We start from the raw sequence: 55,330 nt of genomic DNA on the forward strand, positions 1-55,330 counted from the left end.
AAAAAAGCCCGTACTTTCGTACGAGCTCTCATCTTGAATATGGCGGTGAGGGGGGGATTGACTCGCTTCGCTCGCCCTGCGGGCAGCCTGTTCGCTGCGCTCTCAGTCTGTCCAACTGGCTACGCCAGTTGTCGAACCCCGGTCGGGGATTCTCATCCCCCCCCTGTTGGAGAATATAAAAGAAAAAAGCCCGTACTTTCGTACGAGCTCTCATCTTGAATATGGCGGTGAGGGGGGGATTCGAACCCCCGATACGTTGCCGTATACACACTTTCCAGGCGTGCTCCTTCAGCCACTCGGACACCTCACCATATTGTCATCCCGTTGTTGCCGGGACGGGCGCTAATGTAAGGAAAAGCCGAACTGCCGTCAACTCACTTTTTCAGTAATTTAGCGTGTTTAGACAAACTTCAGGCAACCTGATTCCGAAATGTGCGAAAAGCGTCTTTTTTATCAGCAATAACATAGCGCCATAAATTTGTTATGCTGACAATCCATTTGAAAATGAAAACAAAACAGCGCGAAAAAGGCAGGAATGACTATGGATATACTCTTCTATCACCCCACTTTTGATACGGCTTATTGGATTAAAGCACTGTCGGCAGCACTGCCGGGCGCGCGCGTTCGTGAGTGGAAGCGGGGCGATAACGAACATGCTGACTATGCGCTGGTCTGGCATCCACCCGTTGAGATGCTTCAGGGCCGTAAACTGAAGGCCGTGTTTGCGCTTGGCGCTGGCGTGGATTCCATTCTGAGCAAACTGAAGGCACACCCGGAGATGCTGCCGGAAGATATCCCCCTGTTCCGCCTGGAAGATACCGGTATGGGCCAGCAAATGCAGGAATATGCCGTCAGCCAGGTCCTGCACTGGTTCCGTCGCTTTGATGATTATCAGGCCTTTAAGCAGCAATCCCACTGGGAGCCGCTGCCGGAATATCAACGTGAAGACTTTACCATCGGTATCCTCGGGGCGGGCGTGCTGGGCTCAAAGGTGGCTGAAGCCCTTGCCCCGTGGGGCTTCCCGTTACGCTGCTGGAGCCGTAGCCGTAAAGCGTATCCGGGCGTTGAGAGTTTTGCTGGAACGGATGAACTCCCGGCATTTCTGAAAGGCACACGCGTGCTGATCAACCTGCTGCCGAATACGGCGGAAACGGTGGGGATTATCAACGAAGCCTTGCTCAATCAGCTGGCCGATCGGAGCTACCTGATGAACCTGGCGCGCGGGGTGCATCTGGTGGAGCCGGATCTGCTGAAGGCGCTGGATAGCGGAAAGCTTAAAGGTGCCATGCTGGATGTTTACAGCCGTGAGCCGCTGCCTGAAGAAAGCCCTCTATGGCGACACCCTGGCGTGGCAATGACCCCGCATGTCGCCGCCGTGACGCGACCGGCTGAGGCGGTGGCTTATATCTCGCATACTATCGGTGAAATAGAGAAGGGGAACGCGGTTACCGGTCAGGTCGACCGACAGCGCGGCTACTGAGAGAAACCCGGCGTTGGCCGGGTTTTTGCTAATATTCGCCGCTGATAACTGCTATCCTTTGGAAAAACCGCAGAGGAGAGAAAGATGTATCCCGTTGACCTGCATATGCACACCGTCGCCAGCACCCACGCGTATAGCAACCTCCATGATTATATCGCCCAGGCAAAGCTAAAAGGTATTAAGCTCTTTGCGATAACCGATCACGGCCCGGATATGGCGGATGCGCCGCACTACTGGCATTTTGTGAATATGCGGATCTGGCCACGTCTGGTGGATGGCATTGGGATACTGCGCGGCATTGAGGCGAACATCAAAAACACCGACGGTGAAATCGACTGCACCGGCCCGATGCTGACCTCCTTAGATCTGATCCTTGCCGGTTTCCATGAGCCGGTTTTCCCGCCGCAGGATAAAAAGACCAATACCGCGGCGATGATTGCCACCATTGCCAGCGGCAATGTGCATATCATCAGCCATCCGGGTAATCCTAAATATCCTATTGATATTCAGGCCGTGGCGCAGGCCGCCGCGAAACACCGTGTGGCGCTGGAGATTAACAACTCCTCGTTCGTGCACTCGCGTAAAGGCAGTGAAGCCAACTGTCGCGAAGTGGCAGCCGCCGTGCGTGATGCCGGAGGGATGGTGGCGCTGGGCTCTGATTCGCACACGGCCTTCACGCTGGGGGATTTTGGCGAGTGCATGAAAGTGCTGCAGGACGTCAATTTCCCGGAAGCACAGATCCTGAACGTCACGCCGCGCCGTATGCTCGACTTCCTGGAGTCGCGCGGCATGACGCCCGTTGATGAATTTGCCGACCTTTAATTGAATAACGGAATAACACAATGAATGAATTCTCCATCCTTTGCCGCGTGCTGGGCTCCCTGTATTATCGCCAGCCGCAGGACCCGCTGTTGGTTCCGCTGTTTACGCTCATTCGCGAGGGTAAGCTGGCGCAGAACTGGCCGCTGGAACAGGATGAGTTACTGGAACGTCTGCAGAAAAGCTGTGATATGCAGCAGATCTCAACTGACTACAACGCATTGTTCGTGGGGGAAGAGTGCCGCGTTTCGCCTTACCGTTCTGCCTGGCAGGAAGGGGCGACCGAAGCGGAAGTGCGGGCATTCCTCTCTGAGCGCGGTATGCCGCTGAGCGATACGCCAGCCGATCATATTGGTACTCTGCTGCTGGCGGCCTCCTGGATCGAAGACAACGCGGGTGATGATGAAAATGAAGCCATCGAAATCCTCTTCGAGACGTATCTGCTGCCGTGGGTTGGAACATTCCTGGGGAAAGTTGAAGCCCACGCCACCTCTCCGTTCTGGAGAACGCTGGCTCCGCTGACGCGCGACGCCATCGCAGCAATGTGGGATGAGCTGGAAGAAGAGAGTGAGGAGTGATTTACATCACAAAAATTCTGCAACGATACATTTCAACTTGCACATAATGTGCTTCTGATCTCATTTCCATGGTGCGCATCTGCTAAGATGCGCACCATGAACATATTACTTTGTATTGCAATCACGACGGGCATTCTCTCCGGTATCTGGGGATGGGTGGCGGTGTCTCTCGGTTTATTAAGCTGGGCTGGCTTCCTTGGCTGCACGGCCTATTTCGCCTGCCCGCAGGGAGGGCTGAAAGGGCTCTTCATCTCAGGTTGCACGCTGATGAGCGGCGTTATATGGGCGCTGGTTATCATGAAAGGCAGCGCGCTGGCGCCGCATCTGGAGATCCTGGGCTACGTCATGACGGGGGTCGTTGCCTTCCTGATGTGTATTCAGGCGAAGCATCTGCTGCTGTCGTTTGTACCGGGCACCTTTATGGGGGCGTGCGCGACCTTTGCCGGACAGGGGGAGTGGAAGCTGGTCGTCCCTTCACTGGCGCTGGGGTTGCTGTTTGGCTATGCCATGAAGTACAGCGGTCTCTGGCTGGCGGCGCGACGGGAAAAAACGCAAAACATCACCGCGGTGAGTGAATAAAAAAAGGCGAGATAATCATCTCGCCTTTTTTATGCGCTTCCTGTCAGGATTCCGGAGGCACGGACATATCACGGTATTTCACCAGGATCGGGTTCTGCACGTCTGATTTGTTTTGCAGATCCCACAGCCCGCGATCGATACCATCGTTAATCAGGAAGATCACGCCGGTTTCAATAGCTGACATCAGACACATCATGACCGGTTCATTCGAGGTATAACCAATTTCACCTTCCAGTAAACGCTGGTAGTCGATGAAGCGGAATACCCCCGCCTGGACTTCATAAGACAATATCGTTTTGCTGGTGTTTACCGAGGAGAGCACTTCACCGGTACTGACGTTGACGACACGCAGGTTAACGGCAATTTGGTCGAGCTGATACTGGGTATCCGCGCCAATCCCAAAGTAACGTGCTCCCACACCACCCGATTTAACGTTGCTCTCATAACCGATAATCGAGCCTTCGATCATGACGTTTGCCGCAGCCAGAGACTGCAGAGGCATTCGGTTATTGTCCGCGACGGTGCCATTCTCCTGTGCAGCACGAATAATTTTTCGTTCATTTAACAGGTTCTGTAGCCCCTGGCGTTCCAGCGGTATAAACCAGTGCGAATCCTTGAGTGCGGTAACCAGCATGGCGGTGGCGCTTTGCGGCACTGCCGTGGAGAAGTTACTGGCCGGGTAGGGCTTAAATTGCCCTGTTTCATCCTGAATGTTGTATACCGAGACAAATATTTTGCCCGTTGGAGAAGGCAAATGGGTTAAATCACGATAACTCTGAGCCCGAGGCATTAATGTTGGTTTTGCAGCTTCTTTAGGCGGAGCAGTTAAACAACCGCTCAATAAGCACACTGCAACAAATATCAGGAAGCGCTGCATGATCGTTGTCCTTATTTAGCTATTGTTTAAAAGTCAGTTGAATTGCTTTGTAGGCCAGAAACCTCAATGGTGGAGGTTTTTCCGGTTTTACGATCGGTTACGTTCAACTGAAGTTGTCCGTCTCTGTTGGCGATATCGACAATAAAATCGTTGGTCACCATTCGGCCGGGCTTGCCGGTGTTAATGTTTGTCAGCAATCCCCCTAAAATTTGCGACTGGATAGCCTGGGTGAAGTTATCCAGTGCTGAAGGGGTATCAACGGTAAAGTCCTTATAACTGGGATCTTTATAGGAGTTTTGCGCCTGAGCTTCATTCAGCAGGAACGCACCGTTGTTAGGGTTACCGCCAAAGTTGGGGTTACGGAACTGGAACGTCATATTTCCGCCCCAGCAAAGAGGGGTAATAAGCATTATCGAAACAACTGCATATGCAATACGCATGACAGCCTCCGCATATCGGTTCGCTAGAACTCATCTTTTGCTAAATCGCTGGTGCTTAATAGCGCTCTGTCTATTTGCAGGCGATTAATAGCGTCTTCAGTTTGAGCCAGTGCTAAGGCCACGTTTTTATCGAAGTCTGTTTTCGAGGGGAATAAAAACGTTTGATAAATAACGTCCTGATTAGCCGTGATGGTTATCCAGCTTCCCCAACGTGCACTGGGCCGCTCGTTGATTGTTAAATTACCCGTGTAGGTACTGTCCCATTTATCACTGAAGGCCCGGTAAAAACTGTGCCCGATCGATGAGACTGTGTGGTCAGTTAACAATCCGGGAACTTCGACCTCGACGGCCTGCAGGTTCCCTGCAGCGAGCAAGAAACTCGCTGCGGCGATCCAACTCAACGTGCGCTTCATGTGATTAACGCCTGAGGTTATCGTTTGCCCATGAAACAGCCTGAGTTCGATTTTTAACAGCTATCTTCTTGAAAAGATTATAAAGGTGCGTCTTTACCGTATTTTCGCTGATAAATAACGAACGGGCGATTTCAATATTTGAAGCACCAATGCGTAGTTTGTTCAGGATCTCTTTTTCACGGTGCGTGAGCAGCGCGGATTCCGAACTGTTATAGCGGTAGTTACCGGAGTGCGTGATGAGGTAGCTGGCCAGCTTTTGCGAGAAATAACACTCTCCGCGCAATATGCCCTGCAGACCCTCTACCACCCGGCCTTCTTCTTCAGTGACGTAGAACACGCCATTGATATGCGGCCAGCTTTCAATATCTCTGAAAGGGTATTCATCAGGAGTGTTCAATAATAACACGCGGATATTATTGTTTTTCCTGCTTAAGTTATCTTGCCAGTAATGGATAAGCTTCTTATCAGCTTCCATCATATCAAACAGAATGATGCTGCCAGGCGCAATATCATCAAAAGAACGTTGAATATTATGCAATTTCCCGTTCAATGATAAAGATTGCTTTAAATGTTGTAATAAAGCTGTCGCTTGCAGAGAAGGTTTTGTGATCAACAGTAATGTATGACCATGTAAACTATGGACTTCATTATACATGATGAAACCCCACTTATTTTTGGCACCTGACAGCTGCCCTCCTGAAAAGAGGAAGGCACCAGAAGTACTGACAGATGTTGCACTGCTGTGTGTAGAATCAGAACATAACCTCCACAGGGAGGTAAATATAAAACCAATTTCGTACAGCTAATTTCAATCTAGCTTTTACGAAGTTTAAAGCAAGTGTTAATCATGTAACAAGATGTAAAAATAAATATTAATTTGTGAATATTGGCTCTTTTGAATGTTGTTATTTGATATGAAAGTTGTACATATAAATAGGCGTGCACAGATTTTAAAAATCATACAAATTTTATTAACTGGTTGATTTTATGTCTTAATTTTTATTTTGGAGACGTTAAGCTTTGGTATGAGTAACTGATACTTTCTAAGCCATTATGTTCTCCTCTCTCTGGCTTAAGAAAACACGCCCTGTGTCACGTGATGAACAAAATGCCATCCTGCCGTTACGCTTAAACAACGCGGAGGGAAGCGTGGGCAGGCTTGTCGTCGTTGTACGACACAACGCGCATAAATATTCTATAAAAAATTAAACCAGCCTGTGTAATGTGTATTTTTTCTGCAAATTACGACTTTGTGGTGACCTGATAAATAAAAATAAGCCACGCGGGTGAGATATTTAAAATGTTTCAGCGGACATACTCTTCACCGTAACGACGCGTTAACAAAAAAACGAGTCGTTTAACACGAAATACGAACAGGGTGTTTTCAGGTAGCCGGGTCCAGGGTGACAACATGAAAAACACATCGTTATTTTTGATGTTTACATTACTGGGTGTGCCTGGATTTGTAACCGCGGCTAATACTGATTTGGCGAATGCTGAATATAATTTTGCGGTTAATGAATTAAGTCGTTCATCATTAAATCAGGCAGCCATTATTGGTCAACAGGGCGTATTTAATGACGCTCAGATTCGCCAGGAAGGGTCGAAACTCTTGTCAGTCGTTTCCCAGGATGGTGCAGGCAACAGAGCGAGAGTTGATCAATCAGGGACTTACAATATTGCCTGGATCGATCAGAGCGGTAACGGGAACGATGCAGGTATTACGCAAGATGGATATGGTAACAGTGCAAAAATTATCCAGAAAGGGTCGGGTAATAGAGCAAATATTACGCAGTACGGTACGCAGAAAACCGCAGTTGTAGTGCAGAAACAGTCGCAGATGGCAATTCGCGTTATTCAACGCTAGTTATTTCGCGACGACTTTAATCAATCCGATGGGGGTTTACCATGAAATTTATCAAAGTGGCAGCACTTGCAGCAATCGTAGTTTCTGGTAGTGCTATGGCTGGTATGATTAACCAGGGCGGATGGGGTCATGGACATGGTCATGGCGGATACGGTGGCCCAAATTCAACCCTGAATATTTACCAGAATGGTGGCGGTAACTCCGCGCTGGCCCTGCAGACTGATGCCAGAAATTCAGTTCTGAATATTAGCCAGACCGGTGGCGGTAACGGCGCTGACGTTGGCCAGGGGTCTGACGACAGTAGCATTAACCTGACCCAGAACGGATTTGGCAACAGTGCGACACTTGATCAGTGGAACAGTAAAGATTCCGTGATGAATGTCAGCCAGTACGGTGGCCTTAACGGCGCACTGGTAGACCAGACGGCGTCTAACTCCACCGTCAACGTTACCCAGATTGGCTTTGGTAACCACGCGACAGCTCATCAGTACTGATACTGACATCTGTGCTACAAAAAACAGGGCTGATGCCCTGTTTTTTTTCGGGAGTTAATTATGAATACTTTAATTCTCCTCGCCGCGCTGTCGAGCCAGATAACCTTTCAAACCTCACAGCAGGGCAATATGACCACCATTATTCCGCAGGTCACGTTGACGGAATCGTGTGATTGTCAGGTCCAGATTGTCTCTTTGCGCGAAGGGCAGAGTGGACAAAGTTCATCCCGCCAGCAAAACACACTTTTTATCCCCGCTAATCAGGCGATTGATTTAATGCGCTTGAGTTTAAATATCTCTGCGGGAGACACGGTAACGATCGTGGTAACCGTCACTGATGGAAAAGCACTTCATTTATCACAACAGTGGTCGCCTGGAGGGCGCGCGCTCTAATCATTCATAATATCAATATGTTGCGAAGGTGGCGGGTCTTTGCCGTTGAGCTATGCTGTTATCAGGAACTGTGTCGTAATGTTCCGTAACGTGACACTTCGTTAACATAATGAAGCGCGTTTGCCCCTCATGGACGATTTTCATTGAGGAGTACCTATCGTGACCCACAATTTTGCACATCTTATTTCAGGTTTGGGCCTGCTCGTTTCTGCCTTTATCGTGCCTGCGCATTCGGCCACTTTTGCGGAAGGGGGCGTCATTCACTTTCGCGGTGCAATCGTTGCTGACCCGTGTGAAGTCACGCAGCAACATCGGCAGCTGGCGGTATCGTGCCCGGATAAAAACCGTATGCAAACCCGTATGGTCAGTTACGACGATGCGCTGAACGGCATGACGACACCTTCCAGCCTGGCGACAGTGGATATGAAATACCTTAATCCTGAAAAAACGCTCGCAGTGGTTCAGATCCAGTACCGCTAATTCGTGTTTTACCGCCGATCGTTTTTCTCAATAACCCCTCTGCGATACACTTAAGAAAAAGGCGGGTAGCAGAGGGCTTTTATGAAACCGCAAATTGAAGTGATTCATGGCGATATTACGAGCCAGCATGTCGATGTCATCGTCAATGCGGCCAATCCTTCCCTGATGGGGGGAGGCGGGGTTGACGGTGCTATTCACCGCGCTGCCGGACCGCAGCTGCTGGAAGCCTGTAAAATCGTGCGTCAGCAACAGGGCGAATGCCCGCCGGGCCATGCGGTGATTACGCTTGCGGGCAACCTTCCGGCCAAAGCGGTGATTCACGCCGTTGGCCCAGTATGGCAGGGCGGCGACCACCATGAAGCGAGTCTGCTGGAAGAGGCATACCGAAACTGCCTACGGCTTGCCGCCGACAACGGATACAAAACGATGGCGTTTCCGGCAATTAGCACCGGCGTGTATGGTTATCCTAAGGCGGCAGCGGCGACCATAGCGGTAGAAACCGTCTACCGCTACCTGTCGCTAAAACCGCTGCCAGAGAAGGTGACCTTTGTCTGTTTTGATGAAGACACCCTGCATCTGTATCAGCGGTTGTTGGCGCAGCGCAGACAAGCGCTGGAGAGTTGAAACAAACGTGGCGCACCGTCAGTGCGCCACGCTGCTCAGGCAGTTTTCGTCTGGTGTTTGCCTGAAAACAGGAAACGCAGGAGAGGGATCCGCAGATGGATCTCGTAGAGCACGATCGCCACGCCCACCACAAACACCAGTCCGGTAAAGAAGCCCAGCGTGTTAGAGGCGATATGCGGCGTGATGTAAGCCCCAAAGAACAGCGTCAACGGGTGATGCACCAGATAGATAAACAGTGAAGCATTGACGAAGTAGGTCACGCGGCTGGACTTAAAGTTCAGCAAGCGGTGGCCGAGTGCGAACACCACATTCACCATCCACAAGCCCAGCAGCATAGTGATCACGCTTTCCGTTTCATACATCCAGGCGTCGCCGCTACCGTAGCGCTGGTTCAGCAGATAGGCCGCAAACGCGAAGGCGGCACCCACTGCGCACCACGGTGACGGTGTGGTAAACAAGGCTTTAAGCTTCGGATAAATAAACGCCAGTGCGCCAATTAAAAAGAACGGAATGTAGAACAGCGACTGCATCACTACAAAATTAAACAACCCGTCGCTCAGTATCGGTGGGTAGACGATAAACAGAGTGCGTCTCACGGCGGCATAAGCAACGCCAAGCAGCAAAAAGAGCACCGACAGTTTGCCCAGCGTGACGTTGGCGAAGAAGGCGTCAGCGGTCGTGCTTAAATGACGGCGCAGACGGCTAAAGATCACCAGGCTGACCGTGGTCAGTACCACCAGTACCAGCAGGAACCAGAGGTGAGACACCAGTTCCCAGACCAGCGTATTGTACTTTTCATACAGCGTAAGCTTCGGCCAGTTCTCTGCTTTGCCTTTAACATACTGCAGCATAATGAACTGCGGCAGCGTCAGCAGCGGGATGGCGGTCAACATAGGAATACCCACGCGCTCTACGCGGACTTTCCACCAGCGCTTCAGCGGATAGCGTAAAAAAAGCATGTAGGAGAAATAGCCTGAAATGACAAAAAACACCTGCATACGGAAGGCGTGTATAAAGTCATTAAACAGCGTGAGCCACCAGGAGGGCATCTGGCTATTAACATGCCACGTGTGGCTGGAGTAAATCAGTGAAATGTGAAAGGGGATCCCCAATAGCATCAGCCATGCCCGGATCGAGTCGAGGAAATATTCACGTTCTGTTGGTGATGTGCTCATATAACTTTGTGCATTCTCAGACTTTTCGTCTTATCCCTAAGACTCATAATGGTTACATTCGACGCCAACCCTACACCAAGACCGACACACTGTCTCCAGGATAAGCACGCAAAGTGAATCGCGGGTTCTTTCATTTGCTTAATCCATGAGCCAGTAGCTGAACAAAGCAGTGATTATGTTGTCGGATTGCCTGAGTTTCCATTAAAATGGATCGGATCGATATAAGCACACAAAGGGGGAAGTGCTTACTTATTATGAAACATAAACCACAGATGATGAAAATGCGTTGGGTGGGTGCTGCAGTCGTGTTATCACTGTATACCTCATCGGCACTGGCCTTTAACATCGACGATGTCGCAAAACAGGCAAAATCGATGGCAGGCAAGAGCTACGAAGCGCCTAAAAGTAACTTGCCCTCCGTTTTCCGCGACATGAAGTATGCGGACTATCAGCAGATCCAGTTCAATCACGATAAAGCGTACTGGAACAACATTAAAACCCCGTTCAAGCTTGAATTTTATCATCAGGGTATGTACTTCGACACGCCTGTTGCCATCAATGAAGTGACGGCGACCGCGGTACGTAAGATCAAGTACAGCCCGGATTACTTCAATTTTGGCAATGTGCAACACGACAAAGATACGGTGAAAGACCTGGGCTTCGCAGGCTTCAAGGTGCTTTACCCGATTAACAGCAAAGATAAAAACGACGAAATCGTCAGCATGCTTGGCGCCAGCTACTTCCGCGTGATTGGCGCGGGGCAGGTGTACGGGCTTTCTGCGCGTGGTCTGGCCATTGATACCGCGCTGCCATCAGGGGAAGAGTTTCCGCGTTTCCGCGAGTTCTGGATTGAACGTCCAAAACCAACGGACAAACGTCTGACTATTTATGCGCTGCTGGACTCTCCGCGCGCAACCGGTGCCTATCGCTTTGTGATTATGCCGGGTCGTGACACGGTCGTTGACGTGCAGTCTAAAGTCTATCTGCGTGACAAAGTGGGCAAACTGGGCGTTGCGCCGCTGACCAGTATGTTCCTGTTTGGGCCAAACCAGCCGTCGCCGGCAACCAACTTCCGCCCGGAACTGCATGACTCCAATGGTCTGTCTATTCATGCCGGTAACGGTGAGTGGATCTGGCGTCCGCTGAATAATCCGAAACATCTGGCAGTAAGCAGCTTTGCGATGGAAAACCCGCAGGGCTTTGGCCTGCTGCAGCGTGGCCGTCAGTTCTCTCGCTTTGAAGATTTGGACGATCGTTATGACCTGCGCCCAAGCGCCTGGGTTACGCCGAAAGGCGACTGGGGTAAAGGCAAGGTAGAGCTGGTTGAAATTCCAACCAACGATGAAACCAACGATAACATCGTCGCTTACTGGACGCCGGATCAACTCCCGGAAGCCGGGAAAGAGATGAACTTCAAGTACACCATTACCTTCAGCCGCGACGAAGATAAGCTGCATGCGCCGGATAACGCGTATGTGATGCAGACTCGCCGCTCAACGGGTGATGTGAAGCAGTCTAACCTTATCCGTCAGCCTGACGGTACCGTGGCGTTTGTCGTGGACTTCACAGGCCAGGATATGAAGAAACTGTCTCCGGATACGGCGGTGTCGGCTCAGGCCAGCATTGGTGATAACGGTGAAATCGTTGAAAACACGGTGCGTTACAATCCGGTAACCAAAGGCTGGCGTCTGACCCTGCGCGTGAAAGTGAAAGATCCGAAACAGACCACTGAAATGCGTGCTGCGCTGGTCAGTGACGATCAGCCGCTGAGTGAAACCTGGAGCTATCAGCTACCTGCCAATGAATAATACATCTGAATATATTGATGCCATGCCGCTGACGGATATCGAAAAAGCGGCGCTGCCTAAGAGCGACATCCGCGCGGTTCACACCGCGCTGGATGGTGAACATCGTCAGTTTTCCCGTGATGATGATACGCCGCTGGGGTCAGTAAAAGCGCGTCTGGAGCAGGCATGGCCAGACTCGCTGGCAGAAGGGCAGTTGATTAAAGACGACGAAGGACGCGATCAGCTTCAGGCGATGCCGAAGGCGACGCGTTCCTCTATGTTCCCCGATCCATGGCGCACCAACCCGGTTGGCCGCTTCTGGGATCGCCTGCGTGGGCGTGATGTGACGCCGCGCTATCTGTCACGCCTGACGAAAGAAGAGCAGGCCTCTGAGCAGAAATGGCGTACCGTGGGGACTATTCGCCGTTACATCCTGCTGCTTCTGACGCTGGCACAAACGGTTGTCGCGACCTGGTACATGAAAACCATTCTGCCTTACCAGGGCTGGGCGTTTATTAACCCAACGGACATGACGGGCCAGGATCTCTGGGTCTCCTTCATGCAGCTACTGCCTTATATCCTGCAAAGCGGCATCCTCCTGCTGTTTGCGGTTCTGTTCTGCTGGGTTTCGGCCGGTTTCTGGACCGCGCTAATGGGCTTCCTGCAATTGCTGATGGGGCGGGACAAATACAGCATTTCAGCGTCAACGGTCGGGGATGAACCCCTCAATCCTGAGCACCGTACCGCGCTGATCATGCCTATTTGTAACGAAGACGTTGACCGCGTATTTGCGGGCCTGCGTGCGACCTGGGAGTCCGTCAAGGCGACCGGCAACGCGGCGCATTTCGACGTCTATATCCTGAGCGACAGTTACAACCCGGATATCTGCGTTGCAGAACAAAAAGCGTGGATGGAGCTGATTGCAGAAGTACAGGGCGAAGGTCAGATCTTCTACCGTCGTCGTCGCCGTCGTGTGAAGCGTAAAAGCGGTAACATCGATGACTTCTGCCGTCGCTGGGGTAACCAGTACAGCTACATGGTGGTGCTGGATGCGGACTCCGTCATGAGCGGTGACTGCCTGAGCGGTCTGGTGCGTCTGATGGAAGCCAACCCGAACGCGGGGATCATTCAGTCTTCGCCAAAAGCGTCCGGTATGGACACGCTTTATGCGCGCTGCCAGCAGTTTGCCACCCGTGTTTACGGGCCGCTGTTTACTGCCGGTCTGCACTTCTGGCAGTTGGGTGAATCGCACTACTGGGGTCACAACGCCATTATTCGCGTGAAGCCGTTCATTGAACACTGTGCGCTGGCGCCGCTGCCAGGTGAGGGTTCGTTTGCCGGTTCTATTCTGTCGCATGACTTCGTGGAAGCTGCGCTGATGCGTCGTGCGGGCTGGGGCGTCTGGATTGCCTACGACCTCCCGGGATCGTATGAAGAGCTGCCACCGAACCTGCTGGATGAGCTCAAGCGTGACCGCCGCTGGTGTCACGGCAACCTGATGAACTTCCGCCTGTTCCTTGTCAAAGGGATGCACCCGGTTCACCGCGCGGTGTTCCTGACGGGCGTGATGTCTTATCTCTCCGCACCGCTGTGGTTCATGTTCCTTGCGCTCTCTACTGCATTGCAGGTCGTCCATGCTTTGACGGAGCCGCAATACTTCCTGCAACCGCGCCAGCTGTTCCCAGTGTGGCCGCAGTGGCGTCCGGAGCTGGCAATTGCGCTGTTTGCGTCTACCATGGTGCTGCTGTTCCTGCCTAAGCTGCTCAGTATCATCCTGATCTGGTGCAAAGGTTCGAAAGAGTATGGCGGTTTCTTCCGCGTGACCCTTTCACTGCTGCTGGAAGTGCTGTTCTCTGTGCTGCTGGCACCGGTGCGTATGCTGTTCCACACCGTGTTTGTGGTCAGTGCGTTCCTGGGCTGGGAAGTGGTCTGGAACTCACCGCAGCGTGATGACGACTCCACGCCGTGGGGCGAAGCCTTCATGCGTCACGGTTCTCAGCTGCTGCTGGGGCTGGTGTGGGCGGCGGGCATGGCCTGGCTGGATCTGCGCTTCCTGTTCTGGCTGGCGCCGATTGTCTTCTCGCTGATCCTGTCGCCGTTCGTCTCTGTGATCTCCAGCCGTTCAACGGTGGGACTGCGGACTAAACGCTGGAAACTGTTCCTGATCCCGGAAGAGTACTCCCCGCCGAAGGTGCTGGTGGATACCGATACCTATCTGGAGCAGAACCGCAATCGCACGCTGGATGATGGCTTTATGCACGCCGTGTTTAACCCGTCATTTAACGCCCTGGCAACAGCCATGGCGACGGCGCGTCACCGTGCAAGTCATGTGCTGGAGATTGCCCGCGATCGTCACGTTGAGCAGGCGCTTAACGAGACGCCGGAAAAACTCAACCGCGACCGTCGTCTGGTGCTGCTGAGCGATCCGGTCACGATGGCAAGGCTTCACTATCGCGTATGGTCCGCTCCGGAAAAGTATTCTTCGTGGGTGAACTACTACAAAGACGTGAAGCTGAATCCGCTTGCACTGAAGGCGAAGTAAGTTGTTAATCAGGGCGGGTAAGCGTAGCGCCACCCGCCAGATAAAAATACCGGCTTAATCGCCGGTATTTTTTTAGAGGTAACTTATGAGAATAATCATCGTCGTCCTGATGGCATGCCTGCTTAGCGGCTGCGGCAGCATCATCAGCCGCACTATTCCAGGGCAGGGCCATGGGAATCAGTATTACCCGGGTGTGAAATGGGATGTACGTGATTCCGCGTGGCGCTACCTGACCGTGCTCGATCTGCCGTTTTCGCTGATTTTCGACACGCTGTTGCTGCCCATCGATGCCAGCCACGGCCCGTACGAGTAGCGTAAATCAACGCTCGTCCCACTCATCGGCTGCGGTTTGACCTTCTTCCGTATCCAGCGGGGGTTCGAGCTGAAATTCGCCCTCATCCCACTCGTGCAGGGTGTTCTCTTCCAGCCACTCCTGCCGTAACTCGATTTCGTCATAATCACCATCAAAGACGGCCTGCGCGCCTTCACCGCTCAGGACCGGCAAACATTCCCCTTCTTCACCTTCATCAGCAAAGAATTCGGCCTGCCACATAATATCCCCGTCCTGCAGAACGTATTTTTGGATATTAAGTTGTTGCACGTCAGCATCTTCTTCCTCAACACCGGGATTGTCGGCGAGGAACTCTTCGCGAGCGGCATCAATAGCTTCTTCCAGCGTGGCGTACATGGTCATTGGTGTCTCCCTGTTTTCCAGAAGGTTTCAGGGAAAGAATAGCTGAAGATCGGATTCTGCAAGTATGAATGCGAAAATAAGCCGTCAGGCTTTCGCCTTATTCTGTCGTGGGGCGTAACGCGCGGGATAAACTCAACCACGAATACATCGCGTTGAACAACACCACGCCCGCCGTCACGATAAAGACGGCGCGGAAACCAAAGCTGGCGGATATACCTGCACCGAGAAGCGGTCCGGTCACATTACCAATATCGCGAAATGACTGGTTATAGCTAAAAATACGCCCCGCAATCTGGTTCGTGGAGTTGTAAACCAGCAGGGTCTGTACGGCGGGCAGTAACGCCCCGTCGGCGGCGCCCAGTAAAAAGCGCAGAACCCCCAGTTGCCACGGAGAGTGCACCATCGACATGGGGACAAGCAGCAGGACGGAGATCACCAGTGCGCAGATCAGAATTTTTTCCGGGCCCACCCGATCCCCCAGCTTGCCCAGCCTCGGGGCGCTAAGCAGCGCCGCCACGCCGGGCACGGAGGCAATCAGCCCGCTGATAAAGGCGATGTTACTGACATCACCCGCCAGGTCACGCACGTAGAGCGTCAGAATTGGCGCAATCGAGCCGGTAGCGACCTGAATAATCATTGTCGTGACGAACAGGCTCAGCACCAGTCTGGGATTCTTAAGCGAGGTCAGCACGTCTCTGGCATGGAGCATCTCTTTTTTGGCGACAGGCGTGAAGTTCTCACGGATACAGAGCAGAGTGACGATAAAGCACAGGAACAGCACGCTGGCGGTGATGAAAAAGACCGGGCGCAGGCCGTAATTATCCGCCAGCAGTCCTCCGGCCAGTGGCCCCAGCAAGGCGCCACTTACGCCACCGGTGGAGAGCGTCCCAAGCGCCCAGCCGCTCTTATGGCGCGGAATTTGCGTGGCAATCAGGGCATTCGCATTGGGAATAAATCCGCCCAGTAAACCCAGCAATGCCCGCAATACCAGGAACTGCCAGACGTTTTGCGCGACCCCCATCAGCGCCATGATGATGGCCATCCCCAGCGCAGAACGTAGGAGCATAATTTTTCGGCCCTTGCGATCGGCAAGGCCACCCCAGAAGGGTGAGGCAATCGCGGAGAAGAGAAACGTAATGCTGAAGACCAGTCCAGACCACATATTGAGCGCGCTGTGGCCCGTCACGCCCAGTTGTTCGACGTAGAGCGGCAGGAAAGGCATAACCAGGCTGAACGCCGCACCGGTAAGAAAACAGCCAAGCCACGCAACCGTGAGGTTACGTTTCCAGTTTATGGGGGCATCTGAGGGTGACATAACATTCCGCATAATGAGGTGCTGAGCACCTGAGGCATAAAGTAATAAGCCTGCTAATTATGCGCCTGGGTTATGATTGCCGCAATGCGGAAGCGCTTTTAAAGCTAAAACAGGAGGCGGCCCGAATGGGGCCGCATGAGGATCAATAGCGGGACGGTGTGCCCTGTGGTCGCGTTTTAAAGCGGCGATGCAGCCACATATACTGCTCAGGGGCCAGCATGATGCACTTCTCTACAACGCTGTTCATCCAGCGCGCGGTGGTTTCTGCATCGTCTAACGGCGGCGCGAGCTCCGGTTCGAGCATCATCAGCTCGTAGCCTGAGCCATCCGGCATACGGCGGGGCACAAAGGGGACGATGGCGGCTTTGGACATCCGTGCCAGCATCCAGGTGCCGGTGGTGGTGGCCGCCTCTTCAACGGCGAAGAACGGCACAAATACGCTCGACTGCGGGCCGTAGTCGTGGTCGGGAGCATACCAGACCACATCACCGGATTTAAGGGCGCGGATCATGCCCTTCAGATCCTTACGGTCGATCATGCTTTTATTGGAGCGCATGCGGCCGTTGGTCTGAATGAGATCGATAACCGGGTTGTCGTTTGGACGATAAACACCGATGCCGGGCGCCTGCATGCCAAACATCCGCGCCCCGATCTCCAGCGTAAGAAAATGAACCCCGATCAGCAGAACGCCGGTCTGGTTAGCCTGAAGCGTATGCACGGGCTCCATGCCGGTTCCCGTCACTTTGCTCCAGCGCGCCATGCGCTTATCTGACCAGAACCACGCCATACCGGTTTCCATGAGCCCCATACCGACGGATTCGAAATTCTTCGTGACCATATCGTGGCGCTCTGCCTCGCTCATCTGCGGGAAGCACAGCTCAAGATTTCGGTACGCGATGCGCGCCCGACGCTTCATGAACGTTAGCGCGATTCGGCCTAACGATTTACCTAACCGGAAGATAACAGGGTAGGGAAGCTGTACCAGTAGCCATAAAAAGCCAATGCCAAGCCAGGTCATCCAATAGCGAGGGTGCAAAAGGGCGACGGTAAATTTGGGTAACTGGGTCATGTCTTTCCTGTGTTCAAACGTCCTGTTTCGCTATTGTCGCATTTTTTGAGACGTTGCCAAAATATCTGCCAACGAAACCTGTACGACGAGAGCAATTGTTAAACCTGATTAATCAGGGTGTGTGAAATGTAGCGTAAATTGTGTGGATGTAAATTGGTTTTGTTTGCTATATGATGCCGACCGATTTTTCATTCTCTCTAACGATTCCAGGACTGTACACCATGCCAGTGTTACACAACCGCGTGTCGAATGAGATGTTAAGAGCGCGTATGTTGGCTGAAACCGAACCGCGCACAACCATCTCTTTCTATAAATACTTCACGATCGACGATCCGCAGGCGACCCGCGATGCGCTTTATCAGGCTTTCACAGCCCTGAACGTTTTCGGGCGCGTCTACCTTGCCCGCGAAGGCATCAACGCGCAGATTAGCGTACCGGAAAGCAAAGTCAGCGCTTTCCGCGAGTGTCTTTATCGCTTCGACCCCGCTCTCGACGGCTTACGCCTGAACATTGCCCTGGACGATGACGGGAAATCCTTCTGGGTGCTGCGCATGAAGGTGCGTGAACGCATAGTGGCGGACGGTATTGACGATCCTGAATTTAACCCGGCGAACGTCGGTGAATATTTGAAGGCAGCGGAAGTGAATGCGATGCTGGACGATCCGGATGCCGTGTTCATTGATATGCGTAACCACTATGAATATGAAGTGGGGCATTTCGAGAACGCGATGGAAATCCCGGCCGACACCTTCCGCGAGCAACTGCCCAAGGCGGTTGAGATGATGCAGGAACATAAAGATAAAAAAATCGTTATGTACTGCACCGGCGGTATCCGCTGTGAGAAAGCCAGCGCGTGGATGAAGCACAACGGCTTTAATAAGGTCTGGCATATTGAAGGCGGCATTATCGAGTACGCCCGCCGCGCCCGCGAGCAGGGTTTACCGGTACGCTTTATCGGGAAAAACTTTGTCTTTGACGAGCGTATGGGTGAGCGTATTTCGGAAGACGTTATTGCCCAGTGCCACCAGTGCGGTGCGCCGTGCGATACCCATACCAACTGTAAAAACGACGGTTGCCATCTGCTGTTCATCCAGTGCCCTGCCTGTGCCGAGAAGTTTAACGGTTGCTGCAGTGAACTGTGCAGTGAAGAGAGTATTCTGCCGGAAGAAGAGCAGCGTCGGCGTCGTGCGGGACGAGAAAACGGCAATAAGATTTTTAATAAATCACGCGGCCGTCTGAATACCAAACTGGGTATTCCCGACCCGGAATGATAATAACGCCCGGCAGGCGAGATCCTGCCGGGCGAATCTATTATGACTTCTGCTGCACACCTTCAACAGAAATAACCAGCTCAACATCCTGAGACGCCGGACCCAAATCCGTTGTGATATTAAAATCTTTCAGGTGAATTTTTCCTGCCGCTTCAAAACCTGCGCGTTTACCCCCCCACGGATCGTCACCCTGGCCGATCAATTTTGCATCCAGAGTCACGGGTTTCGTAACGCCATTCAGGGTAAGATTACCGGTAATATTCAACTTATCACCGTCTTTTTTCACGTCCGTAGAGGTGAAGGTCGCTTTCGGGAATTTAGTGACGTTCAGGAACTCTGCGCTGCGCAGGTGTTTATCGCGCTCAGCATGATTGGTGTCAACGCTGTTCGTATTAATGGTCACATTGACTTTATCCGCCGCAGGATTTTTCTCGTCAAAGGTGAATGTGCCGTCAAAATCTTTAAAGGTACCGTACAGCCAGCTGTATCCCAGATGCTGAATACGGAAATTGACGAACGCGTGCTGGCCCTCTTTATCAATTTTATAATCCGCCGCCACGGCGGAACCGGTGGTGAATAACAGAGAGCCCAGTGCGATACCCAGCAGGTGTTTTTTCATTTTATACTCCAGAGTCAATTGACGAGCGGCCAAGCATGCGCTTGAGCGTATCGTCTTTATCAATAAAGTGGTGTTTAAGGGCGGCAAGCCCGTGCAGCACGGACAGGATCACCACGCTCCAGGCAAGCCAGAGGTGGATCACCCCCGCCGTGTCGGCCTGAACCCCAGCATCACTGAGCGTTGCTGGCACCTCGAACAGACCAAAAACGCTGATCGGCTTGCCGTCTGCCGTCGAAATGAGATAGCCGCTGATCAGAATGGCGAAGAGCAGCGCATAAAGCGCAATATGCGCGGCGACAGCACTGAAACGGGTCAATTTACTGTGGGTCTTCGGTGCTGCAGGTGGCGGGGAGATATGTCGCCATATCACGCGGAAAATCAGCCCCAGCATCAGCAAAACGCCGATGCTTTTATGCAACTCCGGCGCCTGGTGATACCAGCCGTCGTAATAGCTGAGCGTGACCATCCAGAGTCCAAGTCCGAACATGCCATAGACGGCAATGGCAAATATCCAGTGCAAACTTATGGATATTATTCCGTAGCGCCGGGAGGAGTTACGTAATTGCATCAGAATGTCCATTTTCAAATTAACCGAAACGTAAAAATGAACGGGAAGGCAAGATATTGCAACTGAAATAAGAGTATATGGATTTTTATTTTATTTATTTCAGCAATTTTGAAAAGGAACCGCAAAGGTAATTCAAAGGCTTCGTGCAAGGCGGAATAAGCAGGGGGGAAGAGATTAAATAAACATAAAGTAACGTCAATAAATGTCAGTCAACCCTTTCAATAAAATACAATGTAAATAAAATCAACGATCGCAAGTAGCGCCCACAGTAAGATATAGAGCATAAAATGTTCGCGAATATTATTGACGAGAAAACTCACGATCCTGCGCATAATGCCCCATGATTCACCGTAAAGAAAACGGGCCCCAAACTGTCCGGAGCCCATAGCGATTATCCGTTAAAACGCGCGAGTGAGAAGGGCGTCAGATCAAACTGAGGCGTGATACCCTGAGCAAATTGCGCGGCGATTTCACCCAGCACGGAAGCGAACTTAAATCCGTGTCCGCTCAGCCCGGTAATGAGCAGGGTGTTGTCATGTCCTGGCAACGTATCAATGATAAAGTCTTCATCCGGCGTATTGTCGTAGGTGCAGGCCGCGCCGTAGAGCAGGCCACCCACGCCCGGGAGAATATTGCGCAGGAACGAGAAGGCTTCTGAACCATCCTGCGGAAAAGCACCAAACGGTTTACGCTCGTCAGGTGAGGAGATAACTTGCCCCCCGTTGTGTTTTCCAATCTTGAGCGCGTCTTTTTCGGAAGGGAAACCGTAGAACTGATCGCCATTGGGCAATTCGCCGGTGAACGCCGGGAATTTATTCTGGGCACTGTAGCGACCATCCGACTGGAACCACGAAAAGACCTTACGCACGGGCTGGATCGGCAGGTCTGGCAGCAGGCGGGTGACCCAGGTTCCTGCGCTGATAAGCAAACGAGACGCCGAATATTCACCGTCCAGAGTCGTTACCGTCACGCCATCTGCGTTATGCGTGATGGCCTCCACCGGACAGTTGAACAGTTGCGCACAGCCCGCTTTGGCGGCAAGGTCGATCCAGGTTTTGATGGCGGTTTCACAGTGCAACACCCCGGAGTTGGCTTCAAAGAGGCCAATATAATCGTCCGGGACGGTAATTTCTGGCCAGCGCGTGGTGATAGCCGGCGCGTCCAGCTTCTCAACCTCCAGATTAAAGGCCTTTGCGCTGCGTTCCACATTAGCCAGAAATTCCGAACGGGCCGGGCCAAGATTGATGACGCCCGTACGTTCGAAAATGCGCTCTTCAGTCTCTTTAGCCAGCGCGTCCCACAGCGTCTGGGCACGAAGCACCAGCGGAACATAGCGTTCCCCCTCGCCATAGGCATGGCGAATGAGACGCGTGTCGCCGTGGTGGCTACCTTCGCTATGGGGCGGCAGGTGAGAGTCAATCATCAGGACATTGAGTCCTGCCTGTGTCGCGTAATACCCGGCGGCCGATCCTACGGAGCCACTGCCAATAATGATTAGGTCATATCTCATATGCATCTCGTCACGTACGTTTTTTTTAGCAGAGTAATTAACAAAGCGGGTGCAAACAAGCGGGAAATAAATAAGGCACCGCGTGGGTGCCTGTTGAAAGAAAAGTGAGCATTCGGTTAGTGCCGTTTATACTCATTTTCCTGATAGTCGCCAGATTCTATTTTTGCAATTCCTGCCTCTAAAATAGAAATAAACTGACGGGCGACGTCTGTCGTAAGCCACAGCGTCTGTCCAACTTCCGCTTCTTCACGGTTCAGCTGATTTGGGGTCTGGTAGTGCAAACGCAGCATCAGTGCATCGTAGCTGTCTACGGTACTGATATCCCAGCCAACGAGTGGGTGGGTCTGGATGACTTCGCTATTCTTTTCCATTATAACCCCCATAATGCGTGTTAGAAGACAACGACTTCGAGGTTCAATGCATGTTTTTCTGAAAGCAACTTCAGTATACAAGTAATAAGGGTTCCTAAGGGAAAAATAAACAGCTAGCAACACATTTTTCTGCTTTTTAGGATTGTTCGAGCAATAAAACACCATCTTGTTCACGATTTTTAAAGAAGTTGCCGAATTATTTTGAACTTTCTGGAATTTCAGGCAAAAAAAACCGGGGCGACCCGGCAAAAAACACAATGAGGGAGCAGTGTTAATCTGTGATGAACCAGTCGTCAGCGCTCTCCCACGTTTCCTGCAGGATTTCGCTGATGCGATCTTTATCTTCTTTTGCACCGCCAATGACGGAAAGGTTGTTCGCCGCGGCGTAACGAACAGTGACGGCGCCTGCATTGTCGGGGAAGGTGTTATGAATACGACGGGATAATTCGCCAGCCAGTGCGTCAAGCGCGCCAGCAGGCAGAACGGTAGTTTTGGCTATGGTGACTTCAATACGCATAAATGCCCCCTGTGTAATATACTGTTTATTTATACAGGTATATTGTTCGTTTGACAACAAGGGGCGTTGATTATTTAGCGTTTTACCGTCCAGTTGACGGTTTCGCCTGCCAGGAAGGGGATCAGCGTATCATCCGTCAGGGCAATGGATGCCTCCACCTGGCTCGCTTTGCGCTCCAGTTCAATGAACGTGTCATTGACCGGCAGGCCGTAAAAGCGCGGGCCGTTGAGGGAGCAGAACGCTTCGAAATGTTCCAGCGCGTCCATCTCTTCAAATACCGTTGCATAGCTGGCAAGGGCCGTAGGGGCGTTGAAACAGCCTGCGCAGCCGCAGCTCGCCTCTTTACGATGGCGGGCGTGAGGCGCGGAGTCTGTGCCGAGGAAAGCGCGTGAGAAACCGCTGGCAACCAGTTCGCGCAGCGCCTGCTGGTGAACGTTGCGCTTAAGGATCGGCAGGCAGTACAGGTGAGGGCGTACCCCGCCTACCAGCATGTGGTTACGGTTAAACATCAGATGCTGTGGGGTGATGGTGGCGGCAATCAACTCGTTGCCGTCACGCACATATTCTGCGGCGTCTTTGGTGGTGATATGTTCAAAGACCACTTTAAGCGCAGGCAGGCGCTGACGCAGCGGTTCCATCACGGTCTCGATAAAGCGGGCTTCACGGTCGAAGATATCAATCTCGGCATGCGTGACTTCGCCGTGTACCAGCAACGGCATGCCCAGTTTCTGCATACGTTCCAGCACCGGCATGATGGCATCAATGCTGGTGACGCCGTGGCTGGAGTTGGTGGTGGCGTTTGCAGGATAGAGTTTCGCCGCCGTAAAAACGCCTTCGTTAAACCCGCGCTCAACTTCGTCCGGATCGAGAGAATCGGTCAGATAGCAGGTCATCAGCGGGGTGAAATTATGTCCAGCCGGGACGGCATCCAGAATGCGCTGGCGGTAGGCAATCGCGGCATCGACGGTGGTGACTGGCGGAACCAGGTTTGGCATGACAATCGCGCGGCCATAAATTTCACTGGTATAAGGCACGACGGTTTTCAGCATATCGCCATCGCGCAGATGGATATGCCAGTCGTCAGGGCGGCGGATTTTAAGAACCTGGGGTTGTGCAGTCATGGAAGCTCCGGCTTGTCAGGAATCAGTCATAAGGATGGCTGTTTTTGCCGGACACAAATCATAAGCGGAAACGTTTTCGTTTGCACACTTTTCCGTAAAAAAAAGGGCGCCGCAGCGCCCTTCAGGTTAATCGGTGAAAGGAATGATGATTTCTCCCGGTTTCACCTCTATCCCTTTTGCGTATTTTTTCGCAAGGGCTTCACCCTTACTTTTGTCTTCGCTCAAGACATACGCCGGTTGCTGATTGAAATAGTTACGCAGCGACTGGTTCAGATAGGGCATCAGGGTTTGCAGAACCGGTGCCATCTTGTCCGGTGAAACCTGCGCATCGACTACTTCCATCTCCTGCAGGAAAATCGCGCCCTTCTCTTTGTTGAAAACCGGAAGTGCCTTCAGCTTGAGCTTGATGTTGGCTTTCTGGTTGCCAAAAAGGGAGGTCATATCAAGGCTGGCATCCCCGGCGAGGGTGACTTTATTGGGCTCTTCACGACCAATCTGGCTGGTGAGATTGGTGAGAATGATATGCGCATCGGCAAGGCCTGGCACACCAATGTCTTTAGAGAAATTGTTATGTTTTTCCAGCGCCTGATTAATTTCCTGTTCACTGACGGTGTATTGCGTAAGCTGATTGCAGCCCACCAGCAGGCCGCTAACGATAAATGCGGCGGCAATGACAATTTTCTTCATGGTGTTCCTCAACGAAAAATCGGCGCTTCTGTCCTGTAGCGTCAGTATGTCAGTGTGAAATGGCAGAAACCAGCAGAAAATACTGAGAAGTGAGGCGGGAGAGTTCTCCCGCCAACGAGAAGGATTATGCGCCGGGCTCGAGCATACCGCTCGCGCTGCGCTTCTGGCTGAACTGCCACCAGAGGGCCAGTAACGTCATAAAGCCCACTGCGCCGAGCATCATCCACGGCAGTTCCGGTTGCTTCAGCGCTTTACCGGCATCGAAGAGCCAGCCGCCGCCGGTGTAGCCTAACGCGCCACCAAAGGCCAGACCGAGTCGGCTGAATCCCATATAGCTGCCGCGGGCACGCGCGTCCGCAAGCGAGGCGCTCAGCGTTTCCCGGGCGGGCTCGGCGATGATGGAGCCGATATAGAAGGTGCAAATCAGCGTAAACAGCTGCTGGAGCGAGCTCACCAGACCGATCGGCATCATGCTCAGCGTCATCAGAAACAGCCCGGCCATCAGGCGATGTTCCAGGCGAAAACGCCGTTCGCTCCAGCGGGCGATGGGGTAGAGCAGCGTCAGTGACAGGCAGGCTTCAATGGCGTACATCCATTTAACGGCAGCAGGCGTGCCCGCAATATCGTTTACCATGATCGGCAGCATCAGCATCACCTGCACGGCCAGCATGTAATACCCGGTCAGGGTCAATACGTAGGTGACAAAACGCTTGTCGCGCAGAACGCGACCTAGCCCCTCGCGCACCGGCGCTTTTACCGTCGACAGTTTCCAGGCGGGAAGATAGAGACCGTTAAACAGCGCGCACAGAATAAAGAGTACCGCCCCGGCCGCACAGACCAGACGGAAATCGTACTGCAGCAGCCAGCTTCCCAGCAATGCGCCAACCACCGCGCCGGCACTGTCCTGCATCATCAGAATGGAGAAGAAACGCCCCCGGTGCTGCGGGCGAATCAGCTTTACCACCAGCGCGGTACGGGGCGGGTCAAACAGCGTGCCGCCGATACCGGAGAGGAAGCAGGAAAACCAGAGCAGCCAGGGCTCGTGGGCAACGGCCATCGTGGCAAAGCCTGCCGCGCGGAGCAGCATACCGGTCACGATCATTGGTTTAGCGCCAAAGCGGTCAGCGATCGCGCCGCCAAAGACGCCCAGACCCTGCTGGACAAACTGACGCAGTCCCAGGGCAATACCGACCATTACCGCCGCCCAGCCCATTTGATCGACAAAGCGGATCGAGATGAGAGGGAACACGACAAAAAAGCCGAGCACGACCAGCATGTTATCGACTAACAGGAAATATTTACCCAGGCTCCTCGCCTGTGATACGCGGGACATTTTCCCTCCAGGGAAAATAAGAAGGTGAGCACGCTAACATTCTGCGGTGTCGCCACGTTTTTTCCCACCCCTGGACGCGACAATATTTTTTTATCAAAAGGGTGCTTTGATAGAGAGTTTTCATTGAAAAAGGTGAAAAGAGGTGAAAATGGTATGTCACTGTTTTCACAGACGGCACGGGCGCAGGTATAGTAAAGCTAATGGGCAAGCTGAAGTGACGGGAAGGAGTGGTATTGATGTTTGGCTATCGCAGTAATGTGCCAAAAGTGCGTCTGACAACGGACCGGCTGGTCGTTCGTCTGGTGCATGAGCGTGATGCCTGGCGTCTGGCGGATTATTACGCCGAGAATCGCCAGTTTTTGAAACCCTGGGAACCCGTTCGGGATGAGAGCCATTGTTACCCCTCCGGCTGGCAGGCGCGCCTCAGCATGATTGCGGAATTTCATAAACAGGGTAGCGCGTTTTATTTTGCGTTGCTGGATCCAGAAGAGAAAGAAATTATCGGGATCGCCAATTTCTCGAATGTGGTGCGCGGGTCGTTTCACGCCTGTTACCTTGGCTACTCCATCGGTCAGAAATGGCAGGGGCAGGGGCTGATGTACGAGGCGTTAACGGCGGCAATCCGCTATATGCAACGTACGCAACACATTCATCGCATTATGGCGAACTATATGCCGCATAATCAGCGCAGCGGAAATTTACTGGCGCGCTTAGGGTTCGAGAAAGAAGGTTACGCCAAAGACTATTTGTTGATAGACGGCGAGTGGCGTGACCACGTGCTGACGGCGTTAACCACCCGTGACTGGACTGCAGGTCGTTAAGGAGAAAAGATGAAGTATCAGCTAAACGGTACAGAAGCGCGCGTGATTGGGTGCTTACTCGAAAAACAGGTCACCACGCCGGAACAGTATCCGCTTTCTGTTAACGCCGTGACCATGGCCTGTAACCAAAAAACGAACCGTGAGCCGGTGATGAACCTCAGCGAGCATGACGTTCAGGACGTGCTGGATGCGCTGGTAAAACGCCACTATCTGCGCACCGTCAGCGGCTTCGGTAACCGCGTGACCAAATACGAACAGCGTTTCTGTAACTCCGAATTTGGTGACCTGAAGCTGAGCAGCGCCGAAGTGGCGGTCGTTACTACGCTGTTGTTGCGCGGGGCGCAGACGCCGGGGGAGCTGCGCACGCGTGCTTCCCGTATGCATGAGTTTAGCGACATGCAGGAAGTTGAGCAGACGCTGGAGGGGCTGGCCGCACGTGAAGATGGCCCGTACGTTGTCCGTCTGGCCCGCGAGCCGGGTAAACGTGAAAGCCGCTATATGCATCTCTTCTGCGGTGACGTTGATATTTCAGTTACGTCTCCTGTAACCGATATAACCGCTGGCGATGACGATTTGGTTGCCCGTGTGGAGGCTCTGGAAGGTGAGGTCGCCGGGTTGAAACAACGTCTGGATGCATTACTGGCACATTTGGGAGACTGACGGTGAAAAAATTACGCATTGGCGTCGTGGGGCTGGGCGGAATAGCGCAAAAAGCCTGGCTACCGGTTTTAGGGGCTGCGACCGACTGGACGCTGCAAGGCGCATGGTCTCCTGGCCGTGAAAAAGCAGAGCGTATCTGCGCAACCTGGCGCATTCCGTATGCCGCCTCGCTGCAGGATCTGGCCCGCGAGTGTGACGCCGTCTTTGTGCATACCTCCACGGCCACCCACTATCAGGTGGTAAGCGAGCTGCTCAATGCGGGCGTCCACGTCTGCGTGGATAAACCGCTGGCGGAAAACGTGCAGGACGCCGAACGCCTGATTGATCTGGCGGCGCGTAAAAACCTGACCCTGATGGTGGGGTTTAACCGCCGCTTTGCGCCGCTTTACCAGCAGCTGAAAGCGCAGTCCGGCAATATGGCTTCGCTGCGTATGGATAAGCATCGTACCGACAGCGTAGGGCCGAACGATCTGCGTTTTACCCTTCTTGATGATTATCTTCACGTGGTGGATACCGCGCTGTGGCTGAGCAACGGTAATGCACAGCTGAAAAGCGGCACCCTGGTCACTAACGAACGAGGGGAGATGGTGTACGCGGAACACCATTTTGCCGTTGAGCATCTTCAGATTACCACCAGTATGCACCGTCGCGCGGGCAGCCAGCGTGAGTTCGTTCAGGCCGTCACCGACGGTGCGCTGTATGACATTACCGATATGCGCGAGTGGCGCGAAGAGAAGGGCAATGGCGTTGTTACGCCTCCTGCACCCGGGTGGCAAAGTACGCTTGAGCAGCGTGGTTTCGCAGGATGTGCCCGTCACTTCATCACCTGTGTGCAAAATCAGACGGTTCCTGAAACGTCCGGCGAGCAGGCCATTCTGGCGCAGCGCATTGTGGAAAGACTCTGGCGCGATGCCATGAGTGAATAATTCGCTGTAACATCTGCCGATAGTAATTCGATGAAATCCGGTTAGACTAAGCGCCGCTTGTTGGCTTTGCCGGGTGGCGCTTACGCTAACCCGGCCTACACATCCGTATGGTTCTGGAAATTCACGTTAATGAACTTATTAAAATCGCTGGCGGCAGTCAGCTCGATGACCATGTTTTCTCGCGTGCTGGGCTTTGCACGTGACGCGATTGTGGCAAGGGTTTTTGGTGCAGGAATGGCGACGGACGCCTTTTTCGTCGCGTTCAAATTGCCAAATCTGTTGCGTCGTATTTTTGCAGAAGGGGCATTTTCGCAGGCATTTGTGCCTATTCTCGCGGAATATAAAAGCAAGCAGGGCGAGGATGCGACCCGCGTTTTTGTCTCTTACGTCTCTGGGCTACTGACCCTGGCGCTGGCCGTGGTGACCATTATCGGGATGCTGGCCGCGCCGTGGGTGATTCTGGTGACCGCCCCCGGTTTTGCCGATACGGCTGATAAATTTGCACTGACCTCGCAGCTGCTGCGCATTACCTTCCCCTATATTCTGCTGATCTCGCTGGCCTCGCTGGTGGGGGCAATACTGAACACCTGGAACCGTTTCTCCGTTCCGGCGTTTGCGCCGACGTTCCTTAACGTCAGCATGATCGGTTTTGCCCTGTTCGCCGCGCCGCATTTCAACCCACCGGTACTGGCGCTGGCCTGGGCGGTAACCGTGGGCGGCGTGCTGCAGCTGGCGTATCAGCTGCCGCACCTGAAGAAAATCGGTATGCTGGTGCTGCCGCGCATTAATCTCAAAGATGCCGGCGCGATGCGCGTGATTAAGCAGATGGGGCCCGCCATTCTTGGCGTCTCCGTCAGCCAGATCTCGCTTATCATCAACACCATCTTTGCCTCTTTCCTGGTGTCGGGCTCTGTGTCGTGGATGTACTACGCGGACCGTCTGATGGAGTTTCCATCCGGTGTGCTGGGCGTGGCGCTGGGGACCATCCTGCTGCCGTCGCTGTCAAAAAGCTTTGCCAGCGGCAACCATGATGAATACTGCCGCCTGATGGACTGGGGGTTACGTCTCTGCTTCTTGCTGGCATTGCCAAGTGCGGTGGCGCTGGGGATTCTGGCCAAGCCGCTGACGGTGTCCCTGTTCCAGTACGGTAAATTCACTGCCTTTGACGCCGCGATGACCCAGCGGGCGCTGATTGCCTACTCCGTCGGCTTGATGGGGCTGATTGTCGTCAAGGTGCTGGCTCCGGGGTTCTACTCGCGTCAGGACATTAAAACGCCGGTGAAAATTGCCATTGTGACGCTGATTATGACGCAGCTGATGAACCTGGCGTTTATCGGCCCGCTGAAGCATGCCGGTCTGTCGCTGTCTATTGGGCTGGCGGCCTGTCTGAATGCCGGGCTGTTGTACTGGCAACTGCGCAAGCAGGATATCTTTACGCCGCAGCCGGGCTGGGCGAGCTTCCTTGTGCGGTTGATTATTGCAGTACTGGTGATGTCTGCGGCATTACTCGGGATGATGCATGTTATGCCAGAGTGGTCCCAGGGCACGATGCCTTATCGTCTGATGCGGCTGATGGCCGTGGTGGGCGTTGGGGTGGTAGCTTACTTTGCCACGCTCGCTGTACTGGGCTTCAAAGTGAAAGAATTTGCCCGCCGTACGGCATAAACGCCAAAAGGGGAGTTCACCTTAGGGTGCTCCCCACTGCATGATTTGTCGCAGATGCGTCAAATCGAAATCTTTTTCACACCCGCAATGCGCGCCGTCGCTGTCTGACCATCCGCACCGTAAAGTCCGGTTTCTTTATGCGGCTTCAACACCTCAAGCGCCTGCTGATTACGCTCTATCTGGCCTTCAAGCAGCCAGCCGTTATGCTGGTTGAGGTCGCGCAGGTGCTGGGTTTTTTCCGTTATGGTCTGCCAGCGCTCAACAATATCGTCATTGGCGCTGCGCTTAGGATCCTGCTCAGCGCGTCGTTGCTGCTCCAGATAATCCAGCGTCGCCAGAAGCGAACTCTTATCCTCAGTAATCCGCTGCAGCGCACTGCCGTTGATGTTACCGGAAGAGAGGTGCTGCTGTTCAGCGTCCATTACCGTTTTCAGGTCGTTCAGGACAACCGTCATGTGATCCAGTATTTCTGACAGTCGACTCATACGGTTAGTTACTCTGTAAGAAACTCTGTGCTTCCTGAATCAGGGCGTCAGCGATTTTGCTGGTGTCCATTTTCAGCTCGCCGTTACGAATTGCGGTTTTCAGCGCTTCCACACGTTCCATATTGATATCGTTGCTGCCGGGCTGCATCAGTTTTGCCTGGGCATCGCTCAGCGTCACGCTGGTGCTGTTAGACGTTGACGGTTTTTCCAGACGCGTTTTCTGAGGGGTAGCGTCATTCGTTTCGCGAGGCTGTACAGCGCTTACCGGCTTCAGGGCTGATGTACGATCAATGCTCATAGTGTTGTCCTCATCGAGGGTTCGCGGCGTTTGCGCCTGACATCATCATTAGTTGAATATTTATCGGCACGCGCCGCGAAATCTTTAAAAAGATTATAGGTTAATCAGAATATTCCCATCAGAATCGACGGTTCCGCTCACCACCTGGCCTGAGGACATTCTGACGCGGGCGTTTTGCGCGACCGCGGCATTGTTTAACGCTTTCCCTTCACTGTTGATGCTAAAGCCGTCTCCGTTGGCCACAACCATCACCTGCTGTCCCGCTTTGACACGCCATGCCTGGCGCAGCATTGAAAGCTGAATCGGCTGGCCTGGCGCAACATCGCGCAGGCTGACGGCATCCTGTGCCTGGTTCATTTCCAGCATTGTCCGTGGCGGGAGCTGATCCAGGCGCCCGCGCTTCAACGTCACGCTGTTTGCCTGCAGCAGGCTGCCACGCGCAATAGGCACGGCGGCAACAACATAATTGCCCGTCGCCTGAACGGCAACCTGTAAATAGCGTTTTTCGTTGGCGCAGCGAGCCAGCACGTTCACATTGCCCCACAGCTTCGTGGTTCCCGTGACGCTGAATGACGGTTGCTCACAGGTAGGGTACAGATTCGGGGGCGTACGTACGGTAACGGTAACGTCATCGCTAAAGCCTGCCAGCTTTTCCGCAAAGAAAGCCGTTAACTGATCCTGTAAACCTTCAGCCTGCACCAGAGGGCTAAACAGCAAGAAAGCCGCCACCAGACCACGTTTTAACGTTTGCATCGCAAGTTCCACCGTTTCCAGAGTTGACTGAATTCTACCTGCAGTGGTTTTGCATCAACGGAATAAATAGCGACGCATTTTGCGCTTATTCCGTCGATAGGGGAGACCGGGTGAGATTTAAGCTGTGAACTGAAATTTTGCCATCAGCGGAGGAGACATGCTCGATAAACTCGACGCCGCGTTACGTTTTCAGCAGGAAGCGCTCAATTTACGCGCCCAGCGGCAGGAGATTTTAGCCGCCAACATCGCTAACGCCGATACGCCCGGGTATCAGGCGCGAGATATTGATTTTTCCAGTGAACTCAAAAAGGTGATGGAGCGTGGACGTGCCGAAGGAACGGGTGTTGCACTTGCCATGACATCCTCTCGCCATATTCCTGCTCAGGCGATGACCGCGCCAGCGACCGATTTACTTTATCGCATCCCCGACCAGCCATCACTCGACGGTAACACCGTGGATATGGACCGGGAGCGTACGCAGTTCGCCGATAACAGCCTGAAATACCAGACGGGCCTGACCCTACTCGGCGGACAAATCAAAGGCATGATGAACGTCCTGCAGGGGGGCAACTGATAAATGGCCTTGCTGAACATTTTTGATATCGCCGGTTCGGCGTTAACCGCTCAGTCCAAACGTCTGAACGTGGCGGCCAGTAACCTGGCGAACGCAGACAGCGTGACCGGACCTGACGGACAGCCTTACCGTGCCAAACAGGTCGTCTTTCAGGTCGATGCGGCGCCCGGTGCGGCCACGGGCGGCGTGAAAGTGTCTGACGTGGTAGAGAGCCAGGCGCCGGACAAGCTGGTGTATGAGCCCGGTAACCCGCTTGCGGACGCTAACGGATACGTGAAGATGCCAAACGTGGATGTGGTAGGTGAGATGGTGAACTCCATGTCGGCCTCTCGTAGCTACCAGGCGAACGTCGAAGTGCTTAATACCGTGAAGAGCATGATGCTCAAAACACTCACTCTCGGCCAGTAAAGGAGACACGCATGTCCATCGCCGTCAATGTGAATGATCCCACGAATACGGGTGTTAATAACACCCAAAGTTCGACAAGCTCCAGCTCCCTGACGGGAAGTAACGCCTCCGATTTGCAGAGCAGCTTTCTGACGCTGCTGGTGGCTCAGCTGAAGAACCAGGATCCCACGAACCCAATGCAGAACAACGAACTGACGACGCAGCTTGCGCAGATCAGTACTGTGAGCGGCATTGAGAAACTTAACACGACCCTGGGTTCCGTCTCCGGCCAGATTAACAGCAGCCAGTCTCTGCAGGCGGCCAGCCTGATTGGTCACGGGGTAATGATCCCGGGCACCACTATTCTTGCCGGCACCAGCACCACAGACGGTACCTCGACCACCACGACGACCCCGTTTGGCGTTGAATTGCAGCAGGCCGCTGACAAAGTGACTGCGACGATCACCGACTCGACCGGCGCGGTGGTTCGCACCATCGACATTGGTGAGCTGAAGGCGGGCGTTCATACCTTTACCTGGGATGGCAGCCTGGCGGACGGCACCAAAGCACCAAATGGCTCCTACAAAGTCGCGATTAGCGCCAGCAACGGGACAACCCAGCTGGTGGCGCAGCCGCTGCAGTTCGCGCTGGTTCAGGGCGTGATTAGAGGGGGCGACGGCAACAAACTGGATTTGGGTACCTCAGGTACCACCACACTCGACGAAGTTCGGCAGATTATCTAAGCCTTAACACTTATCAGGAGTAAGTCATGGCCTTTTCTCAAGCGGTCAGCGGCCTGAATGCTGCGGCCACCAACCTGGATGTCATTGGCAACAACATCGCCAACTCCGCGACCTATGGTTTTAAATCCGGTTCTGCTTCCTTTGCAGACATGTTTGCCGGTTCCAAAGTGGGTCTGGGCGTCAAAGTTGCGGGCATCACTCAGGACTTTACTGACGGCACCACCACCAATACCGGTCGCGGTCTGGACGTTGCTATTAGCCAGAATGGGTTCTTCCGTATGGTCGATTCTAACGGTTCTGTTTTCTACAGCCGTAACGGTCAGTTCAAACTGGATGAAAACCGTACGCTGGTTAACATGCAGGGCATGCAGCTGACGGGCTATCCGGTAGCAGGAACCCCGCCAACCGTTCAGACCGGTGCGAACCCTCAGGCGATTACTATCCCGAATACGCTGATGGCGGCGAAATCGACCACCACCGCGACGCAGCAGATCAACCTTAACTCAACCGATCCTGTTCAGACTGCCCCCTTCGATGCGACCAACCCGGATACCTATAACAAAAAAGGGACCGTAACCGTATTCGACAGCCAGGGTAACGCCCATAACATGTATGTCTACTATGTTAAGACGGCCAACAATAAATGGGATCTCTACACTCAGGACGGCAGCGTGGCGGGTTCTACTGCATCCAAAGCGGCGCAGATGAACTTTGACGCGAACGGTAACCTGGCGGGTGTCTATAACTACGACGCGGCGGGCGTACTGAGCGGAACACCAAACGCCACGCCGGCCATTAACATCACCACGGGATCTGTCAGCGGTGCGACGGCGGCAACCTTCTCCCTGAGTTTCCTGAACTCCATGCAGCAGAACACCAGTGCGAACAATATCGTGGCGACCAACCAGAACGGCTTCAAGCCGGGCGATCTGGTGAGCTATCAGATCAACGATGACGGTACCGTGGTGGGGAACTATTCCAACGAACAGACTCAGGTGCTGGGTCAGATCGTGCTGGCAAACTTCGCCAACAACGAAGGCCTGAAGTCTGAAGGCGATAACGTCTGGTCGGCTACCCAGTCCTCCGGCGTGGCGCTGCTGGGTACGGCGGGAAGCGGTAACTTCGGTACGCTGACCAACGGTGCGCTGGAAGCCTCAAACGTCGATCTGAGTAAAGAGCTGGTGAACATGATTGTCGCGCAACGTAACTATCAGTCGAACGCGCAGACCATCAAGACCCAGGATCAGATCCTCAACACGCTGGTTAACCTGCGTTAAGCGGCTAACAGGAAAGCGCAATGGATCACGCAATATATACCGCGATGGGCGCGGCAAGTCAGACGCTCAATCAGCAGGCCGTTACTGCCAGCAACCTGGCAAACGCCTCGACGCCGGGCTTTCGCGCGCAGCTGAATGCGTTGCGCGCGGTGCCGGTAGAAGGTCTTTCCCTGCCGACCCGTACGCTGGTCGCCGCCTCTACCCCTGGCGCAGATATGACGCCAGGGCAGATGGATTACACCTCACGCCCGCTGGACGTTGCGCTGCAGCAGGACGGCTGGCTGGCGGTGCAGACCGCTGATGGCAGCGAAGGCTATACCCGTAACGGGAATATCCAGGTTAGTGCAACCGGCCAGTTGACGATTCAGGGTCATCCGGTGATGGGGGAAGCGGGTCCGCTGACGGTGCCTGAAGGCTCTGAGTTGACCATCGCGGCTGACGGTACCATCTCCGCGTTGAACCCGGGCGATCCGGCCAATACCGTTGCCCCTGTCGGACGACTGAAACTGGTAAAAGCGGAAGGCAAAGAGGTGCAGCGTGGTGACGACGGGATGTTCCGTCTGACCCAGGCCGCTCAGGCTACCCGTGGTGCTACGCTACAGGCCGATCCGAGCATCCGCGTGATGTCCGGCGTTCTGGAAGGCAGTAACGTCAAGCCGGTAGCCGCCATGAGCGACATGATCGCCAGCGCCCGTCGTTTCGAAATGCAGATGAAAATTATCAGCAGCGTGGATGAAAACGCGGGCAAGGCTAACCAACTTCTGTCTATGAGTTAACAGGACTCTTTATGATCAGTTCTTTATGGATCGCGAAAACTGGCCTGGACGCGCAGCAAACCAACATGGATGTGATTGCCAACAACCTGGCAAACGTCAGCACCAATGGTTTCAAGCGTCAGCGCGCCGTTTTCGAAGATTTGCTTTATCAAACCATCCGTCAGCCGGGCGCGCAGTCTTCTGAACAGACGACGTTGCCGTCAGGTCTGCAGATCGGTACCGGTGTTCGCCCGGTGGCCACCGAGCGTCTGCACAGCCAGGGCAACCTGTCTCAGACCAACAACAGTAAAGACGTGGCAATCAAAGGTCAGGGCTTCTTCCAGGTGCAGTTGCCTGACGGTACTTCTGCCTATACCCGTGACGGCTCGTTCCAGGTCGATCAGAACGGCCAGCTGGTGACGGCGGGCGGTTTCCAGGTTCAACCTGCGATCACCATTCCGGCGAACGCTCTGAGCATTACTATCGGCCGCGACGGTGTGGTCAGCGTGACCCAGCAGGGCCAGGCTGCGCCGGTCCAGGTCGGACAGCTCAACCTGACCACCTTCATGAACGATACCGGTCTGGAAAGCATTGGCGAGAACCTCTACACCGAAACGCAATCCTCCGGTACGCCAAATGAAAGCACGCCGGGTCTGAACGGTGCGGGTTTGCTGTATCAGGGGTATGTAGAAACCTCCAACGTGAACGTGGCGGAAGAGCTGGTGAATATGATCCAGGTTCAGCGCGCGTATGAAATTAACAGTAAAGCAGTCTCGACGACCGATCAGATGCTGCAAAAACTGACGCAACTCTAAGGTGTAGCCCGGTGCGGTAAACGCCGCACCGGCTCCCTGTTTTCGAAGATGAAGGCAATGCAAAAAAACGCGGCGTTTCGTTATCCGATACTGACTGTCCTGGCCGTCACCCTCAGCGGGTGTGCCTGGATCCCGTCTAAACCATTAGTCCAGGGTGCGACGACTGCCCAACCCGTTCCTGGCCCTGCGCCAGTGGTAAACGGCTCTATTTTCCAGACCGCGCAGCCGATTAATTACGGTTATCAGCCGCTGTTTGAAGATCGCCGCCCGCGTAACGTCGGCGATACATTGACCATTGTGCTGCAGGAAAACGTCAGCGCGAGCAAGAGCTCGTCGGCGAATGCCAGCCGCGATGGCAAAACCAATTTTGGCTTTGACACCGTACCGCGTTATCTGCAAGGGCTCTTCGGCAATGCGCGAGCGGACGTTGAGGCTTCCGGCGGAAATACCTTTAACGGTAAAGGTGGCGCGAACGCCAGCAATACCTTTAGCGGTACGCTGACGGTCACGGTTGACCAGGTGCTGGTCAACGGCAACTTACACGTTGTGGGTGAAAAACAGATCGCCATTAACCAGGGCACTGAATTCATTCGCTTCTCGGGCGTGGTGAATCCACGCACCATCAGCGGCACCAACACCGTTCCGTCCACTCAGGTGGCGGATGCGCGCATTGAGTACGTCGGTAACGGCTACATTAATGAAGCGCAAAATATGGGTTGGCTGCAGCGCTTCTTCCTTAATTTATCGCCGATGTAAGCGAGGTGACCCATGTTTAAATCGATCTTCGCCGTGGCGCTGGTTCTGGTGGCTACCTTTGCCCAGGCTGACCGTATTCGCGATCTCACCAGCGTTCAGGGCGTACGCGAGAACGCGCTGATTGGCTATGGCCTGGTGGTGGGGCTGGACGGTACGGGTGACCAGACAACCCAGACGCCATTCACGACGCAGAGCCTGAACAACATGCTTTCCCAGCTCGGTATTACCGTTCCGGCGGGAACCAACATGCAGCTGAAAAACGTGGCTGCGGTCATGGTCACGGCCTCTTACCCGGCGTTTGCACGCCAGGGGCAGACCATTGATGTGGTGGTCTCCTCTATGGGGAACGCCAAAAGCCTGCGCGGCGGTACGCTGCTGATGACGCCCCTGAAAGGCGTCGACAGCCAGGTCTATGCCCTGGCGCAGGGTAACATTCTGGTCGGCGGTGCGGGGGCCTCAGCTGGCGGTAGCAGTGTGCAGGTGAACCAGCTGAACGGCGGACGCATTACCAACGGCGCGATCATTGAGCGTGAACTGCCAACCCAGTTCGGCGCCGGGAATACCATCAACCTGCAGCTGAACAACGAAGATTTCACCATGGCGCAGCAGATCGCCGACACCATCAACCGCAGCCGCGGCTATGGCAGTGCGACGGCGCTGGATGCCCGTACCGTGCAGATCCGTACCTCCACAGGCAGCAGCAACCAGGTGCGCATGCTGGCCGATATCCAGAATATGGAAGTGAACGTCCCTGTTCAGGATGCCAAAGTGATCATCAACTCCCGTACGGGCTCCGTGGTGATGAACCGGGAAGTCTCGCTGGATAGCTGCGCCGTGGCGCAGGGTAACCTCTCCGTGACGGTTAACCGTTCTGCCAACGTCAGCCAGCCGGATACCCCATTTGGTGGCGGCCAGACGGTGGTGACGCCACAAACGCAGATTGATTTACGTCAGAGCGGTGGTTCTCTGCAGAGCGTACGTTCCAGCGCCAACCTGAACAGCGTCGTGCGTGCGCTGAATGCGCTGGGTGCCACGCCGATGGATCTGATGTCCATTCTGCAGTCCATGCAAAGTGCAGGCTGTCTGCGCGCCAAACTGGAAATCATCTGATGCTGACCGATAGCAAACTGTTGACCAGTGCCGCCTGGGATGCCCAGTCGCTCAACGAACTGAAAACCAAAGCAGGTAAAGACCCGGCGGCGAATATCCGCCCGGTCGCCCGCCAGGTGGAAGGGATGTTTGTACAGATGATGCTGAAAAGCATGCGTGAAACCCTGCCGAAAGACGGGATGTTCAGCAGCGATTCAACGCGTCTTTACACCAGCATGTATGACCAGCAGATTGCGCAGCAGATGACCGCCGGTAAAGGCCTCGGTCTGGCTGACATGATAGTCAAACAGACCGAAGCCGCGCAGGGGATCCAGCCGAAAGATGAGCCGCAGCAGGTACCGATGAAGTTTGACCTGCAAACGGTGACCAGCTATCAGAACCATGCCCTGACGCAAATGGTGCGTAAAGCGATACCGAAGGCGACGGTGAGCAGCGACGAGCCGCTCTCCGGTGACAGCAAAGACTTTCTGGCGCAGCTTTCGCTGCCGGCCCGTCTTGCCAGTGAGCAGAGCGGTGTGCCACACCATCTGATTCTGGCTCAGGCCGCGCTGGAATCCGGGTGGGGACAGCGCCAGATCCGTAAGGAAAACGGCGACCCGAGCTTTAACATCTTCGGTGTGAAGGCCACCTCCAGCTGGAAGGGACCGACAACGGAGATCACCACCACCGAATACGAGAACGGTGCGGCGGTGAAGGTGAAAGCGAAATTCCGTGTTTATAGCTCCTATCTGGAAGCATTGTCCGACTATGTCGGTCTGCTGAGCCGAAATCCACGTTATACCGCCGTTACGCAGGCGGCGACGGCGGAGCAGGGCGCTCAGGCTTTGCAAAACGCAGGCTACGCGACCGACCCGAACTACGCTCGTAAGCTTACCAGCATGATCCAGCAGCTGAAATCCATGGGCGAGAAGGTCAGTAAAGCCTATAGCACAGATATTGAAAATCTGTTCTGAAAGTTCTCAAGTCCCGGTGGAGGTTGCCGATAACCTTCATCAGGACTCGTGTCTGAACGTATAAAAGGAACCCCCATGTCCAGTTTGATTAACAGCGCCATGAGTGGCCTCAGTGCCGCGCAGTCGGCACTCAATACCGTCAGTAATAATATTTCAAGCTATAACGTGGCAGGTTACACCCGCCAGACCACGGTACTGGGTGCCTCTAACAGCACGCTGACCGGCGGTGGCTGGGTGGGTAACGGGGTGTATGTCTCCGGTGTCCAGCGTGAGTATGACGCTTTCATTACCAACCAGCTGCGCGCCGCGCAGACCCAGAGCAGCGGCCTGACGACGCGCTATCAGCAGATGTCAAAAATTGACGATGTGCTCTCCGATACCACGAACTCGCTTTCGACCACCCTGCAGGATTTCTTCAAGAGTCTGCAAACGCTGGTGAGCAACGCCGAAGACCCGGCTGCACGTCAAACGGTGCTGGGTAAAGCGGACGGTCTGGTGAATCAGTTCAAAACGAACGATCAGTATCTCCGTGACCAGGATTCACAGGTTAATACGGCGATTTCTACCAGCGTCGATCAGATCAATAACTATGCGAAGCAGATTGCCAATCTGAACGATCAAATTTCCCGTCTCACCGGTGTTGGCGCGGGTGCCTCGCCTAACGAACTGCTCGACCAGCGCGATCAGCTGGTGAGTGAACTGAATAAGATTGTCGGTGTTGACGTCACCATACAGGACAGTGGCACCTACAACATCTCTATCGCCAACGGCTACAGCCTGGTACAGGGCAGCAACGCAAGCCAGCTGGCGGCGGTGAAATCCAGCGCGGATCCTGCGCGTACAACCATTGCTTATGTGGATGCCGTAGCGGGTAGCGTGGAGATCAAGGAAAAACAGATCACCACGGGGTCGCTTGGGGGGCTGTTAACGTTTCGTTCTCAGGATCTGGATCAGGCGCGAAATACACTTAACCAGATGGCGCTGGCGTTTGCTGATGCCATGAATACCCAGCATCAGGCTGGCTTTGATGCAAACGGCGACCCGGGCGGTAAACTGTTCGACTTTGGATCTCCGGCGGTGCTGAGTAATGGCAAAAATACCGGAAGTGCGTCTGTTACGGCCACGATGACGGACAGTACTAAGGTCCAGGCGACAAACTATAAAGTTGAGTACAACGGTACTGACTGGACAATCACGCGTCTTTCAGACAACACCAGCTTCACGGCCCAGCCTGATACCAGTGGTAATCTGTCGTTTGATGGTCTCAACGTCAATATTAGTGGCTCAGCCAATACTAAAGACAGTTTCATCGTCAAACCGGTGAATGACGTTATCATCAATATGGACGTTACGATCAGCGACGAGTCCAAACTGGCGATGGCTTCAGCGAATGGAAGCGGAGCAAGCGACAATACCAATGGCCAAAAGCTCCTGGATTTGCAGAGCGCCAGGCTGGTGGGTGGGAATAAAACCTTTAACGATGCTTATGCCTCACTGGTCAGTACGGTGGGTAGCACCACGGCGTCGCTGAAAACCAGCAGTGAAACCAAAGTTAACGTGGTGACGCAGCTTACCAAACAACAGCAGTCAATCTCCGGGGTTAACCTGGATGAAGAGTATGGCAACCTCCAGCGCTATCAGCAGTACTATCTGGCGAATGCGCAGGTGCTTCAAACGGCGAGTACGCTGTTTGATGCATTGATCAATATCCGCTAAGGCTGAGGCATAAAAAATGCGTATTAGTACTCAAATGATGTATGAGCAAAGCATGCGCGGCGTGACGAACTCCCAAAGCCTCTGGCTAAGCTACGGCGAGCAGATGTCTACGGGTAAGCGCGTCAACCGTCCTTCTGACGACCCGATTGCCGCCTCGCAGGCCGTTGTGCTCTCTCAGGCTCAAACACAAAACAGCCAGTATGCGCTGGCGCGCTCCTTCGCTACGACAAAAGTTTCGCTGGAAGAGAACGTGTTATCGCAAGTGACAACCGCTATCCAGGCTGCTCAGGAAAAGATTGTCAATGCGGGCAACGGCACGTTAAGTGATGATGACCGCGCTTCGCTGGCAACGAACCTGCAAGGTATTCGCGATCAGCTAATGAACCTGGCTAACAGCACGGACGGTAACGGTCGCTATATCTTTTCAGGATACAAAACCGAAGCGGCGGCTTTTGACCAGACTACCGGTGACTATAAGGGCGGCGGGACGCCAATCAGCCAGCAGGTTGACTCCGCGCGCACGATGCAAATAAGCCATACGGGCGCAGAAGTTTTCGACAGCTTCACCAGCAATGCGAAACCAGAGCCGGCGGGGAGTACGCAGGAAACGAATTTGTTCAAGATCCTCGACACCGCTATCGGGGCGCTGAATACGCCGATTGGTGATGACGAAACGAAAGCCGAGGCGTTTACTGCGGCTATTGATAAAGCCAACCGTGGCCTGAGCAACTCTCTCAACAACGTTCTGACCGTGCGCGCCGATCTCGGCATTAAGCTGGATGAGCTAGGGAAGCTGGATTCTCTGGGTGAAGACCGTGCTCTGGGCCAGACCCAACAGATGAGTGACCTGGTTGACGTGGACTGGAACTCGGTAATTTCATCCTACACCATGCAGCAGGCGGCCTTGCAGGCCTCGTATAAAGCGTTTAGCGATATGCAGGGCATGTCTCTGTTCCAGCTGAACAAATAACATCTTGACCTCTTAGAACATGTCTTGAAACTGGCATGTTTTGCTGCCCAATCCGTCTGGATTGGGCATTTTTTTTATGCCATTTCCGCCGGCGCTGAGGCGAGGCGGGCGCTTTCAACCAGACGGATTGCCAGCGCAATGATGCCGCATACCGTTGCCAGAGCGACCACGCCCGTCCAGCCCGCCAGCGTATAAATATTGCTGCCTAATGCGGAGCCCAATGCCATGCCGATAAAGATCACGGTAAAGAGCAGGGCGTTAAGACGACCGCGCGCCTGCGGTTCAAGGCTATAGACCAGATTCTGGTGTGCAACCAGGCTGGACTGCAGACCCAGATCGAACCCGACGGCAGAGAGGGCAATCAGAACCAGCTGTCCGTGCACCCCCAGCGCGGGCATCAGGAACATCAGGGCAAACGAGATGGTCACGAGGATAGCACCGAGCTGCGTGACTTTCCCGGCACCCAATTTGTCTGCCAGACCACCCGCCAGCGGCGCGGCTAACGCACCGGCCGCACCGGCGATACCAAAACCACCCGCGACTGCACTCCCGAGGTGATAGCGTTCCAGCAGCATGACCGCCAGCGTAGACCAGAAGGCACTAAAGGCAATCGACAGAAAACCCTGAGCCAGCGCCGCACGGCGCAGAGCGGGGTAACGACGCCACAAATGTGCCATTGAGCGCATAAGCGCGGGATAGCTCAGCGTGGAGTGAATGGCAAAACGAGGAAGTACCGCCCACATCACCATGCCGATAAATGCAATGCTTGCCGCAGCCAGCTGATACATCACGCGCCAGCCGAACGCTTCGCCCACGACACCGCTGACGGTTCGGGAGAGCAAAATCCCCAGCAGCAGACCGGTCATCACCGTACCCACGGTTTTCCCCTGTTTACCTTCCGGCGCAAGAATAGCCGCTGCCGGGACAATATCCTGCGCCATGGTGGCGGCCATGCCGATGAGCAGGCTTGCCAGCAGCAGGGAGTGGATTTGTCCGGTCAGACTACAGCCCAGAAGAAACAGCGCCAGCGCCGCACTTTTTATCAGGATCAATGTTCTGCGGTCGTGGCGGTCGCCGAGCGGTAACAGGAACAGGATCCCTAAGGCATAACCGGCCTGGGTGAGCGTCGGGACCATGCCCATTCCTTCAATACTCAGGTGAAGGTCTACGCCCATCAGGGGCAGCAGAGGCTGGGCATAATAGATAGATGCCACGCTAAAGCCAGCCCCGAGTGCCAGCATTAAAATGACCCAGCGGCTTACGGCATGGGCGGCAGTGGTTGTGTTCATAAGACATTCCTCATTCATGGTGTACGGCTATTTTTTACCAGGACGCCTTGCGACGGTAGCGGGCCCGGTGGTAAAACGCTTATACGTTGAACGTATAAGTGGAAAGATAATGAAAAGAGTTGAGCGTATAGACAGGGTGGAGTTAATGCGAACGTTTGTCCGTATTGTTGAGGCTGGTTCACTCTCTGCTGCGGCACGCCAGCTGGCAACAACCCAGGCCACGGTGAGTCGACGGCTGCAATCGCTTGAGACGATGCTGGGCGTACGCCTGATGTTGCGCACCACCCATACGACACGGCTGACGGATGACGGTGAACGCTGCTATCAGCACGCTCGTCGGGTGATTGACAGCTGGCTGGCACTGGAAGATGAGGTGGGGCAGACGGAAGATGAACCGGTAGGTGTGCTGAGGGTGCGGGCACCGCACGCGTTTGGTCAGGATCAACTCCTGCAACCGTTAACCGAGTTTTTGCAGCGTTATCCGCAGCTTTCCATTGAATGGTTGCTCAACGATCGGTCGGCTGATTTTCTCGGTGACAACCTTGATTGTGCTATTCGGGTGGGGGCAGAAGTCGATCCGGCGACCGTATCCGTGCTGCTGGCGGAAGTGCCGCGCTCGGTGGTGGCATCTCCGGCATTACTGGCCCGTTTCCCGGCGGTTAACACGCCTGAGGATTTGCAACCGTTTCCGTGGATTGCCATTAACTCTTTCTACCAGCGTCATGTAGAGCTTTTTCATGATGCGTCGTCAGCCACCGCGCGAATTGACATTACTCCGCGCCTCAGCACCGACAGCCTGTATGTTGCACGTAAAACGGCACTCACCGGGCTGGGTGTGGCGGTAGTGTCAAGCTGGACGGTACATGACGATATTCGGGAAGGGCGGCTGGTGCATGTGCTGCCAGAGTGGCAACCGGCGGCATTACCGGTGCATCTGGTTTATCCCTGGTCTCGTTATTATCCTGCGCGTTTGCGGCGTTTTCTGGAGTTGATGCGGCAGGTCATGCCGGAGGTAACGGGAATGAGAAAGCCCGTGCAGCAGCCATAAAAAAGCCGACCCGAAGGTCGGCTTTCAGCGCCAGCGTCCGTTATTCAACAGACTGCGGACGGGTGGCTGGTGCAGTAGCCTTGTGCGTAGCACTGTGACCACCGGCTGCACCTTTACCTTCGAAGTTGAATTCCGGGCGAACCCAGTCGCTGTGACGCGGTGCTTCAGGCACATAATCCGGTGCCGGAGCACGTGTCATCGGCGCTGTTGCAACGTGAACTGGCGCAGGCGCGGCGACAATCTTAACCGGCTCTGGCTCCACTTCAGGCGCTTTCACGTCTTCGACAACCGGTTCAACCTGAATCTCAACGTCCTGAACAACGTCTTCAGCGGTGGTTTCGACGATGGCTTCAGCGGTCTCTTCCACTGCGGCTACAGGTTCAGCCTCTTCAGCGACGTCCTTAGCGACCACGACATCTTCTTCAGCAATCAGCTGTGGAGCGGCTTCAACCGGCGCGGCAATCACTTCAGGGTGCGTGGTTTCGACTTCTACAGCCTGAGGTTCTGCTGTTTCAACAGCCTGAGGCTCAACCACGGTTGCGGCTTCAGTCACGACCTCTTCAACCGCGGCGACAGGTGCAATCACCTCTTCGGTCACAGCCTGTTCTTCAACAGCCTGCTCCGGGCGAGCAACCGGGTAACGGATCCAGACTTTGCCGGATGCCATTTCAGGTGACGCGCACGCGACGGTCAACGGCATTGGAGACTGAGTCGGGTAACGCTCGTCACGGTAACGACGACGACGCTGGCCGCTGACGCGCAGATGACGCGGAGAACGACGTGAACGGCGCGGCATGCCTGCGTTGTCACGGTTTTCCCCATTCTCATCCTGCTCAACGTGATTTTCCACAACGGCTGGCAGATCAACTTTTGCAATCTGCGTACCCGTTGCGGCTTCCGGTACTTCAGCCACTACAGCTGCGGTTTCTTCTGCCTGAGGAGCACCAATGCGCACTTTCTGCGTCAGCTGGCGCTGCTTACGACGTGGCATAACCTGAGTACGTTCTTCCTGCTCGCTGTCCTGCTGCTCTACAGGCTCTTCGCGGTTCAGATTTTTGACTTCCTGCTGCGCCTGACGTTTCTCGTCGTTACGACGACGGCTACGTTCGCGACGTGGCTGCTGGTCGTCACGCTGTTTGCCTTTCTCAGACTCATCGCCCGCCTGCTGGCGAATTTCACGATCTTCAACGTTCTGCTGTTGTTTCTCGCGACGGTTGCGACGGTTGTCTTCGCGTTGCTCACGGCCTTCGCTGTTGTCTGAACGGTTGTCACGACGGTCGTTACGATCGTTACGGTCGTTGCGGTCATTACGATCGCGGCGGTTGTTCTGACGTTTACGACGATCCTGCTGACGCTCAGGTTTAGCCGCTTTTGGTTCTTCTTTCGGCTGCTCTGGCTGGACTTCTTCACCCGCAAACATCTTTTTCAGCGCGCCGAAGAAGCGGCTCAGCAGACCCGGTTGCGCCGGCTGGGCTTTCGGTGCAGCGGCTTCTGGTTTCTGCACGACAGGTTTAGTGACCGGTTTTTCCAGGGCCGCTTCTGGCGGTGCTTCTGGCATGATGAAAGTGGCTAACGCAGGCTGCTCTGGCAGTTTGCGCTCGGCGGGTTCCTCATCGGAAGGCAGCGCCATCTCTTCTTCATGCAGCTTCGGCAGCAGGTAGCTGAGAGTGGTCGTCTCTTCGCCCTTACGCACGCGCAGCACGTGATAGTGTGGGGTCTGCATCTGGTCGTTTGGCACGATGATACAGCGAACGCCGCCCTGACGTGCTTCGATAGCACTTACCGCTGCACGTTTTTCGTTCAGCAGGTAAGAGGCAACGGGCACCGGCACAATGGCGTGAACCTCTTTGGTGTTCTCTTTCAGCGCTTCTTCTTCAATCAGACGCAGAATGGAGAGGGACAGAGATTCGTTATCACGCACGGTACCGGTGCCGGAGCAGCGCGGACAAACGTGATGGCTGGACTCGCCGAGAGACGGGCTCAGACGCTGACGAGACATCTCCAGCAGGCCAAAGCGTGAGATATGGCTAATCTGGATACGCGCCCTGTCCTGACGCACCGCTTCGCGCAGACGGTTTTCAACCGCACGCTGGTGGCGTACAGGGGTCATGTCGATGAAGTCGATAACAATCAGACCACCCAGATCGCGCAGGCGGAGCTGGCGGGCGATTTCATCAGCGGCTTCGAGGTTAGTGTTGTAGGCGGTCTCTTCGATGTCACCGCCGCGTGTAGCACGCGCGGAGTTGATGTCGATAGCGGTCAGCGCTTCAGTGGTATCGATAACGATAGAACCGCCGGAAGGCAGACGCACTTCACGCTGGAAGGCTGACTCAATCTGGGATTCAATCTGATAGTGGCTGAACAGCGGGATTTCACCGGTGTACAGTTTGATTTTGCTGGTGAAATCCGGACGACCCAGTGCGGCGATGTGCTGGCGAGCCAGTTCAAGCACTTTTGGGTTGTCGATCAGGATTTCACCGATGTCCTGACGCAGGTAGTCACGGAAGGCACGCACGATAACGTTGCTTTCCTGGTGGATCAGGAACGGAGCAGGGCGGCTTTCTGCAGCTTTCTGGATAGCTTCCCAGTGCTTCAGGCGGAAGCTTAAGTCCCACTGCAGCGCTTCGGCAGATTTGCCCACGCCTGCGGTACGCACGATAAGCCCCATGCCATCCGGCAGCTCAAGGCTTGCCAGCGCTTCTTTCAGCTCGGTACGGTCATCACCTTCGATACGGCGAGAGATGCCACCCGCACGCGGGTTGTTTGGCATCAGCACCAGATAGCTCCCTGCCAGGCTAATAAAGGTAGTCAGTGCGGCACCTTTGTTGCCACGCTCTTCTTTATCAATCTGGACGATAACTTCCTGACCTTCACGCAGAACATCTTTGATGTTTGGGCGGCCATGGGCGTTGTAGTTGGCAGGGAAATATTCGCGGGCGATTTCTTTCAGAGGGAGGAAACCATGACGCTCAGCACCGTAATCAACAAATGCAGCTTCAAGGCTGGGTTCAATGCGGGTGATTTTACCTTTGTAAATGTTCGCTTTTTTCTGTTCGTGTCCAGGACTTTCGATATCCAGATCGTACAGGCGCTGCCCATCCACAAGGGCGACACGCAACTCTTCTTGCTGAGTTGCGTTGATTAACATTCTTTTCATCGTAACTTACTCGTTATTCTTACATTGACGACAAAGCTGCGGGCAAGGTGACGCTTTCCGGGGTATGAACCGATGGCCTCGTGTCTGTTCACGTCGCCAACCTCACGGTTGTCGCTCGCTTAAGAGGCGCAGAGTGTCGGTTGCCTGTATTTCATACGGAAACACAGCGCAATTATCAGGGGAATTGCCTGGGTAGAACTCTCCAGAGAACAATCCTTATACCGGGAAGTACTGCAACCCGCAGCCCGCTAACTGCCTGAAAGATCAATACGTCTTACGCCATTGCTGCGTGGATGATCGGTCAGGCAAAATTGGTCATTCCGTCAACATCCTTACGTAACCAGGATTTAACACGGAAAACGGCTTCATTATTCCACTGCTCGCCGGGTTATAGCAAGATGACTTTTACCAATTATCACCCGGTTACTCACAGTTTCTTCACTTCAAAACGGTGATTGGTTTAATAACCACCAAATCGATTGCGTGAAACGGGGTGCAGGCCGGACAAAAGTAAATATAAGCATAGAAAAATGAGTGGCGCTAATGGCTGACGATATTTAGAATCGCCAACCATGAAAACAGAGACTCCAGCCGTAAAAATGGTTGCTATCGCGGATGATGACGCGGGGCAACGTATCGACAACTTTTTGCGTACCCAACTGAAAGGGGTGCCAAAGAGCATGATTTACCGCATCCTGCGTAAGGGCGAGGTGCGGGTTAACAAAAAACGCGTGAAGCCCGAGTACAAACTCGAGGCGGGTGATGAAGTGCGCATTCCGCCGGTGCGCGTTGCCGAGCGTGAAGAAGAGACCGTTTCACCTAAATTACAGAAAGTGGCGGCTCTGAGTGATGTGATCCTGTATGAAGACGACCACATTCTGGTGCTGAACAAGCCGTCAGGGACCGCAGTCCACGGCGGTAGCGGCCTGAGCTTCGGCGTGATTGAAGGGTTACGCGCGCTGCGTCCGGAAGCCCGTTTCCTCGAGCTGGTTCACCGTCTTGACCGCGATACCTCCGGCGTGCTGCTGGTGGCGAAAAAGCGTTCCGCGCTGCGTTCCCTGCATGAGCAACTGCGTGAGAAAGGCATGCAGAAAGATTATCTCGCGCTGGTGCGCGGTCAGTGGCAGTCCCATGTGAAAGTGGTGCAGGCGCCGTTGCTGAAGAACATTCTGCAAAGCGGTGAGCGCATCGTCCGCGTAAACCAGGAAGGGAAACCGTCTGAGACGCGCTTTAAAGTTGAAGAGCGCTATGAGTTTGCCACGCTGGTACGCTGCAGCCCGGTGACGGGGCGTACCCATCAGATTCGCGTGCATACCCAGTTTGCGGGCCATCCGATTGCGTTTGATGACCGCTATGGCGATCGCGAATTTGATAAGCAGCTGGCGGGAACCGGCTTGTCTCGTCTGTTCCTGCATGCGGCTGCGCTGAAGTTTACCCATCCGAATACCGGGGAAGTCATTCGTATTGAAGCGCCGCTGGATGAGCAGTTGAAACGCTGCCTGAAGGTTTTGCGCGGCTGATTATGTGCCGGGTGGCGCTGCGCTTACCCGGCCTACGAAACCTGTAGGCCCATGCAAGCGAAGCGCCGCTGGGCAAACGTCACAGGGTCAGCGGATTACACGCTTCTCTGCGCAACATCTGGCACAGTGCAATCAGCGGTAATCCCACCAGCGTATTCGGATCGCGACCGTCCAGCTTGTCGAATAGCGCAATCCCCAATCCTTCACTTTTAAAACTTCCCGCACAGTTCAGCGGACGCTCCCGGCGTACATAATCCATGATCTCCTGCTCGCTGAGATGGCGGAAGTGCACGTCAAAAGGCTCACACTCCGTTTGCAGATGACCAGAGGCGGAGTTATAGAGCGCCAGACCCGTATAAAAGGTCACAATGTTGCCACGCGCCTGCATAAGCTGTTTGAACGCGTTCTCTTCAGTGTGCGGTTTACCTGTTATTTCTCCGTCCAGCACACAAACCTGATCGGAGCCTATAATCAAGTGTGAAGGATAGCGCGCGGCGAGCGACTGTGCCTTCTCCTTAGCGAGACGGCTCACCAGATGTCGTGGTGATTCACCAGGCTGTGGCGTTTCATCAACATCCGGTGCGGCGCATTCAAACGGGATCCCTAGCTTTTCCAGCAACATTCGGCGGTAAGGAGAAGTGGAGGCAAGGACGAGATTTGGCATATTTTTATCACCAGATATAGCGTATCGATGCCAGCCATTTTAAACTACAGGCCGCAATGTGTGCGAATAATTGGCAAAAGGCAGCTCTGGTTGCCTTTTTCTTTGACTCTATGACGTTACAAAGTTAATATGCGCGCCCTATGCAAAAGGTAAAATTACCCCTGACTCTTGATCCGGTTCGTACGGCTCAAAAACGCCTCGATTACGAAGGTATTTATACTTCCGATCAGGCTGAGCGTATTGCCGAATCCGTAGTCAGTGTGGACAGTGATGTAGAATGCTCCATGTCGTTCGCTATCGACAACCAGCGTCTCGCCGTTTTAACCGGTGATGCAAAGGTGACGGTAACCCTCGAGTGTCAGCGTTGCGGGAAACCGTTTGTACAGCATGTTCACACAACGTATTGTTTTAGTCCGGTTCGTTCTGACGAACAGGCTGAAGCACTCCCGGAAGCGTATGAGCCGATTGAGGTTAACGAATTCGGTGAAATCGATCTTCTGGCTCTGGTTGAAGATGAAATCATCCTCACCTTGCCAGTGGTTCCGGTGCATGATTCTGAACACTGTGAAGTGTCCGAGGCGGACATGGTCTTTGGGGAATTGCCTGATGAAGCGCAAAAACCAAACCCATTTGCCGTATTAGCCAGCTTAAAGCGTAAGTAATTGAGGAGTAAGGTCCATGGCCGTACAACAGAATAAACCAACCCGTTCCAAACGTGGCATGCGTCGTTCCCATGACGCGCTGACTGCAGTTACCAGCCTGTCTGTAGACAAGACTTCTGGTGAGAAACACCTGCGTCACCACATCACCGCTGACGGTTTCTACCGCGGCCGCAAGGTTATCACTAAGTAATCACGCGTCAGCGTGATTAGGCTTAGTGAAGATTTCCCCGTGCAAACGGGGAAGTTACCGAACCAGGCTGCGACGATACCTTGACACGTCTAACCCTGGCGTTAGATGTCATGGGGGGAGATTTTGGCCCTTCCGTGACAGTGCCTGCAGCATTGCAGGCACTGAATTCTAATTCGCAACTCACACTTCTTTTAGTCGGTAATCCCGACACAATCACGCCATTACTTGCAAAAGCTGACTTTGAACAACGTTCACGTCTGCAGATTATTCCTGCGCAGTCAGTTATTGCCAGTGATGCCCGGCCTTCGCAGGCGATTCGCAACAGCCGTGGGAGCTCAATGCGGATCGCGCTGGAGCTGGTGAAAGAAGGGCGAGCGCAGGCTTGCGTCAGTGCGGGAAATACCGGCGCGCTGATGGGGCTGTCGAAATTATTGCTCAAGCCGATTGAGGGCATTGAGCGCCCGGCGCTGGTGACGGTATTACCGCATCAACAAAAGGGCAAAACGGTGGTGCTGGATCTCGGTGCTAACGTGGATTGTGATAGTACCATGCTGGCTCAGTTCGCCGTGATGGGATCGGTGCTGGCAGAAGACGTGGTCGGGATTAAGAATCCCCGCGTGGCGTTATTAAATATTGGTGAAGAAGAGACCAAAGGCCTGGACAGCATTCGCGAAGCTGCTGAAATGCTCAAACAGGTTCCCTCCATCAACTATATTGGTTATCTCGAAGCCAATGAGTTGCTGACGGGGAAAACGGACGTTCTGGTGTGCGATGGCTTCACCGGGAACGTCACGTTGAAGACCATGGAAGGGGTCGTGCGCATGTTCCTTTCTCTGCTGAAATCTCAGGGAGAGGGCAAAAAAAGTGCCTGGTGGCTGATTTTATTGAAGCGTTGGTTACAAAAAAGCCTGACGCGGCGATTCAGTCACCTCAACCCCGACCAGTATAATGGCGCCTGTCTGTTAGGATTGCGCGGCATTGTGATTAAGAGTCACGGAGCCGCCAATCAGCGAGCATTTTCTGTCGCCATTGAACAGGCAGTGCAGGCGGTGCAGCGACAAGTCCCTCAGCGGATTGCCGCTCGCCTGGAATCTGTATTAGCTAAAAGTGACTGAGCGTACATGTATACGAAGATTTTAGGTACCGGCAGCTACCTGCCAAAACAAGTGCGTACCAACGCCGATCTGGAAAAAATGGTAGATACGTCTGACGAGTGGATTGTCACGCGCACAGGTATCCGTGAACGTCGTATCGCCGCGCCAGACGAAACCGTGTCCACCATGGGTTACGAAGCCGCACAGCGTGCTATCGAAATGGCGGGCATTGATAAAGAACAGATTGGCTTGATCGTGGTCGCTACGACGTCTGCCACGCATGCTTTCCCTAGCGCAGCGTGCCAGGTGCAAAACATGCTCGGTATTAAAGGCTGTCCGGCGTTTGACGTTGCCGCCGCGTGTGCAGGCTTTACCTATGCGCTGAGCATTGCCGATCAGTATGTTAAATCGGGTTCCGTCAAATATGCGCTGGTGATCGGTGCTGACGTACTGGCGCGTACCTGCGATCCAACCGATCGCGGGACGATCATTATTTTTGGTGATGGTGCAGGCGCGGTGCTGCTGGGGCAGTCCGAAGAGCCGGGTATCATCTCTACGCATTTGCATGCCGATGGTCGCTACGGTGAACTGTTAACGCTGCCTAACGCCGATCGCGTTAATCCGGATAACGCTATTTACCTGACCATGGCGGGTAATGAGGTGTTCAAGGTGGCGGTGACTGAGCTTGCGCACATTGTCGATGAGACGCTGGAAGCGAACAACCTTGAACGTACCGCACTCGACTGGCTGGTACCGCATCAGGCGAACCTGCGTATCATCAGCGCGACAGCTAAAAAGCTGGGCATGTCGATGGATAACGTTGTGGTGACGCTGGACCGTCACGGCAACACCTCTGCGGCGTCAGTACCGTGCGCATTTGATGAAGCGGTACGCGACGGACGAATCAAACGGGGCCAGTTGGTCTTGCTTGAAGCCTTCGGTGGCGGGTTCACCTGGGGTTCCGCGCTGGTTCGTTTCTAGGATAAGGAATAAAAAAATGACGCAATTTGCTTTTGTGTTCCCGGGCCAGGGTTCTCAAACCGTTGGGATGTTGTCTGAAATGGCAGCAAACTACCCGGTCATTGAAGAGACTTTTCGTGAAGCTTCTGACGCGCTGGGTTATGATCTGTGGGCGCTGACTCAACAGGGTCCGGCCGAAGAGCTGAACAAAACCTGGCAGACCCAGCCAGCATTGCTGACCGCCTCCGTTGCACTGTGGCGCGTCTGGCAGCAGCAGGGTGGTAAAGCCCCCGCGCTGCTCGCGGGTCATAGCCTGGGAGAATACTCTGCGCTGGTCTGCGCCGGTGTGATCGCGTTTGCTGACGCGGTGCGTCTGGTAGAACTGCGTGGTAAATTCATGCAGGAAGCGGTGCCGGAAGGCACGGGTGGCATGTCTGCCATTATCGGCCTGGATGATGCCGCGATTGCAAAAGCGTGTGAAGAGTCTGCTGAAGGTCAGGTGGTTTCTCCGGTTAACTTCAACTCGCCAGGCCAGGTTGTTATCGCCGGTCATAAAGAAGCGGTTGAACGTGCCGGTGCTGCCTGTAAAGCTGCAGGCGCGAAACGTGCACTGCCGCTGCCGGTGAGCGTGCCGTCTCACTGTGCACTGATGAAGCCCGCTGCCGAGAAACTGGCGGTTGAGCTGGAAAAAATCACTTTTAACGCACCGACGATTTCCGTTGTGAACAACGTCGATGTGAAATGCGAAACCGCGCCGGAAGCCATCCGCGACGCGCTGGTTCGCCAGCTCTACAGCCCGGTACAGTGGACCAAAACCGTTGAGTTTATGGCCGCTCAGGGTGTTGAGCAACTGTATGAAGTCGGCCCAGGTAAGGTCCTCACCGGTCTGACAAAACGTATTGTTGACACCCTGACAGCGTCCGCGATTAACGAGCCGGAAGCGATGTCAGCGGCACTCTCGCAATAAATGAGGAATACCATGAGTTTTGAAGGAAAAATTGCCCTGGTCACTGGCGCAAGCCGTGGTATCGGGCGCGCAATTGCTGAAACACTGGTTGCGCGCGGCGCGAAAGTGATTGGTACAGCAACCAGCGAGAATGGCGCTCAGGCCATCAGCGAATATCTGGGGGCAAACGGTAAAGGTCTGGTACTGAATGTGACCGAACCTGCATCTATCGAATCTGTTCTGGAAAATATTCGTGCAGAGTTTGGCGAAGTGGATATTCTGGTAAACAATGCCGGGATCACTCGCGACAACCTTCTGATGCGAATGAAAGATGATGAGTGGAACGATATTATCGAAACCAACCTGTCATCTGTATTCCGTCTGTCAAAAGCGGTAATGCGCGCTATGATGAAAAAGCGTCATGGTCGTATTATCACTGTTGGTTCTGTGGTTGGTACCATGGGAAATGCTGGTCAGGCTAACTACGCTGCGGCGAAAGCGGGTCTGATTGGTTTCAGTAAGTCGCTGGCGCGTGAAGTCGCGTCCCGCGGGATTACTGTAAACGTTGTTGCTCCGGGCTTTATTGAAACGGACATGACGCGTGCGCTGACCGATGAGCAGCGTGCGGGTACACTGGCGGCAGTTCCGGCGGGTCGTCTTGGCGACCCTAAAGAAATCGCCAGTGCGGTTGCATTTTTAGCCTCTGACGAAGCGGGTTACATCACTGGTGAAACCCTCCACGTCAACGGCGGGATGTACATGGTTTAATCACGATCGAAAATATTTGCGTTATTAGGGCAAATGGCCTCAAAATAACGTAAAATCGTGGTAAGACCTGCCGGGATTTAGTTGCAAATTTTTCAACATTTTATACACTACGAAAACCATCGCGAAAGCGAGTTTTGATAGGAAATTTAAGAGTATGAGCACTATCGAAGAACGCGTTAAGAAAATTATCGGCGAACAGCTGGGCGTTAAGCAGGAAGAAGTTGTGAACTCCGCTTCCTTCGTTGAAGACCTGGGCGCAGATTCTCTTGACACCGTTGAGCTGGTAATGGCTCTGGAAGAAGAGTTTGATACTGAGATTCCGGACGAAGAAGCTGAGAAGATCACCACCGTTCAGGCTGCCATTGATTACATCAACGGCCACCAGGCGTAAGTGAACATCTCCAGGCGGTCATTCGACCGCCTGAGTTTTATCTTTTTTAGTCCCACGAATCTCTTTTTTTATCCCTCCCTGGAGGACAAACGTGTCTAAGCGTCGTGTAGTTGTGACCGGACTTGGCATGTTGTCTCCTGTCGGCAATACCGTAGAGTCCACCTGGAAAGCTCTCCTTGCCGGTCAGAGCGGCATCAGCCTAATCGACCATTTCGATACTAGCGCCTATGCAACGAAATTTGCTGGCTTAGTAAAGGATTTTAACTGTGAAGAGATCATCTCGCGCAAAGAACAGCGCAAGATGGATGCCTTCATTCAATATGGAATTGTCGCTGGCGTTCAGGCCATGCAGGATTCTGGCCTTGAAATTACGGAAGAGAACGCAACCCGTATCGGTGCCGCTATCGGCTCCGGGATTGGCGGTCTTGGCCTGATCGAGGAAAACCATACATCCCTGATGAATGGCGGCCCGCGTAAAATCAGCCCGTTCTTCGTTCCGTCCACGATTGTTAATATGGTGGCGGGTCACCTGACCATCATGTTTGGCCTGCGTGGTCCAAGCATTTCAATCGCGACTGCTTGTACGTCTGGCGTACATAACATCGGCCAGGCCGCGCGCATGATTGCGTACGGCGATGCAGATGCTATGGTTGCGGGTGGTGCAGAAAAAGCCAGTACCCCTCTGGGTGTCGGTGGTTTTGGTGCAGCGCGTGCGCTCTCTACCCGTAACGATAATCCTCAGGCGGCAAGCCGTCCGTGGGATAAAGACCGTGACGGTTTCGTACTGGGTGACGGTGCGGGCATGCTCGTGCTGGAAGAGTACGAACACGCGAAAAAACGCGGCGCGAAAATTTATGCTGAAGTCGTTGGCTTTGGTATGAGTAGCGATGCTTATCACATGACGTCTCCTCCGGAGAATGGCGCAGGTGCTGCGCTGGCAATGGAAAACGCGATCCGTGATGCGGGCATTACGCCAGCTCAGATTGGCTACGTGAACGCGCACGGTACCTCTACACCTGCAGGCGACAAAGCGGAAGCTCAGGCTGTTAAGTCTATCTTCGGCGAGTCTGCCAGCCGCGTACTGGTCAGCTCCACGAAATCCATGACCGGTCACCTGTTGGGTGCGGCGGGTGCAGTAGAGTCAATCTACTCTATCCTTGCGCTGCGCGATCAGGCGGTTCCACCAACCATCAACCTGGATAACCCGGATGAAGGTTGCGATCTGGACTTCGTGCCTCACGAAGCGCGTCAGGTTAGCGGTATGGAGTACACCCTGTGTAACTCCTTCGGCTTCGGCGGTACCAATGGCTCGCTGATTTTCAAACGCGTGTAATGGTTTCTTGCCCATAAAAAA

61 protein-coding genes, 1 tRNA gene and 1 other RNA gene are annotated in these 55,330 nt (G+C 54.0%); 38 read left to right on the plus strand and 25 right to left on the minus strand.

The features are described from left to right. Positions 1-40: 40 nt before the first annotated feature. Together ACOTYN_RS17375 and ACOTYN_RS17380 are read right to left on the minus strand one after the other, a co-directional pair. A non-coding RNA gene (locus ACOTYN_RS17375) (RtT sRNA) lies at positions 41-177 on the minus strand. 45 nt (positions 178-222) lie between these two features. Then, a tRNA-Ser gene (locus ACOTYN_RS17380) sits at positions 223-310 on the minus strand. 231 nt (positions 311-541) lie between these two features. Between ACOTYN_RS17380 and ghrA the strand changes: the two genes are divergently transcribed. From ghrA to ACOTYN_RS17400, 4 genes are all read left to right on the plus strand, one after another. Then, on the plus strand, positions 542-1,480 hold the full coding sequence (gene ghrA / locus ACOTYN_RS17385; RefSeq protein ID WP_071922392.1) for a glyoxylate/hydroxypyruvate reductase GhrA: 939 nt from the start codon (positions 542-544) through the stop codon (positions 1,478-1,480). Positions 1,481-1,564: 84 nt separating this feature from the next. Further along, on the plus strand, positions 1,565-2,302 hold the full coding sequence (locus ACOTYN_RS17390) for a phosphatase (RefSeq protein WP_071922391.1): 738 nt from the start codon (positions 1,565-1,567) through the stop codon (positions 2,300-2,302). Between the two features lie 20 nt (positions 2,303-2,322). After that, positions 2,323-2,877: a TorD/DmsD family molecular chaperone gene (locus ACOTYN_RS17395; RefSeq protein WP_023332670.1), complete on the plus strand. Its 555-nt coding sequence runs from the start codon at positions 2,323-2,325 to the stop codon at positions 2,875-2,877. Positions 2,878-2,973: 96 nt separating this feature from the next. Further along, positions 2,974-3,456, plus strand: a complete 483-nt coding sequence (locus ACOTYN_RS17400) for a DUF1097 domain-containing protein (RefSeq protein WP_139243811.1) — start codon at positions 2,974-2,976, stop codon at positions 3,454-3,456. A gap of 43 nt (positions 3,457-3,499) precedes the next feature. Here ACOTYN_RS17400 and csgG read toward each other — a convergent pair whose 3' ends face one another. Genes csgG through csgD form a run of 4 tightly spaced genes read right to left on the minus strand, consistent with a single transcriptional unit; the run spans position 3,500 to position 5,841 of the window. Beyond that, positions 3,500-4,333, minus strand: coding sequence for a curli production assembly/transport protein CsgG (gene csgG / locus ACOTYN_RS17405; protein ID WP_014883331.1), 834 nt, complete (start codon positions 4,331-4,333; stop codon positions 3,500-3,502). 26 nt (positions 4,334-4,359) lie between these two features. After that, the gene (gene csgF, locus ACOTYN_RS17410; protein ID WP_014883332.1) at positions 4,360-4,773 is read right to left on the minus strand and encodes a curli production assembly/transport protein CsgF; all 414 of its coding nucleotides are present in this window, start codon (positions 4,771-4,773) and stop codon (positions 4,360-4,362) included. Positions 4,774-4,796: 23 nt separating this feature from the next. After that, positions 4,797-5,186: a curli production assembly/transport protein CsgE gene (csgE, locus tag ACOTYN_RS17415; RefSeq protein WP_047624969.1), complete on the minus strand. Its 390-nt coding sequence runs from the start codon at positions 5,184-5,186 to the stop codon at positions 4,797-4,799. 4 nt (positions 5,187-5,190) lie between these two features. Beyond that, entirely contained in the window at positions 5,191-5,841 is a 651-nt protein-coding gene (csgD, locus tag ACOTYN_RS17420) for a biofilm master transcriptional regulator CsgD (protein ID WP_014883334.1), read from the minus strand. Between the two features lie 756 nt (positions 5,842-6,597). Here csgD and csgB point away from each other — a divergent pair. The 5 genes from csgB to ymdB all read left to right on the plus strand — a co-directional run bounded on the left by csgB (position 6,598) and on the right by ymdB (position 9,044). Continuing rightward, positions 6,598-7,053 (plus strand): curli minor subunit CsgB, encoded by a 456-nt coding sequence (gene csgB, locus ACOTYN_RS17425; protein WP_014883335.1) that lies wholly within the window; start codon positions 6,598-6,600, stop codon positions 7,051-7,053. Between the two features lie 41 nt (positions 7,054-7,094). After that, positions 7,095-7,547, plus strand: coding sequence for a curli major subunit CsgA (csgA, locus tag ACOTYN_RS17430; RefSeq protein ID WP_014883336.1), 453 nt, complete (start codon positions 7,095-7,097; stop codon positions 7,545-7,547). Between the two features lie 60 nt (positions 7,548-7,607). Then, positions 7,608-7,940 carry a curli assembly chaperone CsgC gene (gene csgC, locus ACOTYN_RS17435; protein WP_023337081.1) on the plus strand — a complete coding sequence of 111 codons (333 nt, stop codon included), beginning with the start codon at positions 7,608-7,610 and terminating at the stop codon, positions 7,938-7,940. A gap of 159 nt (positions 7,941-8,099) precedes the next feature. Then, positions 8,100-8,420, plus strand: a complete 321-nt coding sequence (locus ACOTYN_RS17440; protein ID WP_014883338.1) for a hypothetical protein — start codon at positions 8,100-8,102, stop codon at positions 8,418-8,420. An 81-nt stretch (positions 8,421-8,501) separates the two neighbouring features. Beyond that, positions 8,502-9,044: an O-acetyl-ADP-ribose deacetylase gene (gene ymdB, locus ACOTYN_RS17445; protein WP_032637007.1), complete on the plus strand. Its 543-nt coding sequence runs from the start codon at positions 8,502-8,504 to the stop codon at positions 9,042-9,044. 35 nt (positions 9,045-9,079) lie between these two features. Here ymdB and mdoC read toward each other — a convergent pair whose 3' ends face one another. After that, positions 9,080-10,219, minus strand: a complete 1,140-nt coding sequence (gene mdoC / locus ACOTYN_RS17450; RefSeq protein WP_071922387.1) for a glucans biosynthesis protein MdoC — start codon at positions 10,217-10,219, stop codon at positions 9,080-9,082. Between the two features lie 254 nt (positions 10,220-10,473). Between mdoC and mdoG the strand changes: the two genes are divergently transcribed. The 3 genes from mdoG (at position 10,474) to ACOTYN_RS17465 (ending at position 14,861) form a co-directional block, all read left to right on the plus strand. Then, positions 10,474-12,027 (plus strand): glucans biosynthesis protein MdoG, encoded by a 1,554-nt coding sequence (mdoG, locus tag ACOTYN_RS17455; RefSeq protein WP_032628846.1) that lies wholly within the window; start codon positions 10,474-10,476, stop codon positions 12,025-12,027. Beyond that, complete coding sequence (gene mdoH, locus ACOTYN_RS17460; RefSeq protein ID WP_332957200.1) at positions 12,020-14,548, plus strand: glucans biosynthesis glucosyltransferase MdoH; 2,529 nt, start codon at positions 12,020-12,022, stop codon at positions 14,546-14,548. The genes mdoG and mdoH overlap by 8 nt, the downstream gene beginning before the upstream one ends. 85 nt (positions 14,549-14,633) lie before the next feature. Beyond that, a complete protein-coding gene (locus ACOTYN_RS17465) occupies positions 14,634-14,861 on the plus strand; it encodes a YceK/YidQ family lipoprotein (protein WP_014883343.1) in 228 nt (75 codons plus the stop codon). Between the two features lie 6 nt (positions 14,862-14,867). Here ACOTYN_RS17465 and ACOTYN_RS17470 read toward each other — a convergent pair whose 3' ends face one another. The 3 genes from ACOTYN_RS17470 to ACOTYN_RS17480 form a co-directional block, all read right to left on the minus strand. After that, positions 14,868-15,242 (minus strand): MysB family protein, encoded by a 375-nt coding sequence (locus ACOTYN_RS17470; protein WP_008500834.1) that lies wholly within the window; start codon positions 15,240-15,242, stop codon positions 14,868-14,870. Positions 15,243-15,339: 97 nt separating this feature from the next. Then, the gene (gene mdtG / locus ACOTYN_RS17475) at positions 15,340-16,557 is read right to left on the minus strand and encodes a multidrug efflux MFS transporter MdtG (protein WP_014883344.1); all 1,218 of its coding nucleotides are present in this window, start codon (positions 16,555-16,557) and stop codon (positions 15,340-15,342) included. 142 nt (positions 16,558-16,699) lie between these two features. Then, entirely contained in the window at positions 16,700-17,626 is a 927-nt protein-coding gene (locus ACOTYN_RS17480) for a Kdo(2)-lipid IV(A) acyltransferase (RefSeq protein ID WP_071922385.1), read from the minus strand. Between the two features lie 221 nt (positions 17,627-17,847). Here ACOTYN_RS17480 and ACOTYN_RS17485 point away from each other — a divergent pair, with 221 nt between their 5' ends. After that, positions 17,848-18,897: a rhodanese-related sulfurtransferase gene (locus ACOTYN_RS17485; protein ID WP_014883346.1), complete on the plus strand. Its 1,050-nt coding sequence runs from the start codon at positions 17,848-17,850 to the stop codon at positions 18,895-18,897. Between the two features lie 40 nt (positions 18,898-18,937). Here ACOTYN_RS17485 and ACOTYN_RS17490 read toward each other — a convergent pair whose 3' ends face one another. The 9 genes from ACOTYN_RS17490 to mdtH all read right to left on the minus strand — a co-directional run bounded on the left by ACOTYN_RS17490 (position 18,938) and on the right by mdtH (position 25,623). After that, positions 18,938-19,516, minus strand: coding sequence for a YceI family protein (locus ACOTYN_RS17490; RefSeq protein WP_014883347.1), 579 nt, complete (start codon positions 19,514-19,516; stop codon positions 18,938-18,940). Between the two features lies 1 nt (position 19,517). Beyond that, positions 19,518-20,084, minus strand: coding sequence for a cytochrome b (locus ACOTYN_RS17495; RefSeq protein WP_071922384.1), 567 nt, complete (start codon positions 20,082-20,084; stop codon positions 19,518-19,520). Between the two features lie 218 nt (positions 20,085-20,302). Continuing rightward, positions 20,303-20,416 carry a YceO family protein gene (locus ACOTYN_RS17500; protein WP_014883349.1) on the minus strand — a complete coding sequence of 38 codons (114 nt, stop codon included), beginning with the start codon at positions 20,414-20,416 and terminating at the stop codon, positions 20,303-20,305. A 59-nt stretch (positions 20,417-20,475) separates the two neighbouring features. Further along, positions 20,476-21,594, minus strand: coding sequence for an N-methyl-L-tryptophan oxidase (gene solA / locus ACOTYN_RS17505; RefSeq protein ID WP_071922383.1), 1,119 nt, complete (start codon positions 21,592-21,594; stop codon positions 20,476-20,478). A 116-nt stretch (positions 21,595-21,710) separates the two neighbouring features. After that, complete coding sequence (gene bssS, locus ACOTYN_RS17510; RefSeq protein WP_008500827.1) at positions 21,711-21,965, minus strand: biofilm formation regulator BssS; 255 nt, start codon at positions 21,963-21,965, stop codon at positions 21,711-21,713. 271 nt (positions 21,966-22,236) lie between these two features. Beyond that, positions 22,237-22,482: a DNA damage-inducible protein I gene (gene dinI, locus ACOTYN_RS17515; protein WP_014883351.1), complete on the minus strand. Its 246-nt coding sequence runs from the start codon at positions 22,480-22,482 to the stop codon at positions 22,237-22,239. Between the two features lie 74 nt (positions 22,483-22,556). Then, on the minus strand, positions 22,557-23,603 hold the full coding sequence (gene pyrC / locus ACOTYN_RS17520) for a dihydroorotase (protein ID WP_047027497.1): 1,047 nt from the start codon (positions 23,601-23,603) through the stop codon (positions 22,557-22,559). Positions 23,604-23,729: 126 nt separating this feature from the next. Then, the gene (locus ACOTYN_RS17525) at positions 23,730-24,290 is read right to left on the minus strand and encodes a lipoprotein (protein WP_014883353.1); all 561 of its coding nucleotides are present in this window, start codon (positions 24,288-24,290) and stop codon (positions 23,730-23,732) included. Between the two features lie 124 nt (positions 24,291-24,414). Then, on the minus strand, positions 24,415-25,623 hold the full coding sequence (gene mdtH / locus ACOTYN_RS17530) for a multidrug efflux MFS transporter MdtH (protein ID WP_063861556.1): 1,209 nt from the start codon (positions 25,621-25,623) through the stop codon (positions 24,415-24,417). A gap of 236 nt (positions 25,624-25,859) precedes the next feature. Between mdtH and rimJ the strand changes: the two genes are divergently transcribed. From rimJ to murJ, 4 genes are all read left to right on the plus strand, one after another. Beyond that, complete coding sequence (rimJ, locus tag ACOTYN_RS17535) at positions 25,860-26,444, plus strand: ribosomal protein S5-alanine N-acetyltransferase (protein WP_014883355.1); 585 nt, start codon at positions 25,860-25,862, stop codon at positions 26,442-26,444. Between the two features lie 9 nt (positions 26,445-26,453). Beyond that, positions 26,454-27,104, plus strand: coding sequence for a YceH family protein (locus tag ACOTYN_RS17540; protein ID WP_071922382.1), 651 nt, complete (start codon positions 26,454-26,456; stop codon positions 27,102-27,104). Positions 27,105-27,106: 2 nt separating this feature from the next. Then, on the plus strand, positions 27,107-28,030 hold the full coding sequence (locus ACOTYN_RS17545; RefSeq protein WP_023332686.1) for a Gfo/Idh/MocA family protein: 924 nt from the start codon (positions 27,107-27,109) through the stop codon (positions 28,028-28,030). A gap of 129 nt (positions 28,031-28,159) precedes the next feature. Continuing rightward, positions 28,160-29,695 (plus strand): murein biosynthesis integral membrane protein MurJ, encoded by a 1,536-nt coding sequence (murJ, locus tag ACOTYN_RS17550; RefSeq protein WP_063434643.1) that lies wholly within the window; start codon positions 28,160-28,162, stop codon positions 29,693-29,695. Between the two features lie 59 nt (positions 29,696-29,754). Here the strand turns inward: murJ and flgN are convergent, their stop codons facing one another. The 3 genes from flgN to flgA form a co-directional block, all read right to left on the minus strand. Beyond that, complete coding sequence (gene flgN / locus ACOTYN_RS17555) at positions 29,755-30,180, minus strand: flagella biosynthesis chaperone FlgN (protein WP_014883359.1); 426 nt, start codon at positions 30,178-30,180, stop codon at positions 29,755-29,757. Positions 30,181-30,184: 4 nt separating this feature from the next. Then, positions 30,185-30,478, minus strand: coding sequence for a flagellar biosynthesis anti-sigma factor FlgM (gene flgM / locus ACOTYN_RS17560; RefSeq protein WP_014883360.1), 294 nt, complete (start codon positions 30,476-30,478; stop codon positions 30,185-30,187). 93 nt (positions 30,479-30,571) lie between these two features. After that, positions 30,572-31,231 (minus strand): flagellar basal body P-ring formation chaperone FlgA, encoded by a 660-nt coding sequence (gene flgA / locus ACOTYN_RS17565; protein ID WP_014883361.1) that lies wholly within the window; start codon positions 31,229-31,231, stop codon positions 30,572-30,574. A gap of 157 nt (positions 31,232-31,388) precedes the next feature. On the opposite strand from flgA, the gene flgB reads away from it, so the two are divergent. The 11 genes from flgB (at position 31,389) to flgL (ending at position 41,287) form a co-directional block, all read left to right on the plus strand. Next, the gene (flgB, locus tag ACOTYN_RS17570; protein WP_014883362.1) at positions 31,389-31,805 is read left to right on the plus strand and encodes a flagellar basal body rod protein FlgB; all 417 of its coding nucleotides are present in this window, start codon (positions 31,389-31,391) and stop codon (positions 31,803-31,805) included. A gap of 3 nt (positions 31,806-31,808) precedes the next feature. Then, positions 31,809-32,213 carry a flagellar basal body rod protein FlgC gene (flgC, locus tag ACOTYN_RS17575; RefSeq protein WP_013097138.1) on the plus strand — a complete coding sequence of 135 codons (405 nt, stop codon included), beginning with the start codon at positions 31,809-31,811 and terminating at the stop codon, positions 32,211-32,213. 11 nt (positions 32,214-32,224) lie between these two features. Next, complete coding sequence (gene flgD / locus ACOTYN_RS17580; protein WP_014883363.1) at positions 32,225-32,935, plus strand: flagellar hook assembly protein FlgD; 711 nt, start codon at positions 32,225-32,227, stop codon at positions 32,933-32,935. Positions 32,936-32,961: 26 nt separating this feature from the next. Continuing rightward, positions 32,962-34,212 carry a flagellar hook protein FlgE gene (flgE, locus tag ACOTYN_RS17585; RefSeq protein WP_071922381.1) on the plus strand — a complete coding sequence of 417 codons (1,251 nt, stop codon included), beginning with the start codon at positions 32,962-32,964 and terminating at the stop codon, positions 34,210-34,212. A gap of 20 nt (positions 34,213-34,232) precedes the next feature. Beyond that, complete coding sequence (locus tag ACOTYN_RS17590; protein ID WP_014883365.1) at positions 34,233-34,988, plus strand: flagellar basal body rod protein FlgF; 756 nt, start codon at positions 34,233-34,235, stop codon at positions 34,986-34,988. 11 nt (positions 34,989-34,999) lie between these two features. Beyond that, a complete protein-coding gene (gene flgG, locus ACOTYN_RS17595; protein ID WP_008500810.1) occupies positions 35,000-35,782 on the plus strand; it encodes a flagellar basal-body rod protein FlgG in 783 nt (260 codons plus the stop codon). A 57-nt stretch (positions 35,783-35,839) separates the two neighbouring features. Further along, the gene (flgH, locus tag ACOTYN_RS17600; protein WP_003857987.1) at positions 35,840-36,538 is read left to right on the plus strand and encodes a flagellar basal body L-ring protein FlgH; all 699 of its coding nucleotides are present in this window, start codon (positions 35,840-35,842) and stop codon (positions 36,536-36,538) included. Between the two features lie 12 nt (positions 36,539-36,550). Then, entirely contained in the window at positions 36,551-37,648 is a 1,098-nt protein-coding gene (locus tag ACOTYN_RS17605; protein ID WP_071922380.1) for a flagellar basal body P-ring protein FlgI, read from the plus strand. Further along, positions 37,648-38,601, plus strand: a complete 954-nt coding sequence (flgJ, locus tag ACOTYN_RS17610; RefSeq protein WP_071922379.1) for a flagellar assembly peptidoglycan hydrolase FlgJ — start codon at positions 37,648-37,650, stop codon at positions 38,599-38,601. The genes ACOTYN_RS17605 and flgJ overlap by 1 nt, the downstream gene beginning before the upstream one ends. Before the next feature lie 75 nt (positions 38,602-38,676). Continuing rightward, complete coding sequence (flgK, locus tag ACOTYN_RS17615; protein ID WP_014883368.1) at positions 38,677-40,317, plus strand: flagellar hook-associated protein FlgK; 1,641 nt, start codon at positions 38,677-38,679, stop codon at positions 40,315-40,317. Positions 40,318-40,333: 16 nt separating this feature from the next. Beyond that, positions 40,334-41,287 (plus strand): flagellar hook-associated protein FlgL, encoded by a 954-nt coding sequence (gene flgL / locus ACOTYN_RS17620; RefSeq protein WP_014883369.1) that lies wholly within the window; start codon positions 40,334-40,336, stop codon positions 41,285-41,287. A gap of 74 nt (positions 41,288-41,361) precedes the next feature. On the opposite strand, the gene ACOTYN_RS17625 is transcribed toward flgL, so the two are convergent. Next, positions 41,362-42,576: an MFS transporter gene (locus ACOTYN_RS17625; RefSeq protein WP_071922378.1), complete on the minus strand. Its 1,215-nt coding sequence runs from the start codon at positions 42,574-42,576 to the stop codon at positions 41,362-41,364. Between the two features lie 16 nt (positions 42,577-42,592). Between ACOTYN_RS17625 and ACOTYN_RS17630 the strand changes: the two genes are divergently transcribed. Then, positions 42,593-43,624 carry a LysR family transcriptional regulator gene (locus ACOTYN_RS17630; protein WP_078310215.1) on the plus strand — a complete coding sequence of 344 codons (1,032 nt, stop codon included), beginning with the start codon at positions 42,593-42,595 and terminating at the stop codon, positions 43,622-43,624. Positions 43,625-43,664: 40 nt separating this feature from the next. On the opposite strand, the gene rne is transcribed toward ACOTYN_RS17630, so the two are convergent. Further along, positions 43,665-46,781, minus strand: coding sequence for a ribonuclease E (gene rne, locus ACOTYN_RS17635; RefSeq protein WP_023332692.1), 3,117 nt, complete (start codon positions 46,779-46,781; stop codon positions 43,665-43,667). A 572-nt stretch (positions 46,782-47,353) separates the two neighbouring features. Between rne and rluC the strand changes: the two genes are divergently transcribed. Continuing rightward, positions 47,354-48,301 carry a 23S rRNA pseudouridine(955/2504/2580) synthase RluC gene (gene rluC / locus ACOTYN_RS17640; RefSeq protein ID WP_014883373.1) on the plus strand — a complete coding sequence of 316 codons (948 nt, stop codon included), beginning with the start codon at positions 47,354-47,356 and terminating at the stop codon, positions 48,299-48,301. 79 nt (positions 48,302-48,380) lie between these two features. Here rluC and ACOTYN_RS17645 read toward each other — a convergent pair whose 3' ends face one another. Then, entirely contained in the window at positions 48,381-48,965 is a 585-nt protein-coding gene (locus ACOTYN_RS17645) for a Maf family protein (RefSeq protein WP_023332694.1), read from the minus strand. 140 nt (positions 48,966-49,105) lie between these two features. Between ACOTYN_RS17645 and yceD the strand changes: the two genes are divergently transcribed. The 8 genes from yceD (at position 49,106) to fabF (ending at position 55,309) form a co-directional block, all read left to right on the plus strand. Further along, positions 49,106-49,627: a 23S rRNA accumulation protein YceD gene (yceD, locus tag ACOTYN_RS17650; protein WP_014883375.1), complete on the plus strand. Its 522-nt coding sequence runs from the start codon at positions 49,106-49,108 to the stop codon at positions 49,625-49,627. Between the two features lie 16 nt (positions 49,628-49,643). Then, positions 49,644-49,817, plus strand: coding sequence for a 50S ribosomal protein L32 (rpmF, locus tag ACOTYN_RS17655; protein WP_003857964.1), 174 nt, complete (start codon positions 49,644-49,646; stop codon positions 49,815-49,817). 80 nt (positions 49,818-49,897) lie between these two features. Beyond that, positions 49,898-50,932, plus strand: a complete 1,035-nt coding sequence (plsX, locus tag ACOTYN_RS17660) for a phosphate acyltransferase PlsX (RefSeq protein WP_014883376.1) — start codon at positions 49,898-49,900, stop codon at positions 50,930-50,932. A 6-nt stretch (positions 50,933-50,938) separates the two neighbouring features. Beyond that, positions 50,939-51,892 carry a beta-ketoacyl-ACP synthase III gene (locus tag ACOTYN_RS17665; RefSeq protein WP_023332696.1) on the plus strand — a complete coding sequence of 318 codons (954 nt, stop codon included), beginning with the start codon at positions 50,939-50,941 and terminating at the stop codon, positions 51,890-51,892. 16 nt (positions 51,893-51,908) lie between these two features. Continuing rightward, positions 51,909-52,838, plus strand: coding sequence for an ACP S-malonyltransferase (fabD, locus tag ACOTYN_RS17670; protein ID WP_014883378.1), 930 nt, complete (start codon positions 51,909-51,911; stop codon positions 52,836-52,838). 12 nt (positions 52,839-52,850) lie between these two features. Next, complete coding sequence (gene fabG, locus ACOTYN_RS17675) at positions 52,851-53,585, plus strand: 3-oxoacyl-ACP reductase FabG (protein ID WP_008500795.1); 735 nt, start codon at positions 52,851-52,853, stop codon at positions 53,583-53,585. A 154-nt stretch (positions 53,586-53,739) separates the two neighbouring features. Further along, on the plus strand, positions 53,740-53,976 hold the full coding sequence (acpP, locus tag ACOTYN_RS17680) for an acyl carrier protein (RefSeq protein ID WP_003857954.1): 237 nt from the start codon (positions 53,740-53,742) through the stop codon (positions 53,974-53,976). A gap of 91 nt (positions 53,977-54,067) precedes the next feature. Continuing rightward, complete coding sequence (gene fabF, locus ACOTYN_RS17685) at positions 54,068-55,309, plus strand: beta-ketoacyl-ACP synthase II (RefSeq protein WP_014883379.1); 1,242 nt, start codon at positions 54,068-54,070, stop codon at positions 55,307-55,309. Positions 55,310-55,330: the final 21 nt, after the last annotated feature.

This window comes from Enterobacter cloacae complex sp. IR5458 (genome assembly GCF_049238025.1).
GTDB lineage: Bacteria > Pseudomonadota > Gammaproteobacteria > Enterobacterales > Enterobacteriaceae > Enterobacter > Enterobacter kobei.

Bases quoted from the DNA above. Each gene is read 5' to 3' on its own strand.
- ghrA (WP_071922392.1), top strand. From the start codon at position 542: ATGGATATACTCTTCTATCACCCCACTTTTGATACGGCTTATTGGATT.
- ACOTYN_RS17390 (WP_071922391.1), top strand. From the start codon at position 1,565: ATGTATCCCGTTGACCTGCATATGCACACCGTCGCCAGCACCCACGCG.
- ACOTYN_RS17395 (WP_023332670.1), top strand. From the start codon at position 2,323: ATGAATGAATTCTCCATCCTTTGCCGCGTGCTGGGCTCCCTGTATTAT.
- ACOTYN_RS17400 (WP_139243811.1), top strand. From the start codon at position 2,974: ATGAACATATTACTTTGTATTGCAATCACGACGGGCATTCTCTCCGGT.
- csgG (WP_014883331.1), bottom strand. From the start codon at position 4,333: ATGCAGCGCTTCCTGATATTTGTTGCAGTGTGCTTATTGAGCGGTTGT.
- csgF (WP_014883332.1), bottom strand. From the start codon at position 4,773: ATGCGTATTGCATATGCAGTTGTTTCGATAATGCTTATTACCCCTCTT.
- csgE (WP_047624969.1), bottom strand. From the start codon at position 5,186: ATGAAGCGCACGTTGAGTTGGATCGCCGCAGCGAGTTTCTTGCTCGCT.
- csgD (WP_014883334.1), bottom strand. From the start codon at position 5,841: ATGTATAATGAAGTCCATAGTTTACATGGTCATACATTACTGTTGATC.
- csgB (WP_014883335.1), top strand. From the start codon at position 6,598: ATGAAAAACACATCGTTATTTTTGATGTTTACATTACTGGGTGTGCCT.
- csgA (WP_014883336.1), top strand. From the start codon at position 7,095: ATGAAATTTATCAAAGTGGCAGCACTTGCAGCAATCGTAGTTTCTGGT.
- csgC (WP_023337081.1), top strand. From the start codon at position 7,608: ATGAATACTTTAATTCTCCTCGCCGCGCTGTCGAGCCAGATAACCTTT.
- ymdB (WP_032637007.1), top strand. From the start codon at position 8,502: ATGAAACCGCAAATTGAAGTGATTCATGGCGATATTACGAGCCAGCAT.
- mdoC (WP_071922387.1), bottom strand. From the start codon at position 10,219: ATGAGCACATCACCAACAGAACGTGAATATTTCCTCGACTCGATCCGG.
- mdoG (WP_032628846.1), top strand. From the start codon at position 10,474: ATGAAACATAAACCACAGATGATGAAAATGCGTTGGGTGGGTGCTGCA.
- mdoH (WP_332957200.1), top strand. From the start codon at position 12,020: ATGAATAATACATCTGAATATATTGATGCCATGCCGCTGACGGATATC.
- ACOTYN_RS17465 (WP_014883343.1), top strand. From the start codon at position 14,634: ATGAGAATAATCATCGTCGTCCTGATGGCATGCCTGCTTAGCGGCTGC.
- ACOTYN_RS17470 (WP_008500834.1), bottom strand. From the start codon at position 15,242: ATGACCATGTACGCCACGCTGGAAGAAGCTATTGATGCCGCTCGCGAA.
- mdtG (WP_014883344.1), bottom strand. From the start codon at position 16,557: ATGTCACCCTCAGATGCCCCCATAAACTGGAAACGTAACCTCACGGTT.
- ACOTYN_RS17480 (WP_071922385.1), bottom strand. From the start codon at position 17,626: ATGACCCAGTTACCCAAATTTACCGTCGCCCTTTTGCACCCTCGCTAT.
- ACOTYN_RS17485 (WP_014883346.1), top strand. From the start codon at position 17,848: ATGCCAGTGTTACACAACCGCGTGTCGAATGAGATGTTAAGAGCGCGT.
- ACOTYN_RS17490 (WP_014883347.1), bottom strand. From the start codon at position 19,516: ATGAAAAAACACCTGCTGGGTATCGCACTGGGCTCTCTGTTATTCACC.
- ACOTYN_RS17495 (WP_071922384.1), bottom strand. From the start codon at position 20,084: ATGCAATTACGTAACTCCTCCCGGCGCTACGGAATAATATCCATAAGT.
- ACOTYN_RS17500 (WP_014883349.1), bottom strand. From the start codon at position 20,416: ATGCGCAGGATCGTGAGTTTTCTCGTCAATAATATTCGCGAACATTTT.
- solA (WP_071922383.1), bottom strand. From the start codon at position 21,594: ATGAGATATGACCTAATCATTATTGGCAGTGGCTCCGTAGGATCGGCC.
- bssS (WP_008500827.1), bottom strand. From the start codon at position 21,965: ATGGAAAAGAATAGCGAAGTCATCCAGACCCACCCACTCGTTGGCTGG.
- dinI (WP_014883351.1), bottom strand. From the start codon at position 22,482: ATGCGTATTGAAGTCACCATAGCCAAAACTACCGTTCTGCCTGCTGGC.
- pyrC (WP_047027497.1), bottom strand. From the start codon at position 23,603: ATGACTGCACAACCCCAGGTTCTTAAAATCCGCCGCCCTGACGACTGG.
- ACOTYN_RS17525 (WP_014883353.1), bottom strand. From the start codon at position 24,290: ATGAAGAAAATTGTCATTGCCGCCGCATTTATCGTTAGCGGCCTGCTG.
- mdtH (WP_063861556.1), bottom strand. From the start codon at position 25,623: ATGTCCCGCGTATCACAGGCGAGGAGCCTGGGTAAATATTTCCTGTTA.
- rimJ (WP_014883355.1), top strand. From the start codon at position 25,860: ATGTTTGGCTATCGCAGTAATGTGCCAAAAGTGCGTCTGACAACGGAC.
- ACOTYN_RS17540 (WP_071922382.1), top strand. From the start codon at position 26,454: ATGAAGTATCAGCTAAACGGTACAGAAGCGCGCGTGATTGGGTGCTTA.
- murJ (WP_063434643.1), top strand. From the start codon at position 28,160: ATGAACTTATTAAAATCGCTGGCGGCAGTCAGCTCGATGACCATGTTT.
- flgN (WP_014883359.1), bottom strand. From the start codon at position 30,180: ATGAGTCGACTGTCAGAAATACTGGATCACATGACGGTTGTCCTGAAC.
- flgM (WP_014883360.1), bottom strand. From the start codon at position 30,478: ATGAGCATTGATCGTACATCAGCCCTGAAGCCGGTAAGCGCTGTACAG.
- flgA (WP_014883361.1), bottom strand. From the start codon at position 31,231: ATGCAAACGTTAAAACGTGGTCTGGTGGCGGCTTTCTTGCTGTTTAGC.
- flgB (WP_014883362.1), top strand. From the start codon at position 31,389: ATGCTCGATAAACTCGACGCCGCGTTACGTTTTCAGCAGGAAGCGCTC.
- flgC (WP_013097138.1), top strand. From the start codon at position 31,809: ATGGCCTTGCTGAACATTTTTGATATCGCCGGTTCGGCGTTAACCGCT.
- flgD (WP_014883363.1), top strand. From the start codon at position 32,225: ATGTCCATCGCCGTCAATGTGAATGATCCCACGAATACGGGTGTTAAT.
- flgE (WP_071922381.1), top strand. From the start codon at position 32,962: ATGGCCTTTTCTCAAGCGGTCAGCGGCCTGAATGCTGCGGCCACCAAC.
- ACOTYN_RS17590 (WP_014883365.1), top strand. From the start codon at position 34,233: ATGGATCACGCAATATATACCGCGATGGGCGCGGCAAGTCAGACGCTC.
- flgG (WP_008500810.1), top strand. From the start codon at position 35,000: ATGATCAGTTCTTTATGGATCGCGAAAACTGGCCTGGACGCGCAGCAA.
- flgH (WP_003857987.1), top strand. From the start codon at position 35,840: ATGCAAAAAAACGCGGCGTTTCGTTATCCGATACTGACTGTCCTGGCC.
- ACOTYN_RS17605 (WP_071922380.1), top strand. From the start codon at position 36,551: ATGTTTAAATCGATCTTCGCCGTGGCGCTGGTTCTGGTGGCTACCTTT.
- flgJ (WP_071922379.1), top strand. From the start codon at position 37,648: ATGCTGACCGATAGCAAACTGTTGACCAGTGCCGCCTGGGATGCCCAG.
- flgK (WP_014883368.1), top strand. From the start codon at position 38,677: ATGTCCAGTTTGATTAACAGCGCCATGAGTGGCCTCAGTGCCGCGCAG.
- flgL (WP_014883369.1), top strand. From the start codon at position 40,334: ATGCGTATTAGTACTCAAATGATGTATGAGCAAAGCATGCGCGGCGTG.
- ACOTYN_RS17625 (WP_071922378.1), bottom strand. From the start codon at position 42,576: ATGAACACAACCACTGCCGCCCATGCCGTAAGCCGCTGGGTCATTTTA.
- ACOTYN_RS17630 (WP_078310215.1), top strand. From the start codon at position 42,593: ATGGTGTACGGCTATTTTTTACCAGGACGCCTTGCGACGGTAGCGGGC.
- rne (WP_023332692.1), bottom strand. From the start codon at position 46,781: ATGAAAAGAATGTTAATCAACGCAACTCAGCAAGAAGAGTTGCGTGTC.
- rluC (WP_014883373.1), top strand. From the start codon at position 47,354: ATGAAAACAGAGACTCCAGCCGTAAAAATGGTTGCTATCGCGGATGAT.
- ACOTYN_RS17645 (WP_023332694.1), bottom strand. From the start codon at position 48,965: ATGCCAAATCTCGTCCTTGCCTCCACTTCTCCTTACCGCCGAATGTTG.
- yceD (WP_014883375.1), top strand. From the start codon at position 49,106: ATGCAAAAGGTAAAATTACCCCTGACTCTTGATCCGGTTCGTACGGCT.
- rpmF (WP_003857964.1), top strand. From the start codon at position 49,644: ATGGCCGTACAACAGAATAAACCAACCCGTTCCAAACGTGGCATGCGT.
- ACOTYN_RS17665 (WP_023332696.1), top strand. From the start codon at position 50,939: ATGTATACGAAGATTTTAGGTACCGGCAGCTACCTGCCAAAACAAGTG.
- fabD (WP_014883378.1), top strand. From the start codon at position 51,909: ATGACGCAATTTGCTTTTGTGTTCCCGGGCCAGGGTTCTCAAACCGTT.
- fabG (WP_008500795.1), top strand. From the start codon at position 52,851: ATGAGTTTTGAAGGAAAAATTGCCCTGGTCACTGGCGCAAGCCGTGGT.
- acpP (WP_003857954.1), top strand. From the start codon at position 53,740: ATGAGCACTATCGAAGAACGCGTTAAGAAAATTATCGGCGAACAGCTG.